This is a genomic window from Thalassobaculum litoreum DSM 18839, assembly GCF_900102465.1.
GTDB lineage: Bacteria > Pseudomonadota > Alphaproteobacteria > Thalassobaculales > Thalassobaculaceae > Thalassobaculum > Thalassobaculum litoreum.
The window spans coordinates 54236-110008 of record NZ_FNBW01000006.1; the positions used below are offsets into that span (position 1 = coordinate 54236).

The 55773-nt window shown below is 68.3% G+C and carries 53 protein-coding genes (2 of these 53 only partly in view); 30 read left to right on the plus strand and 23 right to left on the minus strand.

Going from position 1 to position 55773, the window contains the following annotated elements; all coding sequences use genetic code 11:
* A protein-coding gene (gene dnaJ, locus BLS34_RS10660) for a molecular chaperone DnaJ (protein ID WP_028796157.1) crosses the window boundary here: on the plus strand, nt 1–589 show its 3' portion. 554 nt of this gene lie to the left of the window's left edge; 589 of the gene's 1143 nt are visible here — the last part of the coding sequence; its start codon lies beyond the left edge, outside the window; it ends in the stop codon at nt 587–589.
* 208 nt (nt 590–797) lie between these two features.
* Here the strand turns inward: dnaJ and BLS34_RS10665 are convergent, their stop codons facing one another.
* The gene (locus BLS34_RS10665) at nt 798–1331 is read right to left on the minus strand and encodes a PadR family transcriptional regulator (protein WP_093150183.1); all 534 of its coding nucleotides are present in this window, start codon (nt 1329–1331) and stop codon (nt 798–800) included.
* Between the two features lie 156 nt (nt 1332–1487).
* Here BLS34_RS10665 and dapB point away from each other — a divergent pair, with 156 nt between their 5' ends.
* The gene (gene dapB, locus BLS34_RS10670; RefSeq protein ID WP_093150496.1) at nt 1488–2285 is read left to right on the plus strand and encodes a 4-hydroxy-tetrahydrodipicolinate reductase; all 798 of its coding nucleotides are present in this window, start codon (nt 1488–1490) and stop codon (nt 2283–2285) included.
* A gap of 5 nt (nt 2286–2290) precedes the next feature.
* On the opposite strand, the gene BLS34_RS10675 is transcribed toward dapB, so the two are convergent.
* Complete coding sequence (locus tag BLS34_RS10675; RefSeq protein WP_093150186.1) at nt 2291–2818, minus strand: DUF2244 domain-containing protein; 528 nt, start codon at nt 2816–2818, stop codon at nt 2291–2293.
* Nucleotides 2819–2923: 105 nt separating this feature from the next.
* On the opposite strand from BLS34_RS10675, the gene nth reads away from it, so the two are divergent.
* Complete coding sequence (nth, locus tag BLS34_RS10680) at nt 2924–3562, plus strand: endonuclease III (protein WP_093150497.1); 639 nt, start codon at nt 2924–2926, stop codon at nt 3560–3562.
* A gap of 32 nt (nt 3563–3594) precedes the next feature.
* On the opposite strand, the gene BLS34_RS10685 is transcribed toward nth, so the two are convergent.
* From BLS34_RS10685 to BLS34_RS10695, 3 genes are all read right to left on the minus strand, one after another.
* Nucleotides 3595–4059: a hypothetical protein gene (locus BLS34_RS10685; RefSeq protein WP_093150187.1), complete on the minus strand. Its 465-nt coding sequence runs from the start codon at nt 4057–4059 to the stop codon at nt 3595–3597.
* Nucleotides 4060–4066: 7 nt separating this feature from the next.
* On the minus strand, nt 4067–4513 hold the full coding sequence (locus BLS34_RS10690; protein WP_169400903.1) for a bactofilin family protein: 447 nt from the start codon (nt 4511–4513) through the stop codon (nt 4067–4069).
* Between the two features lie 290 nt (nt 4514–4803).
* Nucleotides 4804–5478, minus strand: coding sequence for an EI24 domain-containing protein (locus BLS34_RS10695; RefSeq protein WP_175474180.1), 675 nt, complete (start codon nt 5476–5478; stop codon nt 4804–4806).
* Between the two features lie 203 nt (nt 5479–5681).
* Between BLS34_RS10695 and BLS34_RS10700 the strand changes: the two genes are divergently transcribed.
* A complete protein-coding gene (locus BLS34_RS10700) occupies nt 5682–6671 on the plus strand; it encodes an adenosine kinase (protein WP_028796162.1) in 990 nt (329 codons plus the stop codon).
* Between the two features lie 4 nt (nt 6672–6675).
* On the opposite strand, the gene BLS34_RS10705 is transcribed toward BLS34_RS10700, so the two are convergent.
* From BLS34_RS10705 to BLS34_RS10745, 9 genes are all read right to left on the minus strand, one after another.
* On the minus strand, nt 6676–8013 hold the full coding sequence (locus BLS34_RS10705; protein WP_093150499.1) for an AmpG family muropeptide MFS transporter: 1338 nt from the start codon (nt 8011–8013) through the stop codon (nt 6676–6678).
* A 79-nt stretch (nt 8014–8092) separates the two neighbouring features.
* Entirely contained in the window at nt 8093–8785 is a 693-nt protein-coding gene (gene phoB / locus BLS34_RS10710) for a phosphate regulon transcriptional regulator PhoB (RefSeq protein ID WP_038015711.1), read from the minus strand.
* Between the two features lie 112 nt (nt 8786–8897).
* On the minus strand, nt 8898–9629 hold the full coding sequence (gene phoU, locus BLS34_RS10715; protein ID WP_028796165.1) for a phosphate signaling complex protein PhoU: 732 nt from the start codon (nt 9627–9629) through the stop codon (nt 8898–8900).
* A gap of 67 nt (nt 9630–9696) precedes the next feature.
* A complete protein-coding gene (gene pstB, locus BLS34_RS10720) occupies nt 9697–10527 on the minus strand; it encodes a phosphate ABC transporter ATP-binding protein PstB (RefSeq protein ID WP_028796166.1) in 831 nt (276 codons plus the stop codon).
* 12 nt (nt 10528–10539) lie between these two features.
* Entirely contained in the window at nt 10540–11880 is a 1341-nt protein-coding gene (pstA, locus tag BLS34_RS10725) for a phosphate ABC transporter permease PstA (RefSeq protein ID WP_093150191.1), read from the minus strand.
* Nucleotides 11873–13258 (minus strand): phosphate ABC transporter permease subunit PstC, encoded by a 1386-nt coding sequence (gene pstC / locus BLS34_RS10730; protein WP_028796168.1) that lies wholly within the window; start codon nt 13256–13258, stop codon nt 11873–11875. The genes pstA and pstC overlap by 8 nt, the downstream gene beginning before the upstream one ends.
* 192 nt (nt 13259–13450) lie before the next feature.
* Nucleotides 13451–14488 (minus strand): PstS family phosphate ABC transporter substrate-binding protein, encoded by a 1038-nt coding sequence (locus BLS34_RS10735; protein ID WP_028796169.1) that lies wholly within the window; start codon nt 14486–14488, stop codon nt 13451–13453.
* Nucleotides 14489–14682: 194 nt separating this feature from the next.
* Nucleotides 14683–16209: an ATP-binding protein gene (locus BLS34_RS10740; protein WP_093150193.1), complete on the minus strand. Its 1527-nt coding sequence runs from the start codon at nt 16207–16209 to the stop codon at nt 14683–14685.
* Nucleotides 16210–16271: 62 nt separating this feature from the next.
* The gene (locus BLS34_RS10745) at nt 16272–18539 is read right to left on the minus strand and encodes an NADP-dependent malic enzyme (protein WP_038015714.1); all 2268 of its coding nucleotides are present in this window, start codon (nt 18537–18539) and stop codon (nt 16272–16274) included.
* 269 nt (nt 18540–18808) lie between these two features.
* On the opposite strand from BLS34_RS10745, the gene mutS reads away from it, so the two are divergent.
* Nucleotides 18809–21490 (plus strand): DNA mismatch repair protein MutS, encoded by a 2682-nt coding sequence (mutS, locus tag BLS34_RS10750; protein ID WP_245701956.1) that lies wholly within the window; start codon nt 18809–18811, stop codon nt 21488–21490.
* Here the strand turns inward: mutS and BLS34_RS10755 are convergent.
* Complete coding sequence (locus tag BLS34_RS10755) at nt 21471–22064, minus strand: TetR/AcrR family transcriptional regulator (protein ID WP_093150195.1); 594 nt, start codon at nt 22062–22064, stop codon at nt 21471–21473. The two genes, mutS and BLS34_RS10755, sit on opposite strands and share 20 nt — an antisense overlap.
* 71 nt (nt 22065–22135) lie before the next feature.
* Here BLS34_RS10755 and BLS34_RS10760 point away from each other — a divergent pair, with 71 nt between their 5' ends.
* On the plus strand, nt 22136–22561 hold the full coding sequence (locus BLS34_RS10760) for a VOC family protein (protein WP_093150197.1): 426 nt from the start codon (nt 22136–22138) through the stop codon (nt 22559–22561).
* Between the two features lie 58 nt (nt 22562–22619).
* Nucleotides 22620–22826 carry a hypothetical protein gene (locus BLS34_RS10765; protein WP_028796174.1) on the plus strand — a complete coding sequence of 69 codons (207 nt, stop codon included), beginning with the start codon at nt 22620–22622 and terminating at the stop codon, nt 22824–22826.
* Nucleotides 22827–22835: 9 nt separating this feature from the next.
* Here BLS34_RS10765 and BLS34_RS10770 read toward each other — a convergent pair whose 3' ends face one another.
* The 3 genes from BLS34_RS10770 to BLS34_RS10780 all read right to left on the minus strand — a co-directional run bounded on the left by BLS34_RS10770 (nt 22836) and on the right by BLS34_RS10780 (nt 25017).
* Nucleotides 22836–23795: a dihydrodipicolinate synthase family protein gene (locus BLS34_RS10770; protein ID WP_093150199.1), complete on the minus strand. Its 960-nt coding sequence runs from the start codon at nt 23793–23795 to the stop codon at nt 22836–22838.
* A gap of 90 nt (nt 23796–23885) precedes the next feature.
* Nucleotides 23886–24248, minus strand: coding sequence for a DUF1428 domain-containing protein (locus BLS34_RS10775; RefSeq protein WP_093150200.1), 363 nt, complete (start codon nt 24246–24248; stop codon nt 23886–23888).
* A 31-nt stretch (nt 24249–24279) separates the two neighbouring features.
* Nucleotides 24280–25017 (minus strand): DUF899 domain-containing protein, encoded by a 738-nt coding sequence (locus tag BLS34_RS10780; protein ID WP_093150202.1) that lies wholly within the window; start codon nt 25015–25017, stop codon nt 24280–24282.
* A gap of 77 nt (nt 25018–25094) precedes the next feature.
* Between BLS34_RS10780 and BLS34_RS10785 the strand changes: the two genes are divergently transcribed.
* Together BLS34_RS10785 and BLS34_RS10790 are read left to right on the plus strand one after the other, a co-directional pair.
* Entirely contained in the window at nt 25095–25535 is a 441-nt protein-coding gene (locus BLS34_RS10785) for a MarR family winged helix-turn-helix transcriptional regulator (protein WP_342739794.1), read from the plus strand.
* A gap of 24 nt (nt 25536–25559) precedes the next feature.
* On the plus strand, nt 25560–25976 hold the full coding sequence (locus BLS34_RS10790; protein WP_215906089.1) for a VOC family protein: 417 nt from the start codon (nt 25560–25562) through the stop codon (nt 25974–25976).
* Between the two features lie 11 nt (nt 25977–25987).
* On the opposite strand, the gene BLS34_RS10795 is transcribed toward BLS34_RS10790, so the two are convergent.
* Entirely contained in the window at nt 25988–27220 is a 1233-nt protein-coding gene (locus BLS34_RS10795; RefSeq protein WP_175474181.1) for an NAD(P)/FAD-dependent oxidoreductase, read from the minus strand.
* Nucleotides 27221–27318: 98 nt separating this feature from the next.
* On the opposite strand from BLS34_RS10795, the gene BLS34_RS10800 reads away from it, so the two are divergent.
* Nucleotides 27319–30150: a [protein-PII] uridylyltransferase gene (locus tag BLS34_RS10800; protein ID WP_093150204.1), complete on the plus strand. Its 2832-nt coding sequence runs from the start codon at nt 27319–27321 to the stop codon at nt 30148–30150.
* Nucleotides 30151–30270: 120 nt separating this feature from the next.
* Nucleotides 30271–31815 (plus strand): murein biosynthesis integral membrane protein MurJ, encoded by a 1545-nt coding sequence (murJ, locus tag BLS34_RS10805; RefSeq protein ID WP_093150206.1) that lies wholly within the window; start codon nt 30271–30273, stop codon nt 31813–31815.
* A 3-nt stretch (nt 31816–31818) separates the two neighbouring features.
* On the opposite strand, the gene BLS34_RS10810 is transcribed toward murJ (BLS34_RS10805), so the two are convergent.
* A complete protein-coding gene (locus tag BLS34_RS10810; RefSeq protein WP_093150208.1) occupies nt 31819–32646 on the minus strand; it encodes a PP2C family serine/threonine-protein phosphatase in 828 nt (275 codons plus the stop codon).
* A gap of 179 nt (nt 32647–32825) precedes the next feature.
* Here BLS34_RS10810 and trpS point away from each other — a divergent pair, with 179 nt between their 5' ends.
* Entirely contained in the window at nt 32826–33830 is a 1005-nt protein-coding gene (gene trpS / locus BLS34_RS10815; RefSeq protein WP_028796183.1) for a tryptophan--tRNA ligase, read from the plus strand.
* On the opposite strand, the gene murJ (BLS34_RS10820) is transcribed toward trpS, so the two are convergent.
* Both murJ (BLS34_RS10820) and BLS34_RS10825 read right to left on the minus strand, forming a co-directional pair.
* Nucleotides 33800–35146, minus strand: a complete 1347-nt coding sequence (murJ, locus tag BLS34_RS10820; protein ID WP_093150210.1) for a murein biosynthesis integral membrane protein MurJ — start codon at nt 35144–35146, stop codon at nt 33800–33802. The two genes, trpS and murJ (BLS34_RS10820), sit on opposite strands and share 31 nt — an antisense overlap.
* A gap of 39 nt (nt 35147–35185) precedes the next feature.
* On the minus strand, nt 35186–36550 hold the full coding sequence (locus tag BLS34_RS10825; RefSeq protein WP_093150212.1) for an adenylate/guanylate cyclase domain-containing protein: 1365 nt from the start codon (nt 36548–36550) through the stop codon (nt 35186–35188).
* A 90-nt stretch (nt 36551–36640) separates the two neighbouring features.
* Between BLS34_RS10825 and BLS34_RS10830 the strand changes: the two genes are divergently transcribed.
* Both BLS34_RS10830 and BLS34_RS10835 read left to right on the plus strand, forming a co-directional pair.
* A complete protein-coding gene (locus BLS34_RS10830; protein WP_028796186.1) occupies nt 36641–37219 on the plus strand; it encodes a NifU family protein in 579 nt (192 codons plus the stop codon).
* 63 nt (nt 37220–37282) lie between these two features.
* A complete protein-coding gene (locus BLS34_RS10835) occupies nt 37283–38311 on the plus strand; it encodes a glucosaminidase domain-containing protein (protein ID WP_093150214.1) in 1029 nt (342 codons plus the stop codon).
* 56 nt (nt 38312–38367) lie between these two features.
* Here the strand turns inward: BLS34_RS10835 and BLS34_RS10840 are convergent, their stop codons facing one another.
* Nucleotides 38368–39417: a polysaccharide deacetylase family protein gene (locus BLS34_RS10840; protein WP_093150216.1), complete on the minus strand. Its 1050-nt coding sequence runs from the start codon at nt 39415–39417 to the stop codon at nt 38368–38370.
* Between the two features lie 83 nt (nt 39418–39500).
* On the opposite strand from BLS34_RS10840, the gene tsaB reads away from it, so the two are divergent.
* The 16 genes from tsaB to infB all read left to right on the plus strand — a co-directional run.
* Nucleotides 39501–40163 carry a tRNA (adenosine(37)-N6)-threonylcarbamoyltransferase complex dimerization subunit type 1 TsaB gene (tsaB, locus tag BLS34_RS10845; protein WP_175474182.1) on the plus strand — a complete coding sequence of 221 codons (663 nt, stop codon included), beginning with the start codon at nt 39501–39503 and terminating at the stop codon, nt 40161–40163.
* The gene (locus BLS34_RS10850; RefSeq protein WP_093150220.1) at nt 40160–40648 is read left to right on the plus strand and encodes a GNAT family N-acetyltransferase; all 489 of its coding nucleotides are present in this window, start codon (nt 40160–40162) and stop codon (nt 40646–40648) included. Before tsaB ends, BLS34_RS10850 begins: the two co-directional genes overlap by 4 nt.
* Nucleotides 40649–40809: 161 nt before the next feature.
* Nucleotides 40810–41646: a GNAT family N-acetyltransferase gene (locus BLS34_RS10855; protein ID WP_093150221.1), complete on the plus strand. Its 837-nt coding sequence runs from the start codon at nt 40810–40812 to the stop codon at nt 41644–41646.
* A gap of 2 nt (nt 41647–41648) precedes the next feature.
* Nucleotides 41649–42527: a lysophospholipid acyltransferase family protein gene (locus tag BLS34_RS10860; protein WP_245701957.1), complete on the plus strand. Its 879-nt coding sequence runs from the start codon at nt 41649–41651 to the stop codon at nt 42525–42527.
* Nucleotides 42528–42790: 263 nt separating this feature from the next.
* Complete coding sequence (miaB, locus tag BLS34_RS10865; RefSeq protein WP_093150223.1) at nt 42791–44200, plus strand: tRNA (N6-isopentenyl adenosine(37)-C2)-methylthiotransferase MiaB; 1410 nt, start codon at nt 42791–42793, stop codon at nt 44198–44200.
* The gene (locus BLS34_RS10870; RefSeq protein ID WP_038015723.1) at nt 44197–45216 is read left to right on the plus strand and encodes a PhoH family protein; all 1020 of its coding nucleotides are present in this window, start codon (nt 44197–44199) and stop codon (nt 45214–45216) included. Before miaB ends, BLS34_RS10870 begins: the two co-directional genes overlap by 4 nt.
* The gene (ybeY, locus tag BLS34_RS10875) at nt 45213–45791 is read left to right on the plus strand and encodes an rRNA maturation RNase YbeY (RefSeq protein WP_084619130.1); all 579 of its coding nucleotides are present in this window, start codon (nt 45213–45215) and stop codon (nt 45789–45791) included. Before BLS34_RS10870 ends, ybeY begins: the two co-directional genes overlap by 4 nt.
* Nucleotides 45788–46708 carry a hemolysin family protein gene (locus BLS34_RS10880; protein ID WP_245701958.1) on the plus strand — a complete coding sequence of 307 codons (921 nt, stop codon included), beginning with the start codon at nt 45788–45790 and terminating at the stop codon, nt 46706–46708. The genes ybeY and BLS34_RS10880 overlap by 4 nt, the downstream gene beginning before the upstream one ends.
* A complete protein-coding gene (lnt, locus tag BLS34_RS10885) occupies nt 46695–48293 on the plus strand; it encodes an apolipoprotein N-acyltransferase (protein WP_175474183.1) in 1599 nt (532 codons plus the stop codon). Before BLS34_RS10880 ends, lnt begins: the two co-directional genes overlap by 14 nt.
* A 101-nt stretch (nt 48294–48394) precedes the next feature.
* Entirely contained in the window at nt 48395–48847 is a 453-nt protein-coding gene (locus BLS34_RS10890) for a helix-turn-helix domain-containing protein (protein WP_093150227.1), read from the plus strand.
* 172 nt (nt 48848–49019) lie between these two features.
* Nucleotides 49020–50186 (plus strand): methionine adenosyltransferase, encoded by a 1167-nt coding sequence (gene metK, locus BLS34_RS10895; RefSeq protein ID WP_028796195.1) that lies wholly within the window; start codon nt 49020–49022, stop codon nt 50184–50186.
* Nucleotides 50187–50254: 68 nt separating this feature from the next.
* Nucleotides 50255–50968 (plus strand): tRNA (guanine(46)-N(7))-methyltransferase TrmB, encoded by a 714-nt coding sequence (trmB, locus tag BLS34_RS10900; RefSeq protein WP_093150229.1) that lies wholly within the window; start codon nt 50255–50257, stop codon nt 50966–50968.
* A gap of 203 nt (nt 50969–51171) precedes the next feature.
* The gene (gene rimP / locus BLS34_RS10905) at nt 51172–51618 is read left to right on the plus strand and encodes a ribosome maturation factor RimP (RefSeq protein ID WP_051245242.1); all 447 of its coding nucleotides are present in this window, start codon (nt 51172–51174) and stop codon (nt 51616–51618) included.
* 79 nt (nt 51619–51697) lie between these two features.
* Nucleotides 51698–53269, plus strand: coding sequence for a transcription termination factor NusA (gene nusA, locus BLS34_RS10910; RefSeq protein WP_051245187.1), 1572 nt, complete (start codon nt 51698–51700; stop codon nt 53267–53269).
* The gene (locus BLS34_RS10915; protein ID WP_093150230.1) at nt 53217–53930 is read left to right on the plus strand and encodes an RNA-binding protein; all 714 of its coding nucleotides are present in this window, start codon (nt 53217–53219) and stop codon (nt 53928–53930) included. The genes nusA and BLS34_RS10915 overlap by 53 nt, the downstream gene beginning before the upstream one ends.
* A 42-nt stretch (nt 53931–53972) precedes the next feature.
* Nucleotides 53973–55773, plus strand: the 5' portion of a protein-coding gene (infB, locus tag BLS34_RS10920; protein WP_028796200.1) for a translation initiation factor IF-2. 830 nt of this gene lie beyond the right edge of the window; the window shows 1801 of its 2631 coding nt (coding positions 1–1801); its start codon is at nt 53973–53975; the stop codon falls past the right edge of the window.

The window sequence follows — 55773 nt, forward strand, 5'->3', positions numbered from 1 at the left end:
CGAGCGGACCTGTGCGTCCTGCGGCGGTGTGGGCCAGGTGATCGAGAACCCGTGCAAGGCCTGCAGCGGCGCCGGCCGCCAGCGCAAGGAGAAGACCCTGTCGGTCAACATCCCCGCCGGTGTGGAGGATGGAACCCGCATCCGCCTGCAGGGCGAGGGTGAGGCCGGCATGCGCGGCGCGCCGCCGGGCGACCTCTATCTGTTCCTGAACATCCAGCCGCATCCGCTGTTCCAGCGCGAAGGCGCCGACATTTACTGCAGGGTTCCGCTGGAGATGGTCACCGCCTCCCTGGGCGGCGCGATCGAAGTGCCGACCATCGAGGGCAAGCGGGCCAAGGTCTCCGTCCCTGCCGGCACCCAGACCGGCCGGCAGTTCCGGCTGCGCGGCAAGGGCATGTCCGTCCTGCGCTCGCCGTCGCGCGGCGACATGTATGTCGAGGTGGCAGTCGAGACGCCGGTCAACCTGACCGACCGTCAGCGCGAGCTGCTGGAGGAATTCCAGAAGGACAGCGGCGTGGAGAAGACCAGTCCGCAGAGTCACGGCTTCTTCGACAAGGTGAAGGAGCTGTGGGAGGACCTTCGCGACTAGAGCAAGTCACGATCAGTTGGAAACCTTCTGCTCGTGTGACTGTGCTCTATCTTTGATGGGATAGAGGGCGATTCCCGGTGCAGATCGTTTAGATCTGAACCGATCCCGCTCTCGCATTTCAGGCGTTGCCCCGGGAACTATTCCCCCAATCCACCGGCACTACCCCCAGGAAACCGCGGGTTTCAGGGGGGTAGTACCGGCTGCACCGTCAGAACCCCCCGGTCTTCTCCCGATTGATGGCGGTGACCATTGCCCGGCCCTCGCGCTCCATGAAGGCGATCGCCGCCCCGGTCATCGCCATGGCATAGCGGATGGTGAAGCGCTGTCCCTCGGTCATCTCGGCACTGGGCAGGCCCCGCAAACGCCGCTGTTCCCTGCGGAGTCCTGCGAGACGCTCGTCCACGACGCGGTTGACGTCGTCCATCTCGACCAGATGGGCGAAGAACATGGCGGTGAGGAAGGGAGAGCGCAGAACCTCTTCGCCGGAGGCGGCCGAGACCGACGCCACCAGGGCTTCCCGCCCGATCTCGGTCAGGCGGAAGACCCGCTTCTCCAGGGAGACGTCGCCGGGCCCCACGACCTCGATCTCGCCCCGTGCTACCGCCTTGGCGAGGGCCGGATAGATGGCGCCGAGGCTGGCATGGGCGAAGTGGCCGAACCAGTCCTCCACCGATTTGCGTATGCCGTAGCCGCTGGTGTCCCCGAAGCTGAGAACCCCGAGGCAGAGCGCGCGCACATCCACGATATCTCTCCATTTAACAAGAATATCAAACCGAATTTACCTTTAACACCAAATAACTAGAAATGCGATAGCCCGACGTGCTCCCGAGGGCTGACAATGCGATAATAAACCGTATTCTCGGCGGCGCGACGGCCATGAGGGAGAAGAGCGATGGCATTGGCAGTGGGCGTGTTCGGCAGTACCGGACGCATGGGACGGATGGTCACCCGGGCCGTCACCGAGGCCGACGGGATGACCGTCAACAAAGCCGCCGATCGTGCCGGTAGTGCCCATCTCGGCGCCGATATCGGCGACCTGGCGGGCGTCGGCTCCCTCGGAGTGTCGGTGACCGACGATGTGGACGCCGTCCTGGGCGTCGACGTGGCCATCGACTTCACCCTGCCGGAGGCCACCCTCGTCCATGCGGCGCGCGCGGCCGCCAGCGGCACGCCTCTGGTGATCGGAACCACCGGCCTGACCAACGCGCAGGAGGCCACCCTCGCCGAACACGCCAAAACCACCGCCATCGTCTACGCGCCGAACATGAGTCTGGGCGTCAACCTGCTCCTGGCGGTGGTCGAGCAGGTCTCCGCCGCCCTGGACGAGGCCTGGGACATCGAGATCGTCGAGATGCATCACAACCGCAAGGTCGATGCCCCGTCGGGCACGGCCCTCGGACTCGGCCGGGCCGCCGCCAAGGGGCGGGGCCGCGCGTTCGACGACGTGGCCGTGCTGTCCCGCGAGGGCATGACCGGTCCCCGGGAACAGGGTCAGATCGGATTCGCAACATTAAGGGGCGGCGACGTGATCGGCGATCACACGGTGATCTTCGCCGGCGCTGGCGAGCGCGTCGAGATCGGCCACAAGGCGAGCGGGCGCGACGTCTTCGCCGCCGGGGCGGTGCGGGCGGCCCGCTGGGTCGCCGGACGTACGCCGGGGCTCTACACCATGCGTGACGTGCTCGGCATCACCTGATCGGTTCAATTTGGTTCCGGAATGGAGAGATGGGGCGGCAGGGCCGCGCGGCGCAACCCGTCGCGCAGCACATTTGCCAGCCCGTCCTTCTCCTCCTGGCCGAGGAAGGCGCCGATCTCCAGCCCGCGCCCCCGGGACCGCAGGGTCAGCCGGCTGGCGCGCCGCGGCCGCTGCTCCACATCGACCCGGAGCCAGGCCGAGGGCATGACGTAGCGCCGGCGGCGGCCGCGGGCGTCGATCTTCACGACCTCCAGCGCGTTGCCGGAGAGCCGGATCGTCTCGTAAGCCCGTGCGGCCCGGTAGTTCAGACGAAAGGCGAGATAGATCACCGCCACGTCGAGGCCGAGAAAGCCGACGATCGGCCACGCGCCGAGGAGAAAAAAGACCAAGCCGATGGTGAACGACAGCCCGGCGATCACGCCCATGAGGACCAGGAACCCCTGGGGCGTGAGGGATCGATGCGGATACAGAACGAGATCCAGAACCGGCGTTTCCTCGGGCTCGGACCCCGTCTTGGCGATCGGCTGCTCCATGGCCTCACATTAGCGCCGCGGACCGGGGAGCGGTCAATCCGGCATAGCGATGTGGGCGATTGCGGCCCTCTGTCGCGGGGGCTAAACAGGGACATGGCCCGCGCGATGACCAAAGCCCAGATCGAGACCTTCTTCGCCACGCTCCAGGCGGATAACCCGGAGCCGCAGGGCGAGCTCGACTGGATCAATCCCTTCACCCTGCTGGTCGCCGTCGTCCTGTCGGCGCAGGCGACCGATATCGGCGTCAACAAGGCGACGAAGAAGCTGTTTCCGGTCGCCGACACGCCGGAGAAGATGCTGGCGCTCGGCGAGGCCGGGGTGAAGGAGCACATCAAGACGATCGGGTTGTTCAACGCCAAGGCCAAGAACGTCATCGCCCTCTGCGAGCAGCTGATCGAGAAGCACGGCAGCGCGGTCCCGCGCGACCGCGAGGCGCTGGAGGCTCTTCCAGGCGTCGGCCGCAAGACCGCCAACGTGGTCCTGAACATCGCCTTCGGCGAGCCGACCATCGCCGTCGACACCCACCTGTTCCGGGTCGCCAACCGCACGGGTCTGGCGGCGGGGAAGACGCCGCTGGCGGTGGAGAAGGCGCTGTTGAAGAAGGTGCCGCCGGCCTATCTGCGCCATGCGCATCACTGGCTGATCCTGCATGGCCGCTACATCTGCAAGGCGCGCAAGCCGCGATGCCCGGACTGCAAGGTCGCCGCCGTCTGCAATTTCAAGGACAAGACGCTGGCTTCTTGAAGGAACCGGCCCCCTGAGGGAACCGGCCCGGCTCAGCTTTCCGCCTCGACCGTGTGCTGCTTCCAGAGTTCGTCGAGGCAGTCCTGCATGTCGGCCGCGCGCGGACTGTGGATATTGCGGGCCTCCATATGGACCAGGGCCGGCCCGATATCCGAGCGGTACCAGAACAGGTCCATGATGCAGGTGCGGGCCGTGTACTGCCAGACCGTGGCGCCGCCGTCCTGGCGCACGAAGGTCGGCTGGCCGATCAGCCGCGCCACCCCGGTCGGATCCAGCGCGCGGAGCGACCGCTCGTCGCGCAGCGCCACCGGCAGCAGGGCCCTGCCGGTGGTGAGCGGGACCGGGGCCGCGCCGCGGGCCACCGGCGTCGCGCCCGGGGCAGCCGCCGTCTTGGGGGCGGGCTGCGTCGTTGCGCATCCGGAAAGGAAAATCGCGGCAGTCAGGGCAGCGGCGGTCAGGGCAAGAGCGCAGGCGCGGCGCCCGGCGACACGGTCCATGCGCGGATTACTCTTCGGTCAGGGGGCTGATATCGCCCTTGATCACACCACCGAGCTCGACTTCCAGCTTGTTGAACCGGACCTTGCCCTCGAGCACGCCGGTGGCCTTCACCGACAGGGTGCCGCGGACCGACAGCTCGCCCTCGAAGCGGCCGGCGATGATCGCTTCTTCTATTGTCACCTTGCCCCGGTATAGGCCGGTGTCTGTGACCTCGAGGGATTGGCTGTGCTCCAGGGTCGCCTGGACGGTGCCTTCGACGACGAGGGAGTCGCAGGCCGTGATCTCGCCGGACAGCGAGATGTCCTTGCCGACCAGGAGACGCTTGCTCTCCTCGTTGCCGCGGGGCGCGGTCGGCCGGCGCTGCGGCGCGCCGGGAATGTCGGCGGCCGAGCGTCGGGGAATCTCGGGCACGAAGCCCTGGCCGGGGGTACGCGGGGGGGTCGAAGCGGACATGGCCGAACCTTTCGAGTCGGAAGCGGCGGAGGAGGGGGAGGATGTCGAGGTGTCCGGACGCACGGTGTCGGAGTCCGGCGACCCGGACACGCTGTCCGCGCCTTCAGACTGGCTGCCGATGGGGGTTGATGAGGAGAGATCGTCGGTGTCGGAGCCGGACTCCTTCGATGCGCCCGCATCCATCACCGGTTCGACATTTCCGTCTCGCGGCATTTCGGATGCTCTGCGACGCCGGAACATGGCTTATCTCCTAACTGAGCGCTTTCGGCTAAACGGTTGCCCCACCGGTATTATCGCGGAACGGTTCGGCGCCGCAACCGTTCATGTTCGTGGACCGCAAAAGCGGTTGCCACAACGGGGGTTGTGAGGTTCACCACAGGGATCGTCGACAGCACGGCGATGAGCACCCCGCCGAGAAAAAGCGATCCCTGATTCGCGCGCCGGAACGTCCGCATCGACATCCGGTCCAGGGTCCGCTGACCGACCATCTCGGCGTATTCGCGGCCGAGCAGGTAGCCGTTCAGCCCGTAGAACACGATCAGATTGAGACCCGGCAGCACGAAATACAGCGGCAGGGCGAGGATGTTCAGGCCGATGGACAGGAAGGCGAAGCGCAGTCCGTCGCCGAGCACCTCGCCCATCGGCACGTGACGCGGGGTCGGCGCGGTCGGATAGTGGTTCGCCATCACCGCGTCGGCGACCCGGTCGGCAAACACGCCGCTGACCAACTGCACGGAGCCGGGAAAGAAGATCAGGGCGAAGATGAAGGTTCCGATGGCGCCCAGCCAGACCAGCAGGCTGTCCAGCCACTCGGTCCCGGTCTGGGCCAGGGCGCTCAGCGCGTAGCCGACGCCGATCGTTAGAAAGACGATCAGGGCGAGGCTGGCGCCGATCGACAGAATCAGCACCGACCGCAGGCGGGGATCGCCGAGCTGCCCCAGGGTCAGGGATATGGATCTGAACATCGCCGTCTCATGTGGCCATCTCATGTGGCTGCGTCGCCCCGCCGCTTGAAACCACGAAGCCGCGCCGTATTCAAGCGCGGCACGCCCGTGAAGGGTCGATTTCCGCACGGGACCGCCCACGAACCCAATCGCCGGGGTTGATCGGTTCGGTCAGACCACTAGGGTGCTGGCGAGGCCGTTTCCAAGAACTCCTGGAGATCTGAATGACCAAGAGCCTGGATGTCGTCGCCATCGGCAACGCCATCGTCGACGTCATTTCCCGCTGCGACGACGCCTTTCTGGCGACGGAGAAAGTGGAGAAGGGCGCGATGACCCTGATCGACGCCGAGCGTTCGGAATCCCTCTACGCCGCCATGGGGCCGGGCGTGGAGATGTCCGGCGGCTCGGCCGGCAACACCGCCGCCGGCCTGGCCGCGCTCGGCAGCCGCACCGGCTATATCGGCAAGGTGCGCGATGACGGGCTGGGCAAGGTGTTCCGCCACGACATCACCGCCCAGGGCGTGCGCTTCGAGACCGCGGCGGCCCCGGACGGACCGCCGACCGCCCGCTGCCTCGTCCTGGTGACGCCGGATGCGCAACGGTCCATGAGCACCTTCCTGGGCGCCTGCGTGAACCTGACCCCCGAGGATATCCCCGAGGACCTGATCGCCGACGCCCAGGTGGTCTACCTGGAGGGCTATCTCTGGGATCAGCCCGAGGCCAAGAAGGCGTTCGTCAAGGCGGCGGAGATCGCCCACCGCTCCGGCGGCAAGGTCGCCCTTTCGCTGTCGGACTCGTTCTGCGTCGACCGGCACCGCGCCGATTTCAAGGAGCTGGTGAAGCATCACGTGGACATCCTCTTCGCCAACGAGGCGGAGTCCCTGTCGCTGTTCGAGACCGACAAGTTCGACGATGTGCTTCAGGCAGTTCGTTTCGAGGTCGAGACGGCGGCCCTGACCCGCAGCGAGAAGGGCGCGGTCGTCGTCCATCGCGACGAGGTCCACGTGCTCGATGCCGAGCCGGTTGCCCAGGTGGTCGACACCACCGGGGCGGGCGACCTCTACGCCGCCGGGTTCCTGCACGGATACACCGCCGGCAAGGACGCCGTGACCTGCGGCCGGATGGGGGCGATCTGCGCGTCGGAGATCATCAGCCACGTGGGCGCGCGGCCGGAGGCCGACCTGAAGAAGCTGGTGGCCGAGAAGCTCGGCTGATCGCTTAAGACGACTCTGAGCCGGATCCGGCCTTGCCCGGGTCCGGCATCACCCACATCAGCACCAGCAGCAGCGGCAGGCCCAGCAGGGCAAGGCCGGCGGTCATGGTGAAGAACAGCGCCCAGTCTCCGCCCAGGCTGTCGACGATGACGCCGGCGGAGGACGCGAACCAGATCCGCGCCAGATTCCCCAGCGAGTTCAGCAGCGCATATTGGGTCGCCGAGAATGCCGTGTTGCAGAGCCCGGCGAGGTAGGCGACGAAAGCGACGGTCGCCAGGCCGCCGGTGAAATTGTCGGCGATCACCGCCACGGCGAAGACGTCCGCGTCCTGGCCGGCGCCGGCGAGATAGGCATAGGCGAGGTTGGTCGCCGCCGCGGCGAGGCCGCCGGCCAGCAGGGCGCGGAACACGCCGGCCAGTTTCACCAGGATTCCGCCCGCGAAGACGCCCAGGCAGACGGCGGCGAGGCCGAACACCTTGGTGACGTCGGCGATCTGCGTCAGCTCGAAACCCAGCTCCCGGTAGAACACGAAGGACATGCGGCCGAGCAGCGCGTCCCCGAACTTGAACACGAAGACGAAGACCAGGATCAGCAGCCACCAGTCCCGGCGCATGAACTCGGCGAAGGGGTCGATCAGCGCCTGGCGCAGCCAGATCGCGGCACGCTCGGTGGCCGGCGCGCCCGTGTCGCTCACGTCCTCGGGCAAGGGATCGCGGGGTGTCGGCTCCGGGGCCAGCAGCGTGGCGGCGACGGCGATCAGCAGGGTGCAGGCCAGGATAAGATAGGTCGCGTTCCAGCCCAGGTTGGCGGCGAGATAGAGGCCACCGGCGCCGCCGACCAGGGTGCCGCCCAGATGCCAGCCCCAGATCGCCACCGCCGAGCCGGCGCCGAACTCTTCCGGTTTCAGGATGTCGACCCGATAGGCATCGATGACGATGTCCTGGGTGGCGGACACGAAGGCGACGAAGACGCAGGCCAGCGCCACCATCGACACGTCGGCGGTCGGATCGGTCAGGCCGAGAAAGGCGATGGCGGCGATCAGCAGGAGCTGGGTCAGCAGCGCCCAGCCGCGCCGGCGTCCGAGCCGGTCGGTGAGGCCGGGCAGCCGCAGCCGGTCGACCAGTGGCGCCCACAGGAAATTGATGGCGTAGGCGGTGGTGGCGAGGCTGAACAGGCCGACGCTGGACCGTGAGAAGCCGGCATCGGTCAGCCAGATCGACAGGTTCGAATAGACCAGCGGCGCCGGCAGGCCCGACGCGAAGCCGAAGACGAGGATGATGAGCATCCGGCGGTCGAGATAGACCCGGATGCCGTCGGTCCAGGAGGTGCGTTCAGCCGCCATACCGATGAGGTATCTGAGTCGCCCCGGCTTGCCCAGCATCATTAGATGCTCGGCGAGCGGGGGAGCGAAGGGACGCCGGTCAGGCTGCGTTGGCGTCGAGCGCGTAGCCGGCGGAGCGCACCGTGCGGATCATGTCGTCGTCGTTCTCGCTGTTCAGCGCCTTGCGCAGCCGGCGGATATGGACGTCGACCGTGCGTGGCTCGACATAGACGTCCGGACCCCAGACGGTGTCGAGCAGCTGTTCGCGCGAGAACACCCGTCCCGGATGCTCCAGGAAATGGCGCAGCAGGCGGAACTCGGTGGGTCCGAGATGGATGTCGCGCTCGCTGCGCTTCACCCGATGGGCCGCCAGATCCATGGTCAGGTCGGCGAAGCGCAGGATCTCGTCCTCGGTGGAGGGCCGCGCCCGGCGCATCACCGCGCGGACCCGGGCGATCAGCTCGGCCGGGCTGAACGGCTTGGTGATGTAGTCGTCGGCCCCGGAGTTCAGGCCGCGGATCCGGTCGCCCTCCTCGCCGCGGGCGGTGAGCATGATGATCGGGATGTTCTTCAGGTCGGGCGCGCGGCGCAGCCGGCGGCAGGCCTCGATCCCCGACAGCAGGGGCAGCATCCAGTCGAGCAGGATCAGGTCGGGCCGGCGCTCCGCGGCGACCAGCATGGCCTCCTCGCCGTCACCCGCGTCGATGACGCGGAAGCCTTCGCGTTCCAGGTTGTAGCGGAGCAGGGTGACGATCGGCGCTTCATCCTCGACGATCAGGATCAGTGGTTTCATGGGCTGGGTCACTCGCGACTAGAGTACGATCTGTACCGTGAATCGTCCTCTAAACCTTTGAATACAGAGCAAATTCACACGAACGGATGAGGCCATCCGACCGTGATCCGCTCTAGGACGATTCTTCGGAGAGCTCCTCCGGCTTGACGACGGCGAAGCTGCTGTTGTCCCCCTTCGGCCGGTTGCCTTCCAGGCGGCGGCCGGTCTCCTCGAAATAGACGGTCTCCGCGATGTTGGTCGCGTGATCACCGATCCGCTCGATGTTCTTGGCCACGAAGAGCAGGTGCGCGCAGGCGGTGATGTTGCGCGGATCCTCCATCATGTAGGTCAGCAGCTCCCGAAAGAGGCTGGTGTACATCTGGTCGATCTCTTCATCGCGCTGCCAGGCCACCATGGCGCGCTCCACGTCGCGCTGGGTATAGGCATCCAGCACGTCGGTGATGATCCGGTGGGTCAGCCGGCCCATGCGGGCGATGCCGTTGATCGGCCCGACCTCCGGGAGCTGCGACAGGGCCGAGGCGCGCTTGGCCACGTTGGTGGCGTAGTCGCCCATGCGCTCCAGATCGTGCGAGATCTTCAGCGCCGACAGGATCTGGCGCAGGTCGTGGGCGACGGGCTGGCGCAGGGCCAGCATCCGCAGGGTCAGCGCCTCGACCTGATCCTCCAGGTCGTCGATCGCCTTGTCGGCCTCCACGCACTGGGTCGCCAGGGCGTCGTCGCGCTTGGCGATCGCCTGGATGGAGTTGGCGAGCTGGGCCTCGACGAGACCGCCCATGCGGGAAATAGCCGACCGCAAGCCGTCCAGTTCGTCGTCGAACGAGGACACGATGTGGCTGTCGGACATGATTCAGACCTCCGGAAACGGGTGACGGGCCGCAGCCGCCTACCGGCCTGCGGCGTAGCGTTCGAGCCTAACCGAAACGTCCGGTGATGTACCCCTGGGTGCGGCTGTCGACTGGATTGGTGAAGATCGTCTCGGTCTCGCCGACCTCCACCAGATCGCCCAGGTGGAAGAACGCGGTGCGCTGGGACACGCGGGCAGCCTGCTGCATGGAGTGGGTGACGATGACGATGGTGAAGTTCTCGCGCAGCTCGTCGATCAGCTCCTCGATGCGGGCGGTGGCGATCGGGTCCAGGGCCGAGCACGGCTCATCCATCAGGATGACCTCCGGGTTCACCGCGATCGCCCGGGCGATGCACAGGCGCTGCTGCTGGCCGCCGGACAGGCCGGTGCCGGGCTGGTCCAGCCGGTCGCTGACCTCCTTCCAGAGGCCGGCCCGCTCCAGGCTCTTCTGCACGATCTCGTCCAGCTCGGCCTTGCCGTGGGCGATGCCGTGGATCCGCGGACCGTAGGCGATGTTGTCGTAGATCGTCTTCGGAAACGGATTCGGCTTCTGGAACACCATGCCGACCCGGGCGCGCAGCTGCACCACGTCCAGGGACGGGTCGTAGATGTCGTGCTCGTCCAGCGCGATCCTGCCGGTGACCCGGCAGATGTCGATCACGTCGTTCATGCGGTTGAGGCAGCGCAGGAACGTGGACTTGCCGCAGCCGGACGGGCCGATCAGCGCCGTGACCTCGTTCTGGTAGACGTCCAGGTCCACATGCTTCAGCGCATGCTTCTCGCCGTAGTAGACGTTGACGTCACGGGACTGAACCTTGGTGTAGCGGTTGGCCAATTGCTCGGGGCTCGGCGATTTGGATGCGACTTCGGGTGTCGTCGTCATGGACGTGCTGCTCATCGGTATTTCTCCTTACCACCGCCGCTCGAAGCGCTTGCGCAACAGGACGGCGACCGCGTTCATCAGAACCAGGAAGCCGAGTAGGACCATGATCGCCGCCGAGGTCTTTTCCACGAAGGCGCGCTCAGGGCTGTCGGCCCAGATATAGACCTGAACCGGCAGGACCGTCGCCGGATCGGTGAAACTTTGCGGCACGTCGACGATGAAGGCGACCATGCCGATCATCAGCAGCGGCGCGGTCTCGCCGAGTGCCTGGGCCATGCCGATGATGGTGCCGGTCAGGATGCCCGGCATCGCCAGGGGCAGCACGTGGTGCGTGACCACCTGCAGCCGCGACGCGCCCAGGCCCAGGGCCGCCTCTCGGATCGAGGGCGGCACCGCCTTCAGCGCCGAGCGGGAGGCGATGATGATCGTCGGCAGGGTCATCAGCGCCAGCACCAGACCACCGGCGAGCGGGGCCGAGCGCGGCAGGCCGAAGAAATTCAGGAACACCGCGAGGCCGAGCAGACCGAAGACGATCGAGGGCACCGCCGCCAGATTGTTGATGTTCACCTCGATCAGGTCGGTGAACCGGTTCTTCGGCGCGAACTCCTCGAGATAGGCGGCGGCCATGACGCCGATCGGGAAGGAGACCAGCAGGGTCACCGTCAGGGTCAGGATGGAGCCGATCAGGGCGCCGTAGATGCCGGCTTCCTCCGGCTCTCGGCTGTCGCCGGTGGTGAAGAAGTCCACGTTGAACGCCGCGTGCACCCGGCCCTCGGCCTCGAGATGGTCGTGCCAGCTGATCTCCCGGTCCTTCACCCGGCGGTCGCCTTCCGGCAGATCGCGGTCGATGAACCCCTTGGCGAAGGTGTCCATGTCGTCGGACATCTTGATGGCCACCGTCTGGGTGGTCCCGATCAGCGACGGGTCTTCCAGGACCATGTTCCGCAACGCGAGATCGGCGTTCGGCGAGACCAGGCCGTAGAGCATGCGCCGCTCGCGCCGGTCATCGGCGGCATCGGGGAACTCGCGCTTGAGAGCGTCGCGCACCATGTCGAGATAGTTGGCGCGCAGCAGCGTCTCGCGCTCCACCGGCCCGCCGTCGGGGTTCAGCTCCTCGGCGCTGAACGTGATGTCGAGATCGACCTCGTGCTGCCAGAAGGCCGAATAGCCCTTGGACACGATGCTGCCGAGCAGGATGAGCAGGATCACGCCGGCCGTCGCCACGCTGGCGAGACCCAGCAGACGGAACCTGCGCTCGCGGGCATAGCGGCGCGCGAGGTGAGGGCCGACGAAGACCGGACGGCGGATCGGATCGCCCGACGCGCCCCCGGGGGAGACACCCTGAGGAGAGGAGGTCGTGTCAGTCATACTTCTCTCGGTATTTGCGGACCACGCTCAGCGCGATCACGTTGAGGGCGAGCGTAATGAAGAACAGGACGAGCCCGAGGGCGAAGGCGGACAGGGTCTTGGCACTGTCGAATTCCTGGTCGCCGACCAGCAGGGTGACGATCTGCACCGTGACGGTGGTGACGGCCTCCAGCGGATTGACGGTCAGGTTGGCGGCGAGGCCGGCGGCCATCACCACGATCATGGTCTCGCCGATGGCGCGGCTCACGGCCAGCAGCAGGGCGCCGACGATGCCGGGCAGGGCTGCGGGCACGATGACCGACCGGATGGTCTCCGACTTGGTGGCGCCCAGGCCGTAGGACCCGTCGCGCAGGGATTGCGGTACGGCGTTGATCACGTCATCGGACAGGGACGACACGAAGGGGATGATCATGATGCCCATGACGACGCCGGCGGCCAGCGCGCTCTCCGAGGAGACGTCGAGGCCGATGCTCTCGCCGGCATTCCGGAAGAACGGGGCGACGGTCAGGGCGGCGAAGAAGCCGTAGACCACCGTCGGGATACCGGCGAGCACCTCCAGCATCGGCTTGGCGAAGGCGCGGAACCGGGGGTCGGCGTATTCGGCCATGTAGATCGCGGACATCAGCCCGATCGGCGCGGCGACGATCATGGCGATGAAGGTGATCAGCAGGGTGCCGACGAAGAGCGGGATCGCGCCGAACGCGCCGGAGGAGCCGACCTGGTCGCTGCGCAGGGCGGTCTGCGGGCTCCAGTTCAGGCCGAACAGGAACTCGTAGAACGGCACCTTGGTGAAGAAGATGAAGCTCTCGAACAGCAGCGACAGCACGATGCCGACGGTGGTCAGGATGGCGATCAGGGAGCTGATGATCAGGACGACGTTGATCACCTTCTCGACCGTGTTCCGCGCCCGCAGGTCGGGGCTGATGCGGTTGCGGGCGAAGGCCAGGCCGCCGGCGCCGACGCCGAACGCCGCGATGACCATGAGAATGAAGCTGGTCTGGCTCAGGCTCTTCAGCTGGGTGGCGGCCTCGGCGATCGCCGGCTCGCCGGCCCGCGCGGAAATGTTGCCGGTGGCGGTGTTGCGGATGTCGTTCAGCAGGAGGCCGTATTCCGAGGGGGACAGGCCTTCCGTCATGCCCGCCGGCAGGCCGCCCATGACGACGCCGTCGATGACGTAGGGCTGCACGATCAGCCAGATCGCCAGCAGGATTAGCGAGGGCAGGCCGATCCAGATCGCGGTGTAGGAACCGTAGTAGCTGGGAAGCGAATGAAGGTCCTTCGGCATGCCGCCTGCGGTCATCACCGCCCGGGCGCGGCCCATGGTGTAGCCGACGGCGGCGAAGCCGAGCAGCGCGAGAACCACGATGAAAGTCTGCATTGATCCCGGCTCCCTGAGAGCGATCCCGATCCGGCGCGGCGCCGACGATGGACAAAGGGTCTAACGAAAGGAGGTTTCAGAAATATTGGCGGCGCGATCAAGCCCCGGCGTGTCTTGGGCAGGCGAGGGGATGATCGGGCGGGTCAGAAGGAAGCGGCCGACCCGAAGGTCGGCCGCTGGAAATGCCTGCGATCAGAGGCTCAGATTGGTGAGCTGCTCGCCCGCGGTGCGGTACTTCTCGAGATCCGCCTCCGGCAGCGGGATCAGGCCCTTGTCGGTCAGATAGCCTTCCTGACCGGCAGCCTTCTCGCTGGTGAACTCGGCCACGAACTCCTTCATGCCGGGGATCACGCCGACATGGGCGTTCTTCATGTAGAAGAACAGGGAGCGGGAGACCGGGTAGGAGCCGTCGGCGATCGCGTCGAAGGTCGGGGCGTTGCCCTCGATCACCGAACCATGGACCTTGTCGGCGTTCTGGTCGAGGAACGAGAAGCCGAAGATGCCGAGCGCGCTCGGGTTGGCTTCCAGCTTCTGGACGATCAGGTTGTCGTTCTCGCCGGCCTCGATGAACTTGCCGTCTTCACGCATGGAGCCGAAGACCTGCTTGAACTTGTCCTTGTCGGACTTGGCCAGATCCTTCAGGAACGGGATCTCCTCGGCACCAACTTCCATCACCAGCTCGACGAAGGCGTCGCGGGTGCCGGAGGTCGGCGGCGGGCCGAGCACTTCGATCTCGGTGTCCGGCAGGTCCGGATTGATTTCGGACCACTTGGTGTACGGGTTGGCGACCAGCTTGCCGTCGACCGGAACTTCCTTGGCCAGGGCCAGGAAGATGTCCTTGCGGCTCAGCTTGTAGGTCTCGGAGGCCTTGGCGTTGGCCAGCACGATGCCGTCGAAGCCGATCTTGATCTCGGTGATGTCGGTCACGCCGTTCGAGGCGCAGAGCTCGACCTCGGACTTCTTGATCCGACGCGACGCGTTGGTGATGTCGGGATGCTCGGTGCCGACACCCTGGCAGAACAGCTTGAGGCCGCCGCCGGAGCCGGTCGACTCGATGACCGGCGTCTTGAAGCCGGTGGTCTTGCCGAAGTTCTCCGCAACCACAGTGGCGAACGGGAACACGGTCGACGAGCCGACGATGCGAATTTGATCACGGGCCTCGGCCTGGGCCGTCATGGCGACGACGCCGAGCGCGGCGATGGCGACCGCCTTGCCGAACGAGAAAGTCATGAGAATCCTCCAGTCTTTCGCTTGGGAGGTTGCAATTCCACCATCGTCGACAGGAAGGGATGAGCGCGAGATTGCCGCGCCGTCTTCCCCCGCGTTGGCTGTGCCGACAAGTACCGGTCGGATGGAAATCTTTTAAGACAGGTCTGTGAAACTTTGATTACAGAGGGCGCTGCAATTAATCCGTCATGGAAGATTCACGCAGCGGTAATCGACCGCGACCCCGCCCGATCGTCCGGTTTTACGGCGCTTTCCGCGTTGCCGCCGTTCGCCGGAGCCTTGGGCAGGAAGACGGTGACCGTGGTGCCCTCGCCCCGGATCGACTCGATGGTCAGCGCGCCGCGGTGGCGGCCGACGATGTGCTTGACGATGGCGAGCCCCAGCCCGGTGCCCCCCAACTCGCGCGAGCGGGCGGTGTCGACCCGGTAGAACCGCTCGGTCAGGCGCGGAATGTGCCCGGCATCGATTCCGTCGCCCCGGTCGCGGACGCGGACCGCAATCGCGCCGTCGCGTTTGCCGGGATAGGCGGCGGGCACCTTCTCGGCCGGGCCGGCCGCGACCTCGATGATCGTGCCGCTGCGGCCGTATTTGATGGCGTTGTCCATCAGGTTCTGCAGCACCTGTGTGAGTTCGTCGGATTCGCCGAATACGGGCGGCAGTCCGTCGTCGATGTCGAGCGCCACCCGCATGTCCTTGCGCCGCGCCTCCAGATCGAGGGTGGCCTTCACCCCTTCCAGGATCGGCTTCAGCTCGATCTTCCGGGTCGGGGCGCTGTGCTCGTTGGTCTCGATCCGCGACAGCGACAGCAGGTCGTTCACCAGCCGGCTCATGCGCAGGGACTGCAGGCGCATGATTTCCAGAAACCGGTCGCGGGCGTCGTCGTCGTCGCGGGCCGGTCCCTGCAGGGTCTCGATGAAGCCCATCAGGGTCGACAGCGGCGTGCGCAGCTCGTGGCTGACATTGGCGACGAAGTCGACCCGCATCTGCTCCGAGCGCCGCACCGCGGTCAGGTCGACGAACAGCAGCAGGGCGGCCTGCGGCAGGTCGGTGCCCTCGGGCAGGGTCTCGACCTGCACGGTGAAGGTCCGCTCCGTCGGGGCGGCGATCTCGAATTCGACGGTCGATGTCGGCTTGCCCGCCTGGGCGTCGCGGACGGCGGCGAGCACGGCGGGATGACGGATCACCGCCGACAGATCCCGGCCCTCGATATGCTGGCCGAACTGCCGCTGCGCTGCCCGGTTGGCGCGGACGATCCGCGAGCGCCCATCGACCAGCAGCAGCGGATCGGGGATCGCCTGGATCACCCGCCTGGGGGTCTCGGCCTGGCGGTGGGCGGCCTTCATCCAGGCGGTGAACTGGCGGTCGGCCCGCTCCAGCGAGAGGGCCAGCTCGGCGGCGGGGCCGGTGTCGCCGATCAGCGAGATGGCGCCGCGGCGGTCGGCCAGGGCGGTGTCCAGATCGACCGCCTGGGATCGCTCGTCCAGATGCTGCCGCAGGATCAGCAGTTCGCGCAGGTGGCGGCGCACGATGAGGATCAGCGCCAGATAGGTGGCCGCCGCCGATCCGAGCGCCGCCGGCATGCCGATTTCGCCGAGCGCGGCGAGGCCGACGAACAGAAGCCCCGGCACCAGCGCCAGGAGGCCCGCCATGCGCCACACCGTGCTCCAGGCCGGCGCCGCCATCGGGCGGCTGCGCTCTTCATGTGTCGTGCGGACCTCCGCCATGCTTCCTCCGATGCCCCACCGGCATCATCCGGCCTGGCGGTGGCGGCTGCGCCGCCTTGCCGTCAGGCGATCGTCGCTTCGTGTGCCGCGATCGCCGCGGCGTTCACGATATCGGTCACGCTGGCGCCCATCTGAACGATCTGCGCCGGTTTCTCCAGGCCCATCAGCATCGGTCCGATCACCGATCCCCCGGCAAACCGCTGAAGCAGCTTGTAGGAGATGTTGGCCGAGTGCAGGGCCGGCATGACCAGCACGTTGGCCGGGCCGGACAGACGGCAGAACGGATAAAGTCGCTGAACCTCCGGGTCCATCGCCACATCGGCCGACATCTCGCCGTCGTATTCGAAATCCAGCTCGCGGGTGTCCAGGATGTCCACCGCCTCGCGGATCCGCAGGGCCTTCTCGCGCATCGGATTGCCGAAATTGGAGAAGGACAGCAGCGCCACGCGCGGCTCGTGCCCGAAGGCCCGGGCCACCGCCGCCGTCTGGCAGGTGATGTCGGCGAGCTGCGCCGGTTCCGGCAGCTCGTGCACGTTGGTGTCGGCGATGAAGATCGTGCGGCCGCGCGAGATCACCATGGTGACCGCCATCAGCAGCTCGTTCGGCTTGCAGTCGATCACCCGGGTGACGTCGTCCGCCGCCACGCCGAAGCTGCGGGTCAGGCCGGTGACCATGCCGTCCGCGTCGCCCATCGCCACCATGCAGGCGGCGAAGATGTTGCGGTCCTGATTGACCATACGCTGGCAGTCCCGATGCATCGCGCCCTTCCTCTGAAGACGCTTATACAGAAACTCTATGTACTTTTCGTTGAACGCCGACACTTTGGCGTTCTGGATTTCCAGCGTTTCGGCGCCGGCGATGCCCATGTCCTCGATCTTGCGCTTGATGCGATCCTCGCGGCCGATGAGGATCGCGTGGCCGTAGCCGCCGGCCTGGAAGGACAGGGCGGCACGGATCGTCTTCTCCTCCTCGCCCTCGGCGAACACCACGCGCTTGTTCGACTTGCGGATGCGGTCGAGGATGTTCTGCAGGCTGGCCGCCGTCGGGTCGAGGCGGGCGCTCAACTCGGCCCGGTAGGCGTCCATGTCCTCGATGCGCTTGCGGGCCACGCCGGTATCCATCGCCGCCTGGGCGACGGCCGCGGAGACATGGACGATCAGGCGCGGGTCGAACGGGGCCGGGATGATGTAGTCGCGGCCGAACTTCAGCCGGCGCCCGGAATAGGCCGCGTCCACCTCGTCCGGCACGTCCTCGCGGGCCAGCTCCGCCAGGGCGTGGGCGGCGGCGATCTTCATATCCTGGTTGATCTCCGACGCCCGCACGTCCAGTGCGCCTCGGAAGATGTAGGGAAACCCCAGGACGTTGTTGACCTGGTTCGGGTAGTCGGAGCGGCCGGTCGCCATGATGGCGTCGTCGCGCACCGAGGCCACGTCCTCCGGGGTGATCTCCGGATCGGGATTGGCCATGGCGAAGATGATCGGGTTGGCGGCCATGGACTTCACCATGTCCTTGGTCACCGCGCCCTTGGCCGACAGGCCGAAGAAGACGTCCGCCCCTTCCAGGGCCTCGGCCAGGGTGCGCCGGTCGGTGACCGCGGCATGGGCCGACTTCCACTGGTTCATGCCCTGCTCGCGGCCCTGATAGACCACGCCGCGGGTGTCGCAGATGATGATGTTGTTGTGCGGCATGCCCATGGCCTTGAGCAGCTCCACGCCGGCGATCGAGGCCGCCCCCGCGCCGTTCACCACCAGCTTGGTGGTCTTCAGGTCGCGCCCGGTCAGGTGCATGGCGTTGATTAGGCCGGCGGCGGAGATGATCGCCGTGCCGTGCTGGTCGTCATGGAACACCGGGATGTCGAGCAGCTCCTTCAGCCGCTGCTCGATGATGAAGCATTCCGGCGCCTTGATATCTTCCAGGTTGATGCCGCCGAAGCTCGGGCCGAGATAGCGCACGGAGTTGACGAACGCGTCCACGTCCTGGGTGTCGACCTCCAGGTCGATGCCGTCCACGTCGGCGAAGCGCTTGAACAGCACCGCCTTGCCTTCCATCACCGGCTTGGAGGCGAGCGCGCCGATATTGCCGAGGCCGAGCACCGCGGTGCCGTTGGAGATCACCGCCACGATGTTGCCGCGCGACGTGTAGTCGTAGGCGGTGTTGGGATCCTTCTCGATCTCCAGGCACGGCACGGCCACGCCCGGCGAATAGGCGAGCGACAGCTCCCGCTGGGTGGTCAGCGGCTTGGTCGGCGTGATCTCGATCTTGCCGGGCCGGCCGGTCGAATGGAACAGCAGCGCTTCGTTTTCCGCGTCGGTCCGATTGTCGGTATCCATGATTTTCTGTTCGCTCCCTGAACCCGTGCCGGCCTCGGAGATCCCGAATCGGCGTTCGCGACGGTAGATCCGCCCTGTCATCTGGATCGACGTTACCGTCGCCGCACGGCGGGGGGAAGAGGTAGCCGCGCATACGGTTTGTTGGCGGCCGGAGCGACGGACCGCCCCGTCGGGCTCCCGCGCCCGCGGCCTGCGTGATAGGGTCGCGGCTTTCGTTCAGACGACGCCGAATCCCGGAGCCAGAGCCAGCCGTGTCCGCCGAGCCCTCCATGCCCGAAACCGACGATCCCGACGCTCTCCTGCAGGCCCGCGCCGAGGGCGCGACGCCGATGTTCCAGCAGTATTTCGAGGTCAAGCGCGCCCATCCCGACGCCCTGCTGTTCTATCGCATGGGGGATTTCTACGAGCTGTTCTTCGAGGATGCGGTCGCCGCCGCCCGGGCGCTGGACATTACGCTGACGCAACGAGGCCAGCACCAGGGCGAGCCGATCCCGATGTGCGGGGTCCCGCATCACAGCTCCGAGGGTTATCTCGCCCGGCTGATCCGCCAGGGATTCCGGGTGGCGGTCTGCGAGCAGACCGAGGATCCGGCCGAGGCGAAGAAGCGCGGCGGCAAGGCGGTGGTCCGGCGCGAGGTGATTCGCGTGGTCACGCCGGGCACCCTGACCGAGGACACCCTGCTCGACGCGCGGCGGCCGAACTATCTCGCCTGTCTGGCCGAGGCCGGTGGCGCTTTCGGTCTCGCCTGGGTCGATCTCTCCACCGGCGATTTCCAGACCCAGCCGGTGGAGCCGCGCGGCCTGGAAGCGGCCCTGGCCCGGCTCGCCCCGTCCGAGCTCATCCTGTCGGAGAAGCTCTATGCCGACCCCGCCCTCGAGGCGGGGCTGGCGGAGGTGCGGCCGATCAGCCACCCGATGCCGGGGGCCCGGTTCGACAGCGAGAACGGCCGGCGGCGGCTGGAAGCCAGCTACGGCGTCACCGCCATGGACGCGTTCGGCGCCTTCTCCCGCCCCGAGCTGGCGGCGGCCGGCGCCATCGTCGACTATCTGGACCTGACGCAAAAGGGCAAGCAGCCGCGTCTGGCGGCGATCCGGCGCTGGTCGCCGGGCGGGGTGATGGAGATCGACGCCGCCACCCGGCGCAACCTGGAACTGACCCGCACGCTGTCCGGTGAACGCCGGGGCAGTCTGCTCGCCACCATCGACCGGACGCTGACCGGCGCCGGCGCCCGGCTGCTGGTGGCTCGCCTGTCGGCGCCGCTGACCGATCCGGGGGCGATCGACGCCCGGCTCGACGGCGTGTCCTTCTTCCTGGAGGCCGAGCGGGCGCGCCAGGACCTGCGGGCGATCCTGTCCCGCATTCCCGATATCGACCGGGCGCTGTCGCGGCTGGCCCTGGACCGGGGCGGGCCGCGCGATCTGGCATCGATCCGCGACGCCCTGGCCGAAACCGGGCCGATCCGCGCCGCCATCGCCCGCACCCCGCTCTCCACCCCGCCGGCGGCGATCGCCCGCGATCTCGAAGACCTGGGCGAGCATTCCGATCTGGTCGACCTGCTGGGCCGGGCGCTGGCCGCCGAGCTGCCGCTGCTGGCCCGCGACGGCGGGCTGGTCGCCCCCAACTACGCGCCGGAACTGGACAGGCTGCGTGGCCTGCGCGACGAGAGCCGGCGGATGATCGCCGCCCTGCAGGCGAAATACGCCCGCGAGACGGGGGTGTCGGCGCTGAAGGTCAAGCACAACAACGTGCTGGGCTATTTCATCGAGGTCTCGGCCGCCAACGGCGACAAGATCATGGGCCGCGACGGCTTCATCCACCGCCAGACCATGGCCAATGCGGTGCGCTTCACCACCGTGGAACTGGGCGAGCTGGAAAAGGAAGTCTCGAGCGCCGCCGACAAGGCGCTGGCGGTCGAGCTGGAGGTCTTCGCCGACCTGATCGGCCGGGTGTTGGAGGTGGCCGACACCATCGCCATCGCCGCCGCTGCGCTCGCCCGGCTGGACGTCTCGGCTGCCCTGGCGGATCTGGCCGCCGCCCGCGACTGGTGCCGGCCGGTGGTGGATGACGGGCTCGGCTTCGAGGTGACCGCCGGCCGCCACCCGGTGGTGGAGGCGAGCCTGCCGGACGGGCCGGCCGCCTTCGTCGCCAACGGCTGCACCCTGGTGCCCGAGGACCGGGTCTGGCTGGTCACCGGCCCGAACATGGCCGGCAAGTCCACCTTCCTGCGGCAGAACGCGCTGATCGCCGTGCTGGCACAGATCGGCTCCTTCGTGCCGGCGGCCTCGGCGCGGATCGGCGTGGTCGACCGGCTGTTCAGCCGGGTCGGGGCCGCCGACGATCTGGCGCGGGGCCGCTCCACCTTCATGGTGGAGATGGTGGAGACCGCCGCCATCCTGAACCAGGCGGGCGAGCGGGCGCTGGTGATCCTGGACGAGATCGGTCGGGGGACGGCGACATTCGACGGCCTCTCCATCGCCTGGGCCACGGTGGAGCACCTGCACGAGAGCAACCGCTGCCGCGCGCTGTTCGCCACCCATTATCACGAGCTGACGGTCCTGGCCGACCGGCTGTCGGCGCTGACCTGCCACACCATGGCGGTGAAGGAATGGAAGGACGACATCGTCTTCCTGCATGAGGTGATCGCCGGTGCCGCCGACCGGTCCTACGGCATCCACGTCGCCAAGCTGGCCGGCCTGCCGGGGGCGGTGATCGGCCGGGCCGAGGAGGTGCTCGACCGGCTGGAGAAGGGCGAGCAGGGCAAGGCCGCGACCACCCTGATCGACGACCTTCCGCTGTTCAGCATGCTGGCAAAACCGAAGGCGTCCGCCGCCGAACCCGCCGGCCCGAGCCCGGTGGAGGACGCGCTGAAGGCTCTGAACCCGGACGAGATGACCCCGCGTCAGGCGTTGGATGCGCTCTATGCGCTGAAGGCTAAGGCCGGCCCGTCCTGAGCGTGGCGTCGATCAGCCGGGTGATCGCGGCGCAGTAGGGCGCCGGGTCGGCGCCGCCGGCGATGGCCAGGGCCGCCCGGTCGAAGGCGGCGGACAGGCAATCGGCCAGGGCGTCCAACTCGACCGGATCGACCCGCCGCATGGCCTCCGCCAGCCCCTGTCGCAGGGTCGCCCCGCCCAGGCTGCGGTCCAGTTCCGCCATCGTCTGCGGGCCGAGCACGGCGGGACCGTCCAGCAGCAGCAGCCGGGCGCGGCCGGGCACCGTCATCGCCGCGAAATAGGCGCCGGTGCCCTCGATCAGCGCCGTGCGCGGCGCGGCGACGGGGATGGTGGCCCGATCGATCGCCTCGGCCAGCGCAGCGGCCTCGGCCGTCACCACCGCGCGGAACAGGTCCGCCTTGTCGGCGAAATGATGATAGAGCGCGCCTCGGGTGACGTTGGCGGCGGCGACGATCTCCGGCGTGCCGGTCTCGCCGTAGCCCTTTTCCACGAACAGGGTCCGGGCCGCACCGATGAGGGCCGCCCGGGTGGCGGCCGTGCGGGCCTCGTTGGTTCGATGCTTGATCTGTTGCATACATACAGCCTGTATGTTAATGATCTCTCATACATACACAGTGTATGTTTTCTGAGGGAGGCGCGAAAGCCATGAAGTGTAGCCAGTTCTATCCGGTGATCATGACCGACCGGGTGGCCGAGACCGCCCGCTTCTACTGTGACCATTTCCGGTTCGCGCCGAAATTCGAGAGCGACTGGTACGTGCATCTGCAGTCGGACGAGGATCCGGGCGTGAACATCGCGATCCTGTCCGGCGATCACGAGACCATCCCGGAAACGGGACGTGGCCGGGTGTCGGGTCTGCTGATCAATTTCGAGGTGGCCGATGTGGACGCGGAACATGCCCGGGCGCGGCAGGCGGGTCTGCCGATCCTGCTGGACCTGCGCGACGAGCCGTTCGGCCAGCGCCATTTCATCACCCGGGACCCGGCCGGCGTGCTGATCGACATCGTCACTCCGATCCCGCCGAGCCCCGAGTTCCTGGCTCAGTACGCGGAGGATGCGGTGCCGGCGTGAAACCCGCCAGTCTTTCCATGGTCGGGACGTGCCACTGGAATGCTGATAGGATGGAGCCATGCCCGAAGAACCGACAAATCTGGTGCTGGAACTTCTCCGACGGATCGATACCAAGGTCGATGCGCTCCGCGACGACATGCTCGAGGTCAAGCAACGGCTCAGCCTCGTGGAAGAGGGCGTTGCGATCGTCCATCGCCGTCTCGATCGGCTGGAAATCAGGGTCGATCGGATAGAAAAGCGCCTGGGCCTTGCCGACGCCTTCTGACCCTCCGGCTCACGCCACCTTCGAATACACCGTCTCGCCCGTCAGCCCGGCCGCGTCCATGGCGGCGGCGATCCGGTCGATCTCGGCGTCGCTCAGCTTGACCAGGGGCGGGCGGACATAGGCGGCATCCATCCGCCCGAGATGGACCAGGGCCTCCTTCATACGGTTGTGCATGTCGAGGAAGGGCGGATCGTAGAACGCGCCGGTCGTCGGGTAGATCCGGTCGGCCAGGCGCCGCGCCTCCTCCAGATCCCCCGCCTGCACGGCCTGGAACAGGGCGACCTGCAGGGCGGCGATCACGCTGCCGGCCCCCGACAGCAGCCCGTCGCAGCCCAGCACCAGCGACGACAGCAGCCAGGAGGAATGGGTCGACAGCACGCTGACCCGCCGCGGCAGGGCATGCAGCTCGCGGATCTGGCGCTCGTGCTGCTTGGCGTCGTTGCACCAGTCCTTGATGGCCACCACCGTGTCGATCTCCCGGCAGATCCGCACCAGGGTCTCCACCGGATAGCCCAGCGTGGCGGCGGGATACTGGAACAGGATCAGCGGCAGGTCGGTCGCCTCACGGATCGTGGCGAAATGGGCGAGCGCCATCTCCGGGCGCATCGCCCCGCCCGACAGCAGCGTGTTCGACGGAAACACCAGCAGCGCGCTGGCGCCGTCGCGCTCCGCCCGGCGGGCGATGGACGCCGCCAGATGCGAGCCGTCGCTGTAGACGCCGTGGACCACCGGCAGCTTGCCGCCGACCTCCTCCATGGTGATCGCCATCACCCGTTCCTGTTCCGAAACGGTGCAGGTGGCGACCTCGCTGGCATGGGCGTTGACGGTGATCGCGCTGATCCCCTCCACCGAGGCGACGTCGTTCAGGTGACGGCGGTATCCGCCCTCGTCGATCTCCAGATCGGCGCTGAAGGGCAGCAGGCAGGCGGGGATCACCCCCCTCGGCGCGAAGGGCAGCGGCGCGGCCATGGTCTCCTCCCGGGATCGTTTTTTGGTTGAGAGGAAGTGTAGGCCCGCCACCGGGAGCTGGAAAGCCGCCGAATCCGCAACCTGCCTCCGTCAATCGGCCCTGTGGTCGACGATGGTGCGGAACCCGCCGAAGATCATTCTCTTGGTGTCGAAGGGCGCGGATGTCATCGCTTCCGCCATCCTCGGGTCGTCCATGACCTTCGCCATGCCGGCGTCGCGTACCTCCTTCGACGGCCAGACGATCCAGGACAGGACCACCGTCTCGTCCTGTTCGCATTTCACAGCCATCGGGAACGAAGTCAGCTTGCCCTCGGGCACGTCGTCGCCCCAGCACTCCGCGATGTGCAGCGCGCCATACTCCACGAACACCTTAGAGGCCCGTTCGGCGATGTCCTTGTAGGGCTCCATTTTGGCGGTGGGCACCGCCACGACGAATCCATCCACGTAACTCACGGCATTTCTCCTTCGGATCGATCAGCAGGGGTCATTCGGCGGCGGCGGTGCCGTGGCAGCACGCCTTGGTCGAACCGGGGTCGTATTCGTCATGCAGCCGCAGCCAGCTCATGGTGCCCTCGGCCTCATTGCGTCCCTTCGGGACCATGTCGAGAAGAGCGAAGGGCGTGAACACCAGCTCGGTGCCGCGGGAATAGGTCGAGTAGGTGTGGAACACCGCCCCGTCGGCGCCGCGGGCGAAGACGCTGTAACCGGGCAGGTCGGTATGGGCGTACGCGGTGGTGCCGTAGTTGTAGGAGACGGCCCCGGCGGCGATCTGCTCCGGCGTGAAGGCGGTGCCGTAATCGTGATTGAAGCTGTTGCCGCCGCAGGACACCCAGCGGAAGGTCCAGCCCAGGCGCCTGCGGGCCGCCTCGATCTCGTCGACCGGCGCCCGTGAGACGGCGGCGTAGGACAGGTCCGCCTGCTCGAAATGCTGGCGGGCGGCATCGACCATGTCGGCGGCACCGGCACAGCCGTCGCAGATCGGCCCGCCGGGCGGCAGCATGAAATGCTGGACGACGAGCTGGCTGCGCCCGTCGAACAGGTCCGCCAGGGTCGCGGTACCCTGCGGGGTGTCGAAGACGTACGCCTCCTCGACCCGGACCCAGGGCAGGGCGCGCCGCTCCGCATTGACCGCGTCGCGCAGATGGGTCGCCTCGCGCTCCCGGTCCAGCAGGGCGAGGCGGGCCTGAAGCCATTCTTCTCTCGAAACGATCCTCGGTGTCATCGTGTCCTCCCGTCGGACTGAACGGGGCGGATGCTGGTTGACTAATATGTTGATGTCAACATAATTGACTCATGAGCATGCGTGACGACCTCCCCATCGACGTGACCCTCGAAGTGCGCGACCGCTGTCTGTGCCTGCATCTGCAGCGGGCGGCGCGGGCGGTCGCCCGCCGTTTCGACGAGGCGCTGCGGCCGTTCGGCCTCACCAACGGGCAGTTTTCGCTGCTGATGTCCCTGAATCGGCCGTCCCCGCCGCGCATCGGCGACCTGGTGCCGCTTCTGGCGATGGACCGCACGACCCTGACCGCCGCGTTCAAGCCGCTGGAGCGGCGCGGGCTGGTCCGGGTGCTGGTCGATCCCGAGGACCGGCGCGGCCGGCGGATCGAGATCACCGATGCCGGCCGCGACGCCTTGGTGGCGGCCGTTCCCGTCTGGCGTCGCACCCATGACGAGGTCGATGCCCTGGTCGCCTCCCGCAATCTGGACGGCCTGCGGGCCGACCTGCTGTCGCTTTCCTGACCGACCCCCGACCCCAGAGGATTCATGATGCAATCGAACCCCTATCTCACCTTCGCCGGCGACTGCGCCGAGGCCTTCGGTTTCTACGCCGAGGTGCTGGGCGGCAAGATCGACGACGTGCTGCGGTTCGGCGAGGCGCCGGACTGCGACTGGGTGGCCGACGACTGGCGCGACAAGGTCATGCACAGCATGTTCACGGCCCCGGGCCTGGTTCTGATGGGGTCCGACGCGCCGCCGCAGATGTACGAAAAGCCCCAGGGCGTGTCGGTGGCCCTGCATGTGGACAGCGAGGCCGAGGCGCAGCGGATCTACGACGCCTTCAAGCAGGGCGGCACGGTGAAGATGGAGTTGCAGGAGACCTTCTGGGCCAGCCGGTTCGCCATGCTGGTCGACCGGTTCGGCATCCGCTGGATTATCAACTGCGGGAAGTCGGAGGGCTGACCCGGCGGCGGTCAGACCACGTTGCGCTCCTTCAGCGGCCGGCCCTCCAGAATGCGCTCGATGCCGAAGCGGGTGAGGTCGAGGGTCCGGAACCGGCTGGCGGTGATCAGCTCGCTCACCGCCCGCCCGGCCGCCGGCGACTGCTGAAGGCCGTGGCCGGAGAAGCCGGTGGCGAAGATCAGGTTGCCGATCTCCGGATGCCGGCCAATCACCGCGTTCTGGTCGAGGGCGTTGTAGTCGTAGGGTCCCGCCCAGGCACCGGTCAGCTTCACCGCCTCGAAGGCCGGAATCCGCTCGGCCAGGGCGGGCCAGACCACGTCGTCCCACCAGCGCCAGTCCACCTCGATGTCCCAGCTTTCCGGGTCGTCCTCTTCCGGCGGTGAGATCCCGCAGACATAGCCCGCTCCTTCCGGCCGCACGAAGACGCCGGTGGTGCCGATGGTCAGCGGCAGCGGCGGGCCTTCCAGCGGATCGCGGCAGGAAATCTGATAGACCGTGCGAATCCGGGGTCCGACCGGCAGGTCGATGCCGGCGAGACCGGCGACCGTGCCGGAATTCGCTCCCGACGCGATCACCAGGGTGCCGCAGGCGATCGCGGAGCCGTCGGCAAGCGTCACCCGCTCGACACCGGCCTTGCCGCGTCCGATGCCGGTCACCTCGCCGGTGACATAGGCGACGCCCAGCGAGCGGGCCTTGCGCTTGAAGGCCTGGAGCAGGGTGTTGGGGTCGATCCAGCCCTCCCCGCGCTCGCCGAAGGTGGCCGCCGCCACGCCTTCGGTGTTCAGGTAGGGAAAGCGCCGACCCAGCTCGTCGGCCTCCAGCCAGGAAATCGCGGCGCCGGCGGCGGTCTGTACCGCGTGGTTCTCGGCCAGGATGGCGCGGCCTTCCGCCGGGGCGAGGAACAGATAGCCGTTCTCCACGAAGCCCAGCTCCGGGCGCTCGCCCTCGACCTCGAGCAGGTCGGTCGCCTCGGCGACGAAGGCGCGGGCATAGAGCCCGATCTCCACGTTCTCGCGAATGGAGAACTGCTGCCGGATGCCGCCGACGGAGAGCGGCGTGGAGGCGCGGGCATAGGTCGGGTCGCGCTCGACCACCACGATCCGACCCTTGAAGTCCGGCGACGCGGCCAGAAAATAGGCAGTGGCGGACCCGACGGCCCCACCGCCCACAATCACCACATCCGCCACCACATCCGCCACCACATCCGCCACCACGTCCGCCTGTCCGCCGTCCGTCCCAGTCATGCGCCGCTCCCTTGTCCGGTCAGTGTCGGGAGCGTCAGGCATCCGTGACGGCCGGACAAGGGCCGCGTATAGTCTGCGCGACGGAAAAGGAGCCTTTCGTGGCCGCTACAGCCGAGGTCGAGACCCGCACCGACAGTTCCCGCGAGCGCAGCGCGCCGCAGGTCGAGCTTGCGGTGCTGGGCAAACGCGTCCCCAACCGCAAGGCGATCTGCGACGTCCCGGCCCTGGCCGCCGAAATCGAGGAGGTGGCCGGCGATCTGAAGGACCCGACCTTCCGGCGCGGCGCGATCCTGGACCTGCTGAAAGCCGCGCTGGCCGACGCCACGGGCGAGATCCGCCGCCGGCTCGAGGCCACCAACGACGGCGCGGCCTGCGTGCGCGGCCGGGCCTGGCTGATGGACCAGATCATCGGCGTCATCGCCACCCACGCCGCCGAACGCGAGTTCCCGGCCACCAACCCGACCACCTCGGAACGGATCGCCGTCACCGCGGTCGGCGGCTACGGCCGCGGCGAGCTGGCGCCGCAATCGGACATCGATCTGCTGTTCCTGCTGCCCTACAAGCAGACCGCGCGCTGCGAGCAGATTGTGGAGTACATGCTCTACCTGCTCTGGGATCTCGGCCTGAAGGTCGGCCACTCGACCCGCTCGGTGGCCGAGTGCATCCGCCAGGCCCATGCCGACATCACGATCCGCACGGCCATGCTGGAATCCCGCTTCCTGTGGGGCGACGACGCGCTCTACGAGGAGATGCGCGAGAAGTTCATGGCCGATATCGCCTCCGGCTCGCCGCTGGAGTTCGTGGAGCAGAAGCTGCAGGAATCCGATAACCGGCACCGCCGCATGGGCGATAGCCGTTACGTTGTCGAACCGAACATCAAGGACGGCAAGGGCGGGCTGCGCGACCTGCATACCCTGTTCTGGATCTCGAAATACGTCTACCGGATCGAGGATGTGGCCGAGCTGGTGCCGCGCGGGGTGCTGGATCTGGCCGAGGCCCGGCGCTTCGCCCAGGCGCAGAAGCGGCTGTGGACCATCCGCTGCCACCTGCATTACCTCACCGGCCGGCCGGAGGAGCGTCTGACCTTCGACGTGCAGCCGGTGATCGCCGAGCGGCTGGGCTATACCGACCGGGCGGGCGCCATCGCGGTCGAGCGCTTCATGAAGCACTATTACCTGACGGCGAAGGATGTGGGCGACCTGACCCGCATCTTCTGCGCCGCCATCGAAGCCGAGTACAAGCGCCGCCGCCGCCGCTTCCGCCTGCCGAAGATGTTCGGCGAGCAGCGGTTCGGCGATTTCCGGGTCGAGGGCGACCGCATCACCCTGATCGACGATGACGCGTTCCAGCGCGATCCGGTGAACCTCATCCGGCTGTTCCACGACAGCCATTTCCGCGACCTGATGATCCACCCGCACGCCCTGCGGGTGATCACCCAGAACCAGACCCTCATCAACGCCGACCTGCGGCGCGATCCCGAGGCGAACCGGCTGTTCCTGGAGATCCTGAGCAGTCCGAAGGGTCCCGAGCGCATCCTGCGGCGGATGAGCGAGGCGCGGGTGCTGGGCAAGTTCGTGCCGGATTTCGGCCGGGTCGTCGCCCAGATGCAGTTCGACATGTACCACACCTACACGGTGGACGAGCACACGCTGGTCTGCCTTGGCGTGCTGCACGCGATAGAGCAGGGCGAGCTGAAGGAGGTGGCGCCGATCGCCACCGACGTGGTGCACAAGATCCTGTCGCGCCGGGCGCTGTATGTGGCGCTGTTCCTGCACGACATCGCCAAGGGCCGCGGCGGCAACCACTCGATCCTGGGCGAGCGGGTGGCGCGGCGGGTCTGCCCGCGCCTCGGCATGACCGAGGAGGAGACCGACACGGTCGCCTGGCTGATCCGCTGGCACCTGCTGATGTCGGACACCGCCTTCAAGCGCGACGTCCACGATCCCAAGACGGTGGAGGATTTCGCCCGCATCGTACAGTCGCCGGAGCGGCTGCGCCTGCTGCTGGTGATGACCGTGGCCGATATCCGCGGCGTCGGCCCCCATGTCTGGAACGGCTGGAAGGCCCAGCTTCTGCGCGATCTCTACTACGCGACCGACGAAATGCTGACCGGCGGGACCTCGCCGACCAAGACCGGTGCGCGGGTGGCCGCCGCCAAGCGGAAGGTGGCCGAGCAGCTCGCCGGCTGGACCGAGGCGGAGGTGGAAGCGCATCTGGCCCTCGGCTACGATCCCTACTGGCTTGGTTTCGATACCGAAACGCTGGTGCGTCATGCCTGGCTGGTGCGCCGGGCCCAGGCGTCGGATGCCCGTCTGGTGGTGGAGCATCGCCTGGACCCGGACCGCGAGGTCACCGAGGTGACGGTATACGCCGCCGACCATCCGGGCCTGTTCTCCCGCATCGCCGGCGCGATGTCCTCGGTCGGGGCCAACATCGTCGATGCCCGAATCGTCACACTGGCCGACGGCATGGCGATCGACACCTTCATGATCCAGGACGACAAGCGGCAGATGTTCGACCGCTCCGACCGCCTGGCCCGGCTGGCCTCGGCCATCGAGCGCACCCTGGACGGCAGTCTGCGGCTGGAGGAGCAGCTCGAGAAGAAGGGCACGCTAACCACTCGGCGCACCCGGGCGATGAAGGTGCCGCCGCGGGTGCTGATCGACCAGAAGGCCAGCGTGACCCATACGGTGATCGAGGTGAACGCCCATGACGAGCCGGGTGTCCTGCACCGCATGACCCGGGCCCTGGCGCGGGTCGGCGTGCAGATTCATTCCGCGACCGTGTCGACCTATGGCGAGCGGTTCGTCGACGTGTTCTATGTGAAGGATGTCTTCGGCCTGAAGATCGACAGCGCCAGGAAACTGGACGAGATCCGCGGGGCATTGCTGGACTCGCTGGGGGTCAAGCCGGCGGAGAAGACGAAATAACGAACCGCCGGCCCGTCGAGACGCGTCCCGGATCGGATCCGGGGCCTGTCGGCCGGCGCCTTAAATCCGCCGTACGGCGGCCATAGGCCTAGCGCGCCGAATCACGTACATCCTGGCCCCATGAACCTCGCCCGCGCCATCGCCACCGTCGGCGGCTACACCATGATCAGCCGGGTGACCGGGTTCGTGCGCGACATGCTGATCGCCGCCGTGGTCGGGGCCGGGCCGATCGCCGATGCGTTCTTCGTCGCCTTCCAGATCCCCAACTTCTTCCGCCGGCTGACCGGCGAGGGGGCGCTCACCGTCGCCTTCGTGCCGATGTTCGCCGGCATGGTCGAGACCAAGGGCCAGCAGGCCGCCGTCGCCTTCGCCGGCCAGGTCCAGTCCGTCCTGCTGGTCGTCCTGCTGGCCCTGCTGGCCGTGGCCGAGTTCGCCATGCCGGGGGTGATCCTGCTGCTCGCCCCCGGGTTCGGCGGGGACGACCCGCGCTACGACTTGGCGGTGGAACTGACCCGGATCACCTTCCCCTATCTGCCGCTGATCTCGCTGGTGGCGCTGTGGGGCGGGATGCTGAACAGCCTGGGCAAGTTCTGGGCGATGGCCGCCGCGCCGATCCTGCTGAATCTGATCCTGATCGCCGCCCTGGCGACGGCGGCCGGGCTGCTGGAGACCCCGGGCCATGTGCTGGCCTGGGGCGTGGCGATCGCCGGGGTCGCCCAGGCGCTGTTCGTCGCGCTCGCCTGCCGGCGCGAGGGCGCGCTGCCGCCGCTGCTGCGTCCGCGGCTGACGCCCGAGGTCAGGCGGCTGCTGGTGCTGATCGCGCCAGCGGCCCTTGGCGCCGGCGTGGTGCAGGTAAACGCCTTCATCGGCATTCTTCTGGCCTCGCTGCTGCCGGCGGGCTCGGTCTCCTACCTGTATTATGCCGACCGGGTGGTGCAGTTGCCGCTCGGCGTCGTCGGCGTGGCGATCGGCACCGCCCTGCTGCCGATGCTGTCCCGCCAGGTCCGTGCCGAAGAGACGGGGGCGGCGCTGTGGACCCAGAACCGGGCGCTGGAGATCGGCCTGCTGCTGACGGTGCCGGCCGCCTTCGCCATCTCGGTGATCGCCGATCCGCTGGTCACCGTGCTGTTCCAGCGTGGCGCTTTCTCGGCCACCGACGGCTACGAGACGGCCATCACGCTGGCCGCCTATGCCGCCGGCCTGCCCGCCTTCGTGCTGATCAAGGTGTTCCAGCCGGGCTTCTTCGCCCGCCAGGATACCGCCACCCCGGTCAAGGTGGCGGCCGCCGCGGTGGTCGCCAACCTCGCCTGCAACGCGGTGCTGCTGCCGATGTTCGACCAGGTCGGCATCGCCCTGTCGACGGTGATCTCCTCCTGGCTGAACGCCGCGCTGCTGGCCACGTTGCTCTACCGGCGCGGTCATCTGGCGCTGGACAGGCGCCTGCTCGTCCGCGCGCCGAAGATCGTGCTGTCGGCAGCCTTGATGGCGGGAGCGCTCTGGTTCCTGGCCGAGGGGCTGGCGCCCTGGCTCGCGGGTGGAACGGCGCAGCGGGTCGGCGCGCTGGCCGGTCTGGTGTTGGCCGGCCTCGCGGTCTACGCCGCCGCCTGCCTGATCCTGAAGGCCGCCCATCCGCGGGATTTCGCCGCCATGCGCCGGGCCGGCTGAGCCTCAGGTCAGCTCCACCAGAAGCGCGGCGGCATCGTCGGAGGTCTTGAACCGGCCGAACGGGATATCGTCGGCCGCATCCGCCTCGAAGCCGCGCAGCCTCCCGATCAGTGACGCTAGACCCTCTCGCTCGGCGGCCTGGAACAGCCCGTCGTCGTCATACAGCCCGTACATCTCCACCAGCCGGTAGAACCCGTCGGTGCAGAGCAGGACTCTGGTGCCCGGCTCGGCCGAGGTCTCATGCGTGTTCAGCCCGACCACCGCTTCCGCATGGACGCTGAGAACCCAGTAGCCGTCCGGCCGGTTCATCCTCGCCCGCTGGCGGCGCAGGGTCGCGTTGATGTCGCTGCCGTCGGAAAGCAGGCGACGGGCCTGGGCCTGCTCGTCCTTATCGGAAACTGGTTTCGGAATCGCAATAGCATCAGCGCCAGGTCGGCGGACCAGAGTGGTGCAGTCGGGGAAGCCGCCAAAGCTGAGCGTGCCCGACGCCCTATTCCAGCGTGTCACGGTAAGCGCCGCACTCGGCATGTCGCCGGGCGGGATCGCCGAGACGGGAGACTCCGTCTGCCGCTCTACCGCCTCCCGCAGGCCCTGGATCAGCGCTGCCGCCATGTCCAAGGGGGTGCCGCCGCCGGTATGGCGCAGCAGTCGGTCGGTCTGCTCGGCGAACCAGAACGCGTCGGTGGGCGCGTCGGGGAACAGGCGTGTGGCGCAGACGTCGGTGGCCCCGTCGATCACCCAGGCGAGTCCGCGCCGGGGGTCGCAGCCGATCCGATCCTCTGAGTTCCGGCCCTTGCCAGGATCGTTCACGCTGTCGACCAGTCGGATCACGGCAGGCTCCTCTTGGGCTCCACGCGGGCTCGCCAGCGGGTCCCGGTAACGTGCAATGCTTGATTTGAGCGCGTGGGCCGGAGATAAACCGGCCACGGACGTCTGCGGGCGTCCGCAGACGGAAGGCCCCGCAGACAGACTTCTCCAATGCACCCTAGCCGATGGCGAGTCCCTGATCCATGAGACGCATCTTCTCCGGCATTCAGCCGACCGGTAACCTGACCCTGGGCAACTACCTCGGTGCGATCCGGAACTGGGTGGCGCTGCAGGGCGAGAAATCCTACGAGTGCATCTTCTGCGTGGTCGACCAGCACGCGATCACCATCCCGCAGGATCCGGCCGAGCTGAAGCAGGCGACCCGGGAGGTTGCGGCGAGCCTGATCGCGGCCGGTATCGATCCGACCGACAGCATCCTGTTCAACCAGTCCCAGGTGGACGAGCACATGAAGCTCGCCTGGGTGCTCGGCTGCGTGGCGCGGGTCGGCTGGCTGAACCGGATGACCCAGTTCAAGGACAAGGCCGGCAAGGACCGCGACAACGCGACCACCGGCCTGTGGTGGTACCCGGTGCTGATGGCCGCCGACATCCTGGCCTACAAGGGAACCCACGTGCCGGTCGGCGACGACCAGAAGCAGCACCTGGAGCTCGCCCGCGACATCGCCCAGGCCTACAACTCGATGTTCGGAGTCGAGTTCTTCCCGCTGCCGGAGCCGCAGATTCTGGGGGCCGCCACCCGGGTGATGAGCCTGCGCGACGGCACCAAGAAGATGAGCAAGTCGGACGCGTCGGACATGTCGCGCATCAACATGACCGACGACGCCGACACCATCGCCAACAAGATCAAGAAGGCGAAGACCGATCCGGAGCCGCTGCCGAGCGAGGCGGCGGGCCTGGCCGAGCGGGCCGAGGCGCGCAACCTGGTGACCATCTATGCCGCGCTGGCGGACAGGACGGTCGACGAGGTTCTGGCCGAATACGGCGGCCAGGGCTTCGGCAAGTTCAAGCCGGCCCTGTCGGAGCTGGCGGTGGAGGTGCTCGGCCCGATCGGGGCGGAGCTGCAGAAGCTGATGGCCGATCCCGCCTTTATCGACAGCGTCCTGGCCAAGGGCGGCGACCGGGCCCGGGCGCTGGCCAAGCCGATCGTCGAGGAGGTCTACGACACGGTGGGCTTCCTGCGTCCCTGATCCCGCAGGATCCCGAGATACAGCACCGCCCCCGTCACCGCGAAGGCGGGGGCGGTCGCCAGCGCGATCCCGACGACGCCCCAATACCGCATGAACAGCGCGTTGAGCGCGATGGTCAGCACGATGTTCACCGCCGCGGCGACCGGAATGACCCCGCCGAGATTGAGCACGGCGGCGGCGCGGACCAGGATCACCACCGCGGCGAAAGCCGGCAGCTGGGTGGCGTAGGCGCTCAGCACCTGGGCGACCAGTTTGGTGTCCTCCGCGGTGAAGGCGCCGCGCTGGTACAGTAGGGCGATCACCGGCTCCGACAGCAGCCAGGCGATGCCGACCCCCGGAATGGCCAGCAGGATCACTGCGACCAGATGTCGGCGCAGGCGGGAAAACAGGCGCGCCGGGTCCTCCAGCGCGTTCTCCGCATAGGCCGGCAGCACGGAGATGCCCAGCGCCGTCGTCACCACATGGAGGCCGGCCAGCACCAGTTTCGCGCCATAGCCCAGGGCCGAGGCCGCCCCCTCGCCCAGGCGGGCGGCCATGAGCTGGTCGATCAGCCCGGCGCCCGACAGCAGCAGCGTCGCCAGGAACAGCGGCCCCCAACGACGCAGGAGATCCGCCAGATCGGCCCGGCTGACCGAGACGGCCGGACGATAGCCCAGTCGGCGCGCCGCGCTGAGCACGATGGCGGCCTCCGCCAGGGTGCCGATCACCGCGCCCCAGGCCAGGGCCGACACGCCGAGGCTGTCGCGGAACCCGATCAGCAGCAGCGCCATGGCCAGCGGCGTGAGCACCGGCGCGATCGCCGGCAGGGCGAAGCGCCGTTCCGCCGTCAGCACCGCACCGCCGGCATAGGCCAGCCCGCCCATCACCGCGAACAGGCTCATGATCCACAGCATGTCGGTGGCGAGCGTGATGGTGCGCGCCGAATATCCCGGTGCGACGGCCGGCAGGTAGAGCGGGGCGAAGGCGGCGCACAGGATCGCCGCACCGGCGATCACGCCGGCGACGATCCCGGCTCCCGAGGTCGCCAGCGCGGAGGCGCGCCGCCGGTCGCCGCCGCGTTTCGCCGCCAGCAGCGCCGGAATGGCGGCGATCTGGAACGAGCCGGCGACGATCTGCACCAGGAAGACCGGCAGGGCGAGCGCGACGAAGAAGGCATCCACCTCGGGCCCACGGCCGTAGAGCATCGCGATCACGGCCTCGCGCAGGAAGGCGGAGGATTTGGCGACGACGGAGAGAATCGCGATGGTCGCCCCGGCGCGGGCGATCGCGCGGTCGTCCATGCCGGACGCGGCCGGTGCTTCGTCCGCCTGACTCATGGGGCCTGGCTCATGGGACCTGACTCATGGAGGCCGGACTCACGAGAGATCGGGCGGGGTGAAGACGTCGATCGGCCGGGTCAGGCCCTTGACCGGATGGCCGCCCAGCGCCGTCAGGGGCTCGCCGGCGGCGTCGGAGAACTCGCGCGAGGCCAGTACCCGCACCCCCAGGGTGCGGGTCAGCCCCTCGATCCGGTTGGCGAGATTGACCGCCGGGCCGATCACGGTGAAGTCGAGCCGCTCCGCCCCGCCGATATTGCCGTAGCCGACCTCGCCCAGATGCAGGGCGATGCCGAAATCGATCACGGACTTGCCCTGGCGGCGGCGCATGTCGTTCAGGGTGCGCATCAGGGTGACGGTGTCGCGGGCGGCGGTCAGCGCCAGGCGGCAGGCATCCATGTCGCCTTCCGCCTGGCCGCGGGACGGATCGGCCGGGAAGATCGCCAGCATGCCGTCGCCGAGGAACTTCAGCACCTCGCCGCCGCGCTCCTCGACCGCCTGGACGGCCCGTTCGAAATAGTCGTCGAGCAGGTCGATGATCTCGTCCCGGCTGAGCTGGTCGGACAGGGTCGTGAAGTCGCGGATGTCGGTGTACCACACCGCGGCCCGGATGCCCTCTGCCACGCCGCGCACGATCTCGCCGGCCAGAATGCGCTCCCCGGTGTTGCGGCCGAGATAGGTCGTCAGCAGCTGGCGGGTCAGGTCGCGCCGCTCCAGCACTTCCATGCGCAGGGACAGGGCGGGCATGAACTCCCAGATCTCGCGCAGTTCCTCGGTGCTGAAGCCGCCCGGCCGGTCCGCGGTCCAGGTGGTGAAGTTGATGTTGCCGTCGGAGAACACCAGCGGCATGGCGACATAGTCGGTCGCGCCCTCCTCGCGCAGGTCGTTCAGGATCGGAAAGTCGTTCTGCTCGCCCGTCATGTCCAGGCGCCGTCGGATGCCCTGCGCGCCCTCGAAGATCAGCGGCATCGGGCTCTGCTTGTAGGCGGGGGTCTGCTGCATGCCGCGCATCACCCGCATCTGCCGCGGCGCGTCGACGTCGCGGTACCAGATGATCGAGGTCCCCGTGGCCTGGGGGTGCAGGGTGGTGATGAAATAGGTCATCCGCATCAGCGGGTATCCGCGCGCCACCATCAGCCGACCGAGGTCGCGGGCAAGGAACCGGCGCGAGGCGTAAATGGCGGAATCCTTCAGGATCCACTGCAGCGGCGTGAGGCTCGGATCGACCGGCGGCAGGCCGGAATCGTCGTCGTCGTCGAGGAAGCGGACGAGCTGACGGGCTTCCTCGTTGCCCGGGCCGATCGACCGGCGGAGCAACGGCGAATAGTTGATCGGCCCGGTCTCTTCGGCGTCTTGTGCGCCGGCCGCATCGGTGTCGTCGCCGGTGGCCTCACTTGACGTCATCGGTCCGCACCCCAACTATGCGCCAACTGCCGGCATCGTCGCGCCGGCCGAGCCGTGCGCGCGGGCGATGTCAGACTGGAGAAGTGAGTCATGTTCATTCAGACCGAAGAGACCCCGAATCCGGCGACGCTGAAGTTCCTGCCGGGACGCACCGTTATGGTGAGCGGCACCGCCGAGTTCAAGTCGGAGGAGGAAGCCGCCGCCGGTTCGCCGCTCGCCGCCGCGCTTTTCGAAGTGGATGGCGTGACCACGGTGTTCCTCGCCGGCGACTTCATCAGCGTCAGCAAGCGCGACGACAAGGAATGGTACCTGATGAAGCCGGCGGTGCTCGGCGTGATCATGGAGCATTTCGTCGCCGGCAAGCCGATCCTGACCGACGGCGCCACCGAGGCGGCCGAGGCCGAGGTCCGGCCTGAGGACGAGGAAGTCGTCTCCCAGATCAAGGAACTGCTCGACACCCGCGTGCGTCCGGCCGTGTCCATGGACGGCGGCGACATCGTGTTCCACGGCTACGAGGACGGCGTGGTCACCTTGACCATGCAGGGTGCCTGCGCGGGCTGCCCCAGCTCCACCGCGACGCTGAAGATGGGCATCGAGAACATGCTGCGGCACTACATCCCGGAAGTCCGGGAAGTGCGCGCCGCCGGCGGCATGGCCGACTACTACTGATCTCATCTGGACTCCGATCCCGGCCGTGCCGTTCGCCGGCCGAGGTCGGGACCGGGAGGCTCAATGTCCGCCAGCACGATAGCATCCGGAACCCGCCGGAGGGTGGCCGTTGTGGTCGCCGCCCTGTGTCTTGTCGCGTTCCAGGTTTCCGCCCTGACCTTCGGACCGCCGTCCTGGCCGCTGCCGGCCAGGTCCGCGCCGCCGCTCGTCCGGGTGGTGACGCCCGCGCCGCTGCCCGATGGCGGGAGCGAGTTCACCGTCGCGTCTTCGGCCACGCTGCTGCGGCTTTACGACCGGGCGGCCTATGATCTGGACACCGTGCGGGCGGGCGAGACGGATGTGCCGCGTCTGTATCTGGCGGCCCTGCCGTCCGATTTCGGCGAACTCGAGGATGTCGGGGCGCGGAAGGAAGCCTTCCTGCGCACCGTGCTGCCCCTGATCCTGCGGGCCAATGACGAGATCGCCATCGTCCGCACCCGGGTCAGCGCCCTGCTGGAGAAGATCCGCGATGACGAGCCGCTGCGCCGGGCCGACGCCCGGTGGCTGGCCTCGATCGCCCGGCAATACGGCGTGATCGACACCGAGGGCAAGGATCCGCAGGCGGCGCTGAGCGGCGCGGCCGGCCGGACGCTGCTGGCCCGGGTCGACACGGTGCCGGTGCCCCTGGCGCTGGCCCAGGCGATCGTGGAGAGCGGCTGGGGGCGGTCCCGCTTCGCGCTGGAGGGCAGCGCGATCTACGGACAGTGGACCTGGGACAAGGCGCAGGGAATCGCGCCGTCCGGCGCGCCGGATGCCGCCCATGCGGTCCGCGCCTTCGACAGCCTGACCGACTCCGTGCGCGGCTACATGCACAACCTGAACACCCATCCCGCCTATCGCGCGTTCCGCGCCGCCCGAGCCAAGGGCGCGTCGGCCCGGACCCTGGCCGGCACCCTGACCCGCTACAGCGAACGCGGCGCGGTCTATGGCGAGGAACTGGTGGAGATCATCGCGCAGAACGACCTGGAGTCCTTCCGCGACGCCAGGCTCGGCGCCACCAACATCGAGCGCGGCGGCGCCTGGGACGATTTGGAAAGCGTGCCGCAGAGCTGACCGTTGGCCCGCTCAGCGCGGGCCGGTCAACTTGCGCCGGTAACCTCGGAACCCGGTCACCTCGGAATATAGAACTGGATTCCGTACCAGTGCCAGCGGCCGTCCGGGCCCGGCATGGTGCAGTTCACCCGGGCGCGGCCCGCCGGGAACGGCTCCGCCAGGCGCACCTCCACCCGATCGCCGAGCACTTCCGTCTGGGTGCGGCCCTGGCCCGAGGCGTAGCAGTCGATCCGGCTCGGGTCGCCGATCTCCGGCGCGACGGTGAAGCCGAAGGGCGGCGGGTTGTTCGAGGTGACGATCAGGTCGGCCGGCACCCGGTCGCGGATCGGCAGGGGCAGGGCGTTGGCGGTCAGCCGGAACCGGTCGATCCCGCCATAGGTCTCGTTCAGGGCGAAACGCGGCAGCCCGTAACGGTCGCTGGTGGCGTGCACGACGCCCGAATGCTGTCCGAAGGCGGCGGCATAGCCCCGCTCGGCGACGATCTTCTCGATCTGCAGGCCGTATTCGCCGTAGGGATAGGCGAACAGGGTCGGCTTCTGCCCCAGTTCGTCCGCCAACCGGCTGGCCGCCCGGTCGAGCTCGAGCTTGACCGTGTCGGTGTCCAGGTCGGGCAGATGCGGGTGCGAGGCGGTCTGGCTGCCGATGGTCGCCCCGCCGGCCTGCAGCTCGCGAATCTGGTCCCAGGTCATGTAGCCCGGACTGGCGCGGTCGATCGGGTCGGTGGCGACGAACAGGGTGAAGGGGAAGCCGGCCTTCTTGAGCCGGGGCCAGGCTTCGGCGTAGACCGAGGCATAGGCGTCGTCGATGGTCAGGGCGATCGTGCGGTCCGGCAGATCGGCCCCGGTCCGCATCTTCTCCAGGATCTCCGGCAGCGGCAGGACCGTGTAGCCCCCGGTGCGCAACTCCTCGAGCTGTTCCTCGAACTGATCGATCCGGATATTGGCGCTGGGATACTCCGCTTCGCCGAAACGGTGGTACATGAACAGCACGGCCGACTCGGCGGCGAAGGCCGGCGCCGCGCCGATCCCCAAGGGGACGGTCGCCGGGGCGGCCATCAGGCCGGTCAGGGTCAGCGCGAACGCGACGGCTCGATCACGAAACTTCATGGGGGCTGAGACTACTTCATGCCAGCCGCAAATCGAAATGGCGCGCATCGCCGCAATCGCCGCGACGGATGGAGACCGGTCCGATGAGCCGGCTGCTCGCCCTCGACTGTTCCGCCGCGGCCTGCTCGGCGGCGGTCGCCGAGAACGGGGAAACCAGGGCCTTCGAGCTCCTGCGCCTCACCCGGGGCCACTCCGAAGTGGTGGTGCCGATGGTCGAACGGGTGCTGGCCGAGGCGGGCCGGACCGCCGGCGAGATCGATGTCGTCGCCGCCACGATCGGGCCCGGCAGTTTCACCGGACTGCGAATCGGATTGGCGGCGGCGCGCGGCCTGGCCCTGGCGGTCGGCGCGCGCACGGTCCCGGTCACCTCGCTGGAAGCCCTGGCCCATGCGGCCGGCCCGTCCGACACGCCGCTGCTCGCCGCCCTCGACAGCAAGCGCGGGGACCTGTTCTGCCAGTGGTTCGACGCCCGGGGCCGGGCGGTCGACGAGCCCGCGGTCCGTACGGCGGCCGAGGCGGTGGCACTGGCGCCGGGTGCGGTCTTCCGGGTGGCCGGGGATGCGGTGGAGGCGGTGCTGTCGGCCACCACCGCCGCCGGACACTCGGCCCTAGTAGTGGAAGGCTGCGACGTGCCCGATGCCCGGTCGGTCGCCGCCGTGGCCGCGGAGCGGGCGGCCGCCGGCGGGGAAGGCCCGTTGCGTCCGCTCTATCTGAAGGCGCCCGCCGTCACCCCGCCGGCGTCATGACCGGGCGCGAGCGGCTTTCGCAGACCCGGCTGCTGGAGGCGCTGCGCGCCGCCGAGCCGACGGATGCGGACGCCATAGCGGCGCTTCAGCAGGCGTCGTTCGACGACCAGTGGAGCGCGGACTCGGTGGCCCGCCTGCTGTCGGGGCCGGCCAACCTGTCGGTGGTGGCCGAGCGCGAGGGCCGCCTGCTCGGTTTCCTGATGGGTCAGTGCGTGGTCGATACCGCCGAGGTGCTGGCGGTCGCCGTCGACGCGGAGGTCCGGCGTGCGGGCTGGGGGGCGGCGCTGCTGACCGGGTTCGAGCGGGTCGCCTCGGTATCGGGCGCGGAGCGGGTGATCCTGGACGTCGCCGCCGACAACGGTCCCGCCCTGGCGCTCTATACGGCGCGCGGATACGAGACGGTGGCGCGCCGCGACCGATACTACGCATCGGGCCGCGCCGACCCGGTGGATGCCCTGGTGATGGCAAAGAATCTGGCGATTTAGAAGGTTTTGTGACTGTCGACTTACGCCGGTATTGCGACTTGTCGTGACGGGGATGCGACGGTACGGTCGCGCGATCCGGTCCACCGGTCACCGAGGTAGCCACCGAGGCGGCTGACGAAAAGGCCTCGTAAAGACATCTCGCCGATGTCAGATAGCGGCACATGAGCGACACGACCGAACGCCCAGCCATCTTCACTCCCGACCCGGATGCGGCTTTTCCGGCGATCACCTCCGGCGACCTGGAGGTGCGTCTCGCCCGCAACGTGGCGGAGATCGACGCCTCCCAGTCCCTGCGGTATCGGGTCTTCTACGAGGAGCGGGCGGCCAAGCCGATCGGCGAGATGGCGGCCCTGCGCCGCGACTTCGACAGCTTCGACCCGATCGCCGACCATCTGCTGGTGCTCGACCACGGCAAGGGCGAGGGGGCCAAGGCGGTCGTCGGCACCTATCGGCTGCTCCGGCGTTCCCGGATTCCGGCAGGCGGCTCGTTCTACACCGCCAGCGAATACGACATCGCCAAGATCCTGGCCTTTCCCGGCGAGATCATGGAGCTGGGCCGGTCCTGCGTGGACGTGGACCACCGCAACCGACCGACCATGCAGCTTCTGTGGCGGGGCATCGCGGCCTATGTCTTCAGGCACGACATCACGCTGATGTTCGGCTGCGCCTCGCTGCCGGGCACCGATCCCGACGTCGTCGGCAAGGATCTCAGCTATCTCTACCACCATCACCTGGCGCCGGACTCCCTGCGGGTCCGCGCGCTGGACGCTCTCCACGTGGAGATGAACCGGGTGCCGGCCGACCAGCTCGACGCCAAGCGGGCGCTGGCCGGACTGCCGCCGCTGATCAAGGGCTACCTGCGGCTCGGCGGTTTCGTCGGTGACGGCGCGGTGGTCGATCCCCAGTTCAACACCACGGATGTCTGCGTCATCGTCCAGACCAGCGCGGTGACCGACAAGTACTACAAGCACTACGAACGGGAGGCGCGGGGCGGCTGACGATGGCGGAGGCGGCGTACGGATCCACCACGACGCATCGGCCCGGTCCGGTGTATGTCGACGAGGTCGAGGAGCGGCGCCTGCTCGACCACGGGCATGGCATGATCCGCTCGGAGACCCGGGCGGCGATCCGCCTGACCACCTATCTGCTGCTGACTCTCTCGCTGATCCCGGTCCAGGCGTTTGCAGTGCTGTTCCGGCTGCGTCTGGCCGAGCGGCTGCCGCGCTTCTATCACCGTCTGTGCACCCGGATCCTCGGCATCCAGGTCGTCGTGCGCGGCCGGCGGGTGCGCGAGCGGCCGGTGCTGTTCGTTGCCAACCACGTCTCCTATCTGGACATCACCGCGCTCGGCTCGGTGGTGACCGGCGGCTTCATCGCCAAGTCGGAGGTCGCCGGTTGGCCGCTGTTCGGCATCCTGGCGAAGCTGCAGCGCACGGTGTTCATCGCCCGCAAGCGCACGGCCGTGGCCAAGCACGGCGACGAGATCGCCCAGCGCCTGGAGGCGGGCGACAACCTGATCCTGTTTCCGGAAGGCACCAGCGGCGACGGGACCCGGGTCCTGCCGTTCAAGAGCGCCTTCTTCTCGGTCGCCGAGCGCCGGCCGCGCGGTCAGGCGCTGACGGTTCAACCGGTCTCGATCGCCTATACCCGGCTCAACGAGGTCCCCCTCGGCCGCGGATTGCGGCCGTTCTTCGCCTGGTATGGCGACATGGACCTGCTGCCGCATCTGTGGACCGTCGCCGCCCTGGGCAAGCTGACCGTGGTGATCGAGTTCCACGCCCCGGTGACTGTCGACGAGGTGGGGTCGCGCAAGGCCCTGGCGACCAAGGTGCAGGACCAGGTCGCCGGCGGGCTGGCGCGGGCCAATGCGGGACGCTAGAGTCCGAATCGGTAGAATCTGGAACCACAAAGTATTCTGCGTCGGTTCATGCGACTGTCGCTTGACAGGAACGTGGCGATTCGTAGGGTCCAGGGAGATGCGGACCCGGCCGCAATCATCCGGCGCGATCAGCAAGCGGGAGTAGCCGCGACCTTGATGGATCAGGTGATCTGGCGCTGTCCCCGACAGGGACGAGGGATGCTCGGGTCTGCGAGCCCCGAACGTCTTCGTGGAAGACGGCGGCATTGAGCAAGACGGTTCCATTGAGCAAGAAGCTTCACGTCAAGACCTACGGCTGCCAGATGAACGTCTACGACTCCGCCCGGATGGCGGACGTCATGGCGCCCCATGGCTATGCGTCCAGCGATCAGGCGGACGGCGCCGATCTGGTGATCCTCAACACCTGCCACATCCGCGAGAAGGCGACCGAGAAGGTCTATTCCGAGCTCGGACGCCTGCGCGTGATGAAGGAGGAGGCCGCCCGCGAGGGCCGGCGCATGCTGATCGCCGTGGCCGGCTGCGTCGCCCAGGCCGAGGGCGAGGAGATCGTGCGCCGCGCGCCGGTGGTCGACATGGTGTTCGGTCCGCAGACCTATCACCGGCTGCCGGAGCTGGTGACCCGGGCGCTGGGCAGCGAGAACCGGCGCGGCGCCGGCGTCGTCGATACCGAGTTCCCGGCCGAGGACAAGTTCGACCATCTGCCGGAGGAGAGCGCCAGTCAGGGACCGGCCGCCTTCCTCTCGGTTCAGGAAGGCTGCGACAAGTTCTGCACCTTCTGCGTGGTGCCCTATACCCGTGGGGCCGAGTTCTCGCGTCCCGCCGCGGCGGTGATCGAGGAGGCGCGCCGCCTGGCCGCCGCCGGCGCCCTGGAGATCACCCTGCTGGGCCAGAACGTGAACGCCTATCACGGTGCCGGGCCGGACGGCCGCGACTGGGGTCTGGGCCGGCTGATCCGCGCCCTGGCCGAGATCGACGGGATCGCGCGCATCCGCTACACGACCTCGCATCCGCGCGACATGGACGACGACCTGATCGCCGCCCATGGCGAGGTGCCGGCGCTGATGCCGTATCTGCATCTGCCGGTGCAGTCGGGCTCCGACCGGATCCTCGACACCATGAACCGGGGCCATACCGCCGACGACTACCGGCGGATCGTCGACCGGCTGCGCGCCGCGCGCCCGGATCTGGCGCTCAGCTCCGATTTCATCGTCGGCTTCCCCGGCGAGAGCGATCGCGATTTCGCCGATACCCTGCGGCTGGTCCGCGAGGTCGGCTACGCCCAGGCCTATTCCTTCAAGTACAGCGCGCGGCCGGGGACGCCGGCCGCCTCGGTGGCCGATCAGCTGTCCGAGGTGCAGAAATCCGACCGGCTGGAAGCGCTGCAGCAGCTTCTCAACGCGCAGCAGCGCGCCTTCAACGAGGCCGCCGCCGGCTCCGTGCAACCGGTCCTGTTCGAGCGCCGGGGTAACCGGCCGGGCCAGCTCGTCGGGCGCGGCCCCTGGATGCAGTCGGTCCATGCCGACGCGCCGGAGCGGCTGCTCGGCTCGCTTGTCGATATCGCGATCGACCTGGGCGGCGCCAACAGCCTGTCCGGTCGGGTCGTCACGGTCGACGCCGATCTCCCCTCGCCTTCGTCTCTCCCCCCTCCTCCTGCCGAAAGGGTTTCTGCGTGAGCACAGGCACGGCCGACGACGCCTCCGTCCAGCTCGAGTTTCATGATCACGCATTGATCCCCCTCTTGTTCGGGGACCACGACCGCAACCTTGCCCGTATCGAACAGAAGCTGGGCGTCAAGCTCGAGGCCTTCGGCAACATCGTGCGCATTCTCGGCGCCGAGGAGTCGCTGCAGGCCGCGCGCGGCACCCTGGAGGGTCTGTACCGCCGGCTGGAAAAGACCAAGAAAAAGGGCCAGGACCCCTATCCGTTCGAGATCGGCGACGTGGACGCGGCGGTGAAATACGCCCAGGCGGCAGACGCGGTGGGCGGCGTGCGCGAGTTCGCCGGCGATGCGGGGCTCGACACCTACAAGCGGCCGATCGGCGCCCGCTCGCCGAACCAGGCGCACTATCTGAAGCAGCTCATGCAGCACGAGCTGGTCTTCGGCCTGGGCCCGGCCGGTACCGGCAAGACCTACCTCGCCGTCGCCATGGCCTGCGCCATGCTGAAGGCCAAGCGGGTCGATCGCCTCATCCTGTCGCGCCCGGCCGTCGAGGCGGGCGAGCGGCTCGGCTTCCTGCCGGGCGACATGAAGGACAAGGTCGACCCCTACCTGCGCCCGCTCTACGACGCGCTGTACGACATGATGCCGGGCGAGATGGTGGAGCGGCGGCTGGCCGCCGGCGAGATCGAGGTGGCGCCGCTGGCCTTCATGCGCGGCCGCACCCTCGCCAATGCCTATGTGATCCTGGACGAGGCGCAGAACACCACGCCCACCCAGATGAAGATGTTCTTAACACGTTTGGGCGAGAATTCGCGCATGGCGGTGACCGGGGACCTGTCCCAGGTCGATCTGCCGCTGGGCAACAAATCCGGCTTGCGCGACGCGCTCGATCACCTACATGACGTGCAGGGCGTCGGGTTCGTGGAGTTCACCGCCGCAGACGTTGTCCGTCATCCCCTGGTTACGCGCATCGTACACGCGTACAATGCCCGTGACGGAGTACTTTTACCCGGCGACAAGAGTCGATGACCGACGAAGATTCTTCTGCCGAGGGCGACAGTCGTCCTCGATCTAGCACCCGACCCTCCGGCGAGAACCGGACGGTCGAACTCGATATCTCCCTTACGGCCCCCGCTTGGGAAGAGGCTGCCGAAGATGTCTCTGCGCTCGCCGAACGCTCGGTTCTGGCGGCGTTGACCCATGTCGGGGTGTCGGGAGCGCTTGAGATCTCGCTGCTGTTGACCGACGACGCGGCGCAGCGGGCGCTGAATCGCGACCATCGCGGCAAGGACAGCGCGACCAACGTCCTGTCGTTCCCGGCCGGCTTCATGCCGCCCGCCGGCCCGCGTCCGCTGGGCGATATCTCGTTGGCCCTGGAGACGGTGGTCCGCGAGGCGGCGGAGCAGGACAAGAGCGTGGCGGACCATGTCAGCCACCTGCTGGTCCACGGCACCCTGCACCTGCTCGGCTACGATCATGGCGACGACGCGGAAGCCGAGGAGATGGAGGCGCTGGAGCGCGAGATCCTGGCCGGTCTCGGCATCGCCGATCCCTATGCCGGCGGTGAGCCTCTGCCCGGCGACGCGCGGGGAGCGGCCGCATGAGCGAGAACGCTGCTTACGGGAATAACGGCAATGGCAACGGCAGCTCCGACCGGGGGCCGCTGGTCGAGGCCTGGCGCACGCTGATGCGCTCGGTCGGGCTCGGCCGCAACGGGACCTCGGCGGTCAGGGCCTCCCTGGAGGAGCTGATCGACGAGAACGGCGAGGACGCCTCGCCGATCGACCCGCATGAAGGGGCGATCATCCGCAACGTGCTCGGCCTGCGCGACATCACCGCCTATGACGTGATGGTGCCGCGCGCCGACATCGTGGCGGTCGATCAGGCGACGCGCCTGACCGATCTCTCGCGGCAGATGAGCGAAGTCGCCCACAGCCGGATTCCGGTCTATCGGGACTCCCTGGATGACGTGATCGGCATGGTCCACATCAAGGACGTGCTGGCCCATCTGAACCGGGGCGACGACGTGGCCGCCGGGGCGCTGGCACGCGAGATCCTCATCGTCGCGCCGTCCTCCCGCGCTCTCGACCTGCTGCAGGAAATGCGCATGACCCGGCGCCACATGGCGCTGGTGGTCGACGAATACGGCGGCATCGACGGGCTGATCACCATCGAGGATCTGATAGAGGAGATCGTCGGCGACATCGTCGACGAGCACGACACCGAGGAAGGGCCCAAGCTCTCCGAGCGGTCCGACGGCACCATCGTCGCCGACGCCCGGGCCACGGTGGAGGAGCTCGAGGTGATCGCCGGCCAGTTCCTCACCGACGACGAGCGCGAGGAGATCGACACCCTGGGCGGCCTGGTGTTCAGCCTGGCCGGCCGCGTCGCCACCAGGGGCGAGGTGATCCGTCATCCCAGCGGGATCGAATTCGAGGTCATGGATGGCGATCCGCGCCGTCTGCGCCGCCTGAAAGTGCGCATGGTCCAGCCGAACGCCGCCGATCGTGCCGCCGAGTGACGGCGCCGCGCGCGGCCGCCGGTGGGTCGTCCCCCTAGCCGGACTGGTCGCGGGGGCCGCCACCGGCCTGTCCCTGGCGCCGTTGCATCTGCTGCCCTTCGCGTTCGGCCATGCGGCCCTGCTGGCCGTGGTCGCGCAGGCGCCGAGCGCCCGTTCCGCGGCGTTCCGCGCCTGGCTCTGGGCGCTCGGATATCATGTCGCCGGCCTGCACTGGATCGCCAATGCGATGCTGGTGAATGCGGGCGAGCACGCCTGGCTGATCCCCTTCGCCAATCTCGGGCTGCCGGCGGTGCTGGCGCTCTATGCGGCGCTCGCCGGAGGCTTGGCGCGGCGCCTGTTCGGCGGCGGCTGGCCGCTCTGGCTCGGCCTCGCCGCCCTCTACACTGCGGCGGAATGGGTGCGCGGCCACGCCTTCACCGGCTTTCCCTGGAACCTGCCCTCCGCCACGGTGGACGGCTGGCTGCCGCTGCTTCAGCCGGCCTCCCTGGTTGGCAGCTACGGGCTCAGCCTGCTGGTCCTGCTGGTCACCATGGCGCCGGCGCTGTGGCTGGATGGCGGCGTCTCCCGCCGGGTCCGTCTGACCGGCTCCGCCGCCGCGACCCTGCTGCTGGTGGCGATGGTCGGCTGGGGGGTGGCGCGCGAGGCCGCGATCCCGCGGATCGCCGACCCGGACGGCGCCGTCCCCGGAGTCGTGGTGCGGGTGGTCCAGGGCAACGTGCCCCAGCGCGACAAATGGAATCCGCTGCTGAAACCGGAACATCTGGGACGCTACATCGCGCTCAGCGACCCGTCCCGCCCGGCCGATCTGCGGGCCCCGGGACTGGAGCCGTCCGCCGCGCCGACCGTGGTGGCCTGGCCGGAAACGGCGGTGGCCCATCTGATCGGCGACGCGCCGGACCTGATGGCCGCCCTCGCCCGTGTCGCGCCGGCCGAGGGCAGTCTGATCTTCGGCGCACCGCGCGTCGCCCGGATCGGCCGTCTGTCCGAGGTCTATAACAGCGTCTTCGCCCTCGACGCCGGCGCCGAGACCTCCTGGACCTTCGACAAGGCGCATCTGGTGCCCTTCGGGGAATACGTGCCCCTGCGCGACGTGCTGCCGGTCAATCCGATCGTGCAGAGTCGCCGCGACTTCACGCCGGGGCCGGGGCCGCGGACGCTCGAGCTGAAGGGCGCGCCGCCGGTTTCGGTGCTGATCTGTTACGAAGCGATCTTCCCCGGTGGGGCGGTGGATCCGGACCACCGCCCGGCCTGGCTGCTGAATGCCACCAACGACGCCTGGTTCGGCCGCTGGAGCGGCCCCTATCAACACCTGGCGATCACCCGGCTGCGGGCCATCGAGCAGGGCCTCCCGATGATCCGGGCGGCGAATACCGGCGTATCCGCAGTGATCGATCCGGCCGGGCGAATTGTCGCAAGCATCGGCATCGGCGTGACCGCCAGTCTGGATACGCCGCTGCCCGCGGCGCTGCCGGTACCGCCTTTCGGCTTTATTGGTGATGTCCCCATAGTTCTTATGGTCGTATTGCTGCTGGCCGTTGCAGCATACGGGCGATTTCGGACCGGTCGAAGAACTCCCGCGAATTGATTGGAATTAAATCAGTTTGGCCGATTTGAGGACGTTGACTGAATACAATTGTATGGTCTATGAGTCCTAGGGTTATTTGGTTAACGAAATCAGAGGTTCGCATGGCGAACGACCGCCCAGGGCGCCGTCGGGTCGGCCGTCCGCCTACGGCTACGAATCCGAATCCTATCGATATCCATGTCGGCACACGGGTTCGCCTGCGCCGCACTCTGCTCGGAATGAGTCAGGAGCGCCTGGGTGAAGCATTGGGCCTTACCTTCCAGCAGGTCCAGAAGTACGAACGGGGCGCCAACCGCGTCGGCGCCAGTCGCCTGTTCGAGCTGGCCAAGGCCCTGGGCGTGCCGGTGTCGTACTTTTTCGACGACATGCCGGGCGAGGATGGTGTCGAGCCGTCCGTCCCGGCCGCCGGCCCGATCGAAGAGGATCCGATGCGCCGCCGCGAGACGATCGAGCTGGTGCGGGCGTATTACCGGATCACCGACGACACCGCCCGGCGACGGCTCTACGAGCTGATGCGATCCATCGCCGGATCGATGGACGGCGAGAAGCCCTGAGGCGCCTCCGCCTCCCGTCTGCGCGCGTGCCAGGGGCCGCCGCTCGGCTTTCCCCTTGACCCGGACCGGCATTCGCGCAAAAACGCCGGCCCGGTACAGTCCGCCGCATGCGTCCATTGCAGCGGATCCCAAGCGTTGATTTCCGCGACAATCGAGCATCCCGGAGGCCCCGTTGAGTCAAGCCAGCTACCTGTTCACAAGTGAATCCGTGTCCGAGGGGCACCCGGACAAGGTCTGCGACCGGATCTCCGATACGGTGGTCGATCTCTACATGGGCGCCGATCCCGGCAGCCGCGTGGCTTGTGAGACCCTGGCGACGACCAATAAGATCGTGCTCGCCGGCGAGGTCCGCGGTCCCTCCAGCGTCACCCACGAGGTGATCGAGGAGGCGGTGCGTGCCGCGGTGAAGGATATCGGCTACGAGCAGGACGGCTTCCATTGGAAGACCGCCAGCCTGGAGAACGTCCTGCACGAGCAGTCCGTCGACATCGCCGTCGGCGTCGACGCGGCCGGCAACAAGGACGAGGGTGCCGGCGACCAGGGCATCATGTTCGGCTACGCCTGCACCGAGACCGACGTGCTGATGCCGGCGCCGATCCATTTCAGCCACGAGATCCTGCGTCGCATGGCGGTGGCCCGCAAGAACGGCACCGCCAAGGGTCTGGGCCCGGACAGCAAGAGCCAGGTCACCCTGCAATACGAGAACGGCAAGCCGGTGCGCTGCACCTCGGTGGTCGTCTCGACCCAGCATGACGCCGACCTCTCCCAGGAGCAGGTGCACGAGCTGGTTCTGCCCTTCGTGCGTGAGGTCATGCCGGACGGCTGGGTGGACGAGGACACGGTCTACTACATCAACCCGACCGGCCGCTTCGTGATCGGCGGTCCCGACGGCGACTGCGGTCTGACCGGCCGCAAGATCATCGTCGACACCTATGGCGGTGCCGCCCCCCACGGCGGCGGCGCCTTCTCCGGCAAGGACCCGACCAAGGTCGACCGTTCGGCCGCCTACGCCGCGCGCTGGGTCGCCAAGAACGTGGTCGCCGCCGGCCTGGCCGAGAAGTGCGTGCTGCAGGTCTCCTATGCCATCGGCGTGTCGCATCCGCTGTCGATCTTCGTCGACACCTACGGCACCAACACGGTGGACGAGGAGAAGCTCTCCAAGGTCATCAGCGAGATGGTCGACCTGTCGCCGCGCGGGATCCGCGAGCGCCTGGCGCTGAGCAATCCGATCTACGCGCCGAGCGCGGCCTACGGCCATTTCGGCCGCAAGCCGGACGACGCGGGCCGCTTCACCTGGGAGCGTCTCGATCTGGTCGACGAGCTGAAGGGCGCGTTCTAAGCCGCGCGTCCTGATCATTGGGCGGCCGGAACGTCCGGCCGCCGGACCGGAACCGTACCAGTAGGGCCATGTCCGACCACGGTGAAGAGCGGCTGTTCTTCGGCCGGCGCAAGGGGCGTCCCCTGCGCGCCGGCATGCAGCGCCGCGTCGACGAGGATCTCGTGCCGCGCCTGGTGCCGGTGGAGACCGCCCCGGCCAACGCCACCGACCCGAGGGATTGGTTTCCGCAGCCACCGCGCGCGGTCTGGCTGGAGATCGGCTTCGGCGGCGGCGAGCATCTGGCCTGGCAGGCGCAGCACAACCCGGACATCGCCCTGATCGGCTGCGAGCCGTTCGTCAACGGCGTGGCGTCGCTGCTGCGCCACCTGGACGACGTGGAGGGCGACCGGGTCCGCATCCATCCCGACGACGCCCGCGACGTGCTCGACGTGCTGGCGCCGCAGAGCCTGGAGCGGATCTTCGTCCTGCACGCCGATCCCTGGCCGAAGCGCCGCCACCATTACCGCCGCATCATCCAGCACGAGACCGTCGCCCGGTTCTACGAGCTGCTCAAGCCGGGCGGCATCCTGCGCATGGCGACGGACGACCCGGGCTATCTGGTCTGGATCCTGGCCCGGATCACCGCCCATCCGGATTTCCGCTGGACCGGGACGTCGATGGCGGATTTCACCGAGCGCCGGGACGACTGGCCGGAAACCCGCTACGAGGCCAAGGCGAAGCGCGAGGGCCGGATGCCGGCCTATCTGGAGTTCCGCAAACCCGCGCAAACCTGCCAAGGATAGGTGCGGGCGAGGCCGCTACCGCACGCCGGACTTGCAGCCGGAAGCGGTCTGCGATATATCAACGGCTCTTCAATCGGACTATTGATCGGGGGTGGGCCAGCGGCCCACTTTTTTGTTGGTGCCGCCGCCGGTCGCAGGTGAGGACAAGGGTGGACCCACATATCCGGCGCATCGAAGGAATCGTGACCCCGTCGATCGAAGCCATGGGCTTCGAGGTCGTGCGGGTCATGATCACCGGTGGTCAGCGGCCGACGCTGCAGATCATGGCCGACCGGAGCGACGGGTCGATGATCTCGGTCGACGACTGCGCCGAGATCAGCCGGACGGTGTCCGCCGTGCTCGACGTGGAGGACCCGATCTCCGGGGAATACACGCTGGAGGTCTCCTCGCCCGGGATCGACCGGCCGCTGACGCGGCTGAAGGATTTCGAACGCTGGGCCGGGTTCGAGGCGCGGGTCGACATGGACGTGCCGATCGACGGCCGCAAACGCTTCAGCGGCCGGATCAAAGGCGTCGCGGACGACCGGGTGCAGGTCGAGCTGGACGAAAAGGCGGGGACGGTGGACCTGCCGTTCGAGGGAATTTCGCGGGCGAAGCTCGTGCTGACCGATGCACTGCTCGACGCCAGCCGGCCCCAGGGGCAGGGCTGACGGCCGAAAGGCCGGGACAGGGTTAAGGGAGTAACCGGTGCGGGTCCGCCCGCCGGGTTGATAGAGGACGAACAAGCCGATGGATATCGCCACGACACCGAAGCTGGAGCTGATCCAGGTCGCCGATGTGGTCGCCCGGGACAAGGGGATCGATCGCGAGGAAGTGCTGATCGCCATGGAACAGGCGATCCAGAAGGCCGGCCGGTCGAAATACGGCCCCGACCACGATATCCGCGCGACCATCGACCGGCGCACCGGCGACATCAGCCTGAAGCGCTGCACCACGGTGGTCGAGGAGGTCGAGGACGAGTTCGCCGAGATCACCCTGGAGCAGGCGAAGAAGATCGATCCGGCCCTGGAGGTCGGCTCGGTCATCGACGAGCCGCTGCCGCCGATCGATTTCGGCCGCATCGCCGCCCAGACCGCCAAGCAGGTGATCGTCCAGAAGGTCCGCGAGTTCGAGCGCAAGCGCCAGTTCGAGGAATATGACGGCCGCTCCGGCGAGATCATCAACGGCGTGGTCAAGCGCGTCGAGTACGGCAACGTCACGGTCGAGATCCCGCGCGCCGAGGCGGTGCTGCGCCGCGACCGGCTGCTGCCGCGCGAGACCTTCCGCCAGGGCGACCGCATCCGCGCCTATATCGAGGACGTGCGCGAGGAGCAGCGCGGCCCGCAGATCTTCCTGTCGCGCACCCATCCGGAATTCATGCGCCAGCTCTTCCGCCAGGAAGTGCCGGAAGTCTACGACGGCATTATCGACATCAAGTCGGTGGCCCGCGATCCGGGTTCCCGCGCCAAGATCGCGGTGATCTCCTACGACAGCTCGATCGATCCGGTCGGCGCCTGCGTCGGCATGCGCGGCTCCCGCGTCCAGGCCGTCGTCGGCGAGCTGCAGGGCGAGAAGATCGACATCATCCCGTTCTCCGACGATCCGGCGACCTTCGTGGTGAACGCCCTGGCGCCGGCCGAGGTGTCCAAGGTGGTGCTCGACGAGGACCAGGGCCGCATCGAGGTCGTGGTGCCGGACGAACAGCTCTCGCTGGCCATCGGCCGCCGCGGTCAGAACGTCCGCCTCGCCTCCATGCTGACCGGCTGGGATATCGACATCCTGACCGAGCAGGAGGAGTCGGACCGCCGCCGCGAGGAGTTCCGTCAGCGGTCTGAATCCTTCATCGGCGCCCTCGACATCGACGACGTCATCGCCGGCCTGCTGGTCGCCGAGGGCTTCGCCTCGGTGGAGGAGATCGCCTATACCGAGATCGACGATCTGGCCGAGATCGAAGGCTTCGACGCCGACATCGCCGAAGAGCTGCGCACCCGCGCGTTCAACTTCGTCGAGGCCGAGCGTCAGCGCCACGACGAGCGCCGCCGCGAGCTGGGCGTGACCGACGATCTGGTCGAGCTGGAGATCTTCACGCCGGCCATGCTGGTCACCCTGGGCGAGAACGGGGTGAAGACCCTGGACGACCTGGGCGACCTGGCCAGCGACGAGCTGCGCGAGATTCTGCCCGATGCCGGTTTCGACGAGGACGCGGCCAACCAGATCATCATGGCGGCCCGCGCCCATTGGTTCGAAGACGAAGACGGTGCGGAAACGAATGCCGGGGTGGACGCGGCGGCCGAGGAGAGCGATCCTGAGCCGACGGCATGAACCGACGAGCCGGGACGATGACAGCGAACGCCGCTGTTTCGTCACCCGCGAGGTTCAGCCGCGCGGTGGGCTGATCCGCTTCGTTGTGGGTCCGGACGGCGCGATCGTCCCGGATATCGACGAGCGGCTCCCGGGCCGTGGGCTCTGGGTCTCCGCCGATCGGGGGGCGCTCGAGCAGGCCGTGGTCAAGCGGCTCTTCGCCCGGGCGGCCAAGCGGTCTGTTACGGTGGATCCCACCCTGACGGACCGGGTCGAGGGGCTGCTCACGCGGCGCTGCGTGCAGACGTTGTCGCTGGCGCGGCGCGCCGGTGGCGCGGTCGCCGGCCAGACCAAGGTGCGCCAGGCCCTGGAGGCGGGGCGTGCCGGCGTTCTGGTCGAAGCGGGCGACGGCGCCGAGGATGGCCGGGCCCGGTTGCGGGCCCTGGCCGGGACGCGACCGGTGGTCTCGTGCCTCTTGGCGGCGGAGATCGCCGAAGCATTCGGGCGCGACCATACGGTGCACGCGTTCGTGGACTCCGCGGGGCCGCGCGCCGGCCTGTCGGACCGTTTGCTGCGTGACGCGGCGAGACTTGAAGGTTTGCGGCACGAAAAGGTCGCATCAGATGTGGGCCCCGGCTTGGAAAACCATGCCGGGACGTGTATTCAGGGCGCCAAGTACTGATGGCCTGCCCGTTGACGGATGGATGACGTGGGCAAAGACGATATGTCGAGCACCAACGAACAAGATCGCAAGAAGCTGAGCCTCGGCTCCGGCAAGGGAAAGCTGTCCCTTGGCAAGACGGTGGAAACCGGTCAGGTCAAGCAGAGCTTCTCCCATGGCCGTTCCAAGACCGTGCAGGTCGAGGTGCGCCGACGCCGGCCGTCTCAGCCGCTTCCCGGATCGCGCGAGGCGGCGATCGCCGCGGCGAAGGCCGGTGGCGGCAAGGGTGGGCGCGAGCTGACCGCCGAGGAGCGCGAGGCCCGGGCCCGCGTCCTTGAGCAGGCCGCTGCGCGACGCCCGGAGGAGCAGCCGGAAGCCGTGACCGAGGAGACGGTGTCGCCGGCCGCTGCCGCTGAGACCCCGGCCGAGGCACAGGACGCTGTCGCGTCGGAACCTGCCGCGCCGGTGGATCGTCGCCAGGCCGAGCTGGACGAGATGCGCAAGATCGAGGACGCCGAGGCCGCCGTGAAGGCTGCCGAGGCCGCCCGTCTCGCCGAGGAGGAGGCCGCCCGTCAGGCGAAGGCCGCCGCCGAGCGCGCGACGGCGCGTCTGGATCGCGAAGGCACGCCTGCACCGGCCGCCTCTCCGGCGGCGCGCGCGCCGGTCGAGAACGAGGACGACGACCGTCGCAAGCGCAGCGGTGGCGGTGGCGGTGCCAAGGAAGCGCCGGCCAAGCGTCCGGCCCGCACCCGCACCACCAACGAGCCGCGCCGCCGTCAGGGCAAGCTGACCATCAGCGACGCGCTGAGTGGCGACAGCGGGCGCGTGCGCTCGCTGGCCTCGGTCCGCCGCGCCCGCGAACGCGAGCGTCAGCGCTCCCGCAACGACCAGGGCGATGCCGTCAAGCAATCGCGCGACGTGGTCGTTCCCGAGACCATCACCGTCCAGGAGCTGGCCAACCGTATGGCCGAGCGTGGCGGCGAGGTCATCAAGTCGCTGATGAAGATGGGCGTGATGGCGACCATCAACCAGATCATCGACGCCGACACTGCCGAGCTGGTGGCCCAGGAATTCGGCCACAAGGTCCGCCGTGTCGCTGAATCCGATGTGGAGCTCGGCATGCTGGGGACCGACGACAAGGTCGAGGACCTGCGGCCGCGCTGCCCGGTCGTCACCGTCATGGGTCACGTCGACCACGGCAAGACCTCGCTGCTGGACGCCATTCGTCAGGCCGATGTCGCGTCGGGCGAGGCCGGCGGCATCACCCAGCATATCGGCGCCTACCAGATCGAGGTGCCGTCGGGTGACAAGATCACCTTCATCGACACCCCGGGCCACGAAGCCTTCACCGAGATGCGGGCGCGCGGCGCGAATGTCACCGACATCGTCATCCTGGTGGTGGCGGCCGATGACGGCATCATGGCGCAGACGGTCGAGGCGATCCGCCACGCCCGCGCCGCCAAGGTTCCGGTCATCGTCGCGGTCAACAAGATCGACAAGCCCGATGCCGACCCGCAGCGGGTCCGCACCGAGCTGCTGCAGCACGAGATCGTGGTCGAGGACATGGGCGGCGACGTCCAGGCGATCGACGTCTCGGCGCTGACCAAGCAGGGCCTGGACACGCTGCTGGAAGCCATCGCGCTGCAGGCGGAAGTGCTGGAGCTCAAGGCGAACCCGGATCGGGCCGCCACCGGTGTCGTGATCGAAGCCAAGGTCGAGCGCGGCCGCGGCTCCGTCGCCACCGTGCTGGTCCAGCGCGGCACGGTCCGCACCGGCGACGTGTTCGTTGCGGGTGCGGAATGGGGCCGCGTGCGCGCCCTGGTCAACGACCGTGGCGAGCCGTCGGAGAGCGCCGGGCCGAGCG

What these genes read in the sequence shown, in the direction of transcription:
- BLS34_RS10675 (WP_093150186.1), bottom strand. Translation starts at nt 2,818, where the DNA reads ATGGAGCAGCCGATCGCCAAGACGGGGTCCGAGCCCGAGGAAACGCCG.
- nth (WP_093150497.1), top strand. Translation starts at nt 2,924, where the DNA reads ATGACCAAAGCCCAGATCGAGACCTTCTTCGCCACGCTCCAGGCGGAT.
- BLS34_RS10685 (WP_093150187.1), bottom strand. Translation starts at nt 4,059, where the DNA reads ATGGACCGTGTCGCCGGGCGCCGCGCCTGCGCTCTTGCCCTGACCGCC.
- BLS34_RS10690 (WP_169400903.1), bottom strand. Translation starts at nt 4,513, where the DNA reads ATGTCCGCTTCGACCCCCCCGCGTACCCCCGGCCAGGGCTTCGTGCCC.
- BLS34_RS10695 (WP_175474180.1), bottom strand. Translation starts at nt 5,478, where the DNA reads ATGTTCAGATCCATATCCCTGACCCTGGGGCAGCTCGGCGATCCCCGC.
- BLS34_RS10700 (WP_028796162.1), top strand. Translation starts at nt 5,682, where the DNA reads ATGACCAAGAGCCTGGATGTCGTCGCCATCGGCAACGCCATCGTCGAC.
- BLS34_RS10705 (WP_093150499.1), bottom strand. Translation starts at nt 8,013, where the DNA reads ATGGCGGCTGAACGCACCTCCTGGACCGACGGCATCCGGGTCTATCTC.
- phoB (WP_038015711.1), bottom strand. Translation starts at nt 8,785, where the DNA reads ATGAAACCACTGATCCTGATCGTCGAGGATGAAGCGCCGATCGTCACC.
- phoU (WP_028796165.1), bottom strand. Translation starts at nt 9,629, where the DNA reads ATGTCCGACAGCCACATCGTGTCCTCGTTCGACGACGAACTGGACGGC.
- pstB (WP_028796166.1), bottom strand. Translation starts at nt 10,527, where the DNA reads ATGAGCAGCACGTCCATGACGACGACACCCGAAGTCGCATCCAAATCG.
- pstA (WP_093150191.1), bottom strand. Translation starts at nt 11,880, where the DNA reads ATGACTGACACGACCTCCTCTCCTCAGGGTGTCTCCCCCGGGGGCGCG.
- pstC (WP_028796168.1), bottom strand. Translation starts at nt 13,258, where the DNA reads ATGCAGACTTTCATCGTGGTTCTCGCGCTGCTCGGCTTCGCCGCCGTC.
- BLS34_RS10735 (WP_028796169.1), bottom strand. Translation starts at nt 14,488, where the DNA reads ATGACTTTCTCGTTCGGCAAGGCGGTCGCCATCGCCGCGCTCGGCGTC.
- BLS34_RS10740 (WP_093150193.1), bottom strand. Translation starts at nt 16,209, where the DNA reads ATGGCGGAGGTCCGCACGACACATGAAGAGCGCAGCCGCCCGATGGCG.
- BLS34_RS10745 (WP_038015714.1), bottom strand. Translation starts at nt 18,539, where the DNA reads ATGGATACCGACAATCGGACCGACGCGGAAAACGAAGCGCTGCTGTTC.
- mutS (WP_245701956.1), top strand. Translation starts at nt 18,809, where the DNA reads ATGCCCGAAACCGACGATCCCGACGCTCTCCTGCAGGCCCGCGCCGAG.
- BLS34_RS10755 (WP_093150195.1), bottom strand. Translation starts at nt 22,064, where the DNA reads ATGCAACAGATCAAGCATCGAACCAACGAGGCCCGCACGGCCGCCACC.
- BLS34_RS10760 (WP_093150197.1), top strand. Translation starts at nt 22,136, where the DNA reads ATGAAGTGTAGCCAGTTCTATCCGGTGATCATGACCGACCGGGTGGCC.
- BLS34_RS10765 (WP_028796174.1), top strand. Translation starts at nt 22,620, where the DNA reads ATGCCCGAAGAACCGACAAATCTGGTGCTGGAACTTCTCCGACGGATC.
- BLS34_RS10770 (WP_093150199.1), bottom strand. Translation starts at nt 23,795, where the DNA reads ATGGCCGCGCCGCTGCCCTTCGCGCCGAGGGGGGTGATCCCCGCCTGC.
- BLS34_RS10780 (WP_093150202.1), bottom strand. Translation starts at nt 25,017, where the DNA reads ATGACACCGAGGATCGTTTCGAGAGAAGAATGGCTTCAGGCCCGCCTC.
- BLS34_RS10785 (WP_342739794.1), top strand. Translation starts at nt 25,095, where the DNA reads ATGCGTGACGACCTCCCCATCGACGTGACCCTCGAAGTGCGCGACCGC.
- BLS34_RS10790 (WP_215906089.1), top strand. Translation starts at nt 25,560, where the DNA reads ATGATGCAATCGAACCCCTATCTCACCTTCGCCGGCGACTGCGCCGAG.
- BLS34_RS10795 (WP_175474181.1), bottom strand. Translation starts at nt 27,220, where the DNA reads ATGACTGGGACGGACGGCGGACAGGCGGACGTGGTGGCGGATGTGGTG.
- murJ (WP_093150206.1), top strand. Translation starts at nt 30,271, where the DNA reads ATGAACCTCGCCCGCGCCATCGCCACCGTCGGCGGCTACACCATGATC.
- trpS (WP_028796183.1), top strand. Translation starts at nt 32,826, where the DNA reads ATGAGACGCATCTTCTCCGGCATTCAGCCGACCGGTAACCTGACCCTG.
- murJ (WP_093150210.1), bottom strand. Translation starts at nt 35,146, where the DNA reads ATGAGTCAGGCGGACGAAGCACCGGCCGCGTCCGGCATGGACGACCGC.
- BLS34_RS10825 (WP_093150212.1), bottom strand. Translation starts at nt 36,550, where the DNA reads ATGACGTCAAGTGAGGCCACCGGCGACGACACCGATGCGGCCGGCGCA.
- BLS34_RS10830 (WP_028796186.1), top strand. Translation starts at nt 36,641, where the DNA reads ATGTTCATTCAGACCGAAGAGACCCCGAATCCGGCGACGCTGAAGTTC.
- BLS34_RS10835 (WP_093150214.1), top strand. Translation starts at nt 37,283, where the DNA reads ATGTCCGCCAGCACGATAGCATCCGGAACCCGCCGGAGGGTGGCCGTT.
- BLS34_RS10840 (WP_093150216.1), bottom strand. Translation starts at nt 39,417, where the DNA reads ATGAAGTTTCGTGATCGAGCCGTCGCGTTCGCGCTGACCCTGACCGGC.
- tsaB (WP_175474182.1), top strand. Translation starts at nt 39,501, where the DNA reads ATGAGCCGGCTGCTCGCCCTCGACTGTTCCGCCGCGGCCTGCTCGGCG.
- BLS34_RS10850 (WP_093150220.1), top strand. Translation starts at nt 40,160, where the DNA reads ATGACCGGGCGCGAGCGGCTTTCGCAGACCCGGCTGCTGGAGGCGCTG.
- BLS34_RS10855 (WP_093150221.1), top strand. Translation starts at nt 40,810, where the DNA reads ATGAGCGACACGACCGAACGCCCAGCCATCTTCACTCCCGACCCGGAT.
- BLS34_RS10860 (WP_245701957.1), top strand. Translation starts at nt 41,649, where the DNA reads ATGGCGGAGGCGGCGTACGGATCCACCACGACGCATCGGCCCGGTCCG.
- ybeY (WP_084619130.1), top strand. Translation starts at nt 45,213, where the DNA reads ATGACCGACGAAGATTCTTCTGCCGAGGGCGACAGTCGTCCTCGATCT.
- BLS34_RS10880 (WP_245701958.1), top strand. Translation starts at nt 45,788, where the DNA reads ATGAGCGAGAACGCTGCTTACGGGAATAACGGCAATGGCAACGGCAGC.
- BLS34_RS10890 (WP_093150227.1), top strand. Translation starts at nt 48,395, where the DNA reads ATGGCGAACGACCGCCCAGGGCGCCGTCGGGTCGGCCGTCCGCCTACG.
- trmB (WP_093150229.1), top strand. Translation starts at nt 50,255, where the DNA reads ATGTCCGACCACGGTGAAGAGCGGCTGTTCTTCGGCCGGCGCAAGGGG.
- rimP (WP_051245242.1), top strand. Translation starts at nt 51,172, where the DNA reads ATGGGCTTCGAGGTCGTGCGGGTCATGATCACCGGTGGTCAGCGGCCG.
- nusA (WP_051245187.1), top strand. Translation starts at nt 51,698, where the DNA reads ATGGATATCGCCACGACACCGAAGCTGGAGCTGATCCAGGTCGCCGAT.
- BLS34_RS10915 (WP_093150230.1), top strand. Translation starts at nt 53,217, where the DNA reads ATGCCGGGGTGGACGCGGCGGCCGAGGAGAGCGATCCTGAGCCGACGG.